Source organism: Variovorax sp. TBS-050B (assembly GCF_029893635.1).
Lineage (GTDB): Bacteria > Pseudomonadota > Gammaproteobacteria > Burkholderiales > Burkholderiaceae_C > Variovorax.
Genome location: NZ_JARXYR010000002.1, coordinates 668,003 through 725,408, shown reverse-complemented (window position 1 = coordinate 725,408; position 57,406 = coordinate 668,003). Strand labels below are relative to the sequence as shown.

Sequence of the window (57,406 nt, the reverse complement as noted above, 5' to 3'; positions counted from 1 at the left end):
CGAAGTGCTGCAGCTCGTGAAGAGCGGCGATCCGCAGGCCGCGCGGCGGCTCCATGCGGTGTGCCTGGGGCTCGGGCGCGGTGCGCTGCTGCCGCGCGTCGCGAGCTTCTGGACGCTGGCCGCGGCCTTCTTCGAAGGGCTCGCGCTGGCGCTGATTCCCGCCGACACCTACGTCAAGCGCGCCGCATCGCGCGTGCTGCTGCAATACGCCACGCTGGCCCGCGGCGACAGCACCGTCTCCGACCGGCTCGGCCAGGACCTGCTCTTCTTCTGCGCCCAGGCCGTGCCCGGCGCGCAGCAGGAGGCCGCCACCCTGCGCACCGTCCGCGCCGCCTGGGGCGTCGCGGGCGAGCAGTACGTCGACTACACCGTCGAGCAGTTCGGCCGCTTCGATCCGCTGGTGCTCGCGCAGGCGCGCAAGCGCATCGAGACCGCCAAGGAAATGTGGTCGGCGCTTTCGGGCGGTGACATCACGCGCACGCGCCAGGTGGCCGACACCTTCGCGCAGCTCGGCGAATCGCTGCAGAAGCTGCATCCGCCGAGCCTGCCGATGGTGCAGGCGCTCACGCATGCGGTCGAGGCCTCGGTGCGCTCCGGCCAGCCGCCCGACACCGAGCTCGCGATGGAAGTCGCCACCTCGGTGCTCTACCTCGAAGCCGCCCTCGAAGACCTGGACCCGAGCGATCCGCAGCTCACCGCGCGCACGCTGCAGCTCGCCGGCCGCATTGAACGCGTGCGCGAAGGCGGCCATTCGGAGCCGCTCGAGCCCTGGATGGAGGACCTGTACCGCCGCGTCAGCGACCGCCAGACCATGGGCACCGTGGTCGACGAGCTGCGCAGCCACCTGAGCGAACTCGAGAAATCGCTCGACCAGTACTTCCGCCGCCCGGCCGAGAAGGCGCTGCTGCGCACCGTGCCGAGCCAGCTGCTGCAGATGCGCGGCGTGTTCTCGGTGCTCGGCCTCGACCAGGCCGCGAACACCGTGCAGCGCATGCGCGACGACGTCGAGCAGATGCTCGTGGGCAACGCCTCGCCGCTGGAGGAAATGCAGAGCTTCGATGCGCTCGGCAACAACCTCGGCGCGCTGGGTTTCCTGATCGACATGCTCGGCTACCAGCCGGCGCTGGCGAAGCGCCTCTTCGTGTTCGACGCCGAGGCCGGCGAGCTCAAGCCGCTCATGGGCCGGCAGGCCACCGACAGCGCCGCCGCGGATGCCGCGGCACCGGGCGCGGCCGCCGGCGCGGAGCCGGTGCTGAGCATCGAGGAAGTCGATGCCCAGATCGCCTCGAAGCTCGCCGCGCTCGCCACGCCCAACCGCAAGGCCAAGGCCTCGCCGATCGAGGAATTCAGCCGCAAGGCCGACAGCTGGACCCAGAAGATCGCGGGTCCCGCCGCCTTGCCCGACACCGAAGTCACCGAACTCGAAGAAGACGACCTGCAGAACATCTTCCTCGAAGAGGCGCGCGAGGTGGTGCAGAACGGCCTGGCCGCGATCGACGAGCTCGGCAGCCATCCCGACGACACCGAGGAACTCACGATCCTGCGGCGCGCCTTCCACACGCTGAAGGGCAGCTCGCGCATGGTCGGCCTGTCCGACTTCGGCGACGCCGCCTGGTCCTTCGAACAGGTGCTCAACACCTGGCTGGCCGACCAGCGCGCCGCCACGCCCGACCTGCTCGCGGGCACGCGCAAGGCGCTCGAGGAGTTCAGCCAGTGGGTCGAGGCGATCGCGAACGGCACGCCGCACGGCTGGCAGTCGGGGCACTTCAGCCGCGTGGCCAACGCGCTGCTGGCCGGCGAACCGATGCCGATGGCATCCACCTGGGTCTCCGACGCGGATGCGCTCGCGGTGGCCGCGCGCCAGATCGCCGCGGAGCCGGCAGAGCCCGCGGCCGCGCCGCTCGCGATGCCCGAGCTCCCCGAACTGCCGGACCTCTCGCTCGAGCCCGCAGCGCCGGTGGCGGCGCCGGCATCGCCGGAGCCGGTGCCCGCGGCGGACTTCGCTTTCCCCGCCGAGATCCCCGAGCCGACCGCCAAGGTCGAGAGCGACGACGATTTCGCCTCCACCGACTTCCTCGACTTCGACGCCAAGCCCGCGCCCGAGCCTGAACCGCTCGACGACCTGGCGCTTGGCGAGGCATTCGATTTCGCGCCGCCCGCCACGCCGTCGCAGCCCCCGGCGCCGTCCGAGCCCGTGGCGGTCGAGGCGCCGGCCCCGGCGTCCGCGCCGGCCGAACTGCCGGTCCTCGCGTTGCCCGATCTCGAATGGGCGGTCCAGCCTCCCGCTGCAGCGGCCGACGAGCCCGCGCCGCCCGCCGTCGAGACGCCGGCCGAAGAAGCGCCGGTGGCCACGGCAGCCCTGCTGGTCGAGCCCGACCAGGCCGCGGTCGCCGAGGCCGACGAAGCCGACGAAGCCGAGGCGGCCCAGGAGGCCCAGGACGCCGAAGCGACCGAACCCGCCGAAGCGATCGAAGCGACCGAAGCGGCGCTCGCCGTCGCCGAGGAACCGGCGCCCGCCGTCGAAGCGACGGCCGCCGAGCCGCCGGCCGACGAAGGCACGCCGCCCCAGCCCTTCGAGACCGCATCGCCCGCCGACGCCGCCGCAGGCGTCGAGGACCAGGTCAAGGTCATCGGCCCGCTGCGCATCGGCATCGCGCTCTACAACGTCTATCTCAACGAAGCCGACGAATGGTCCAGGCAACTGGCCACCGACGTCGGCGAATGGGCGCTCGAATCGCACGAGCGCCTGTCCGATTCGACGATCGCGCTGGCCCATTCGCTCGCCGGCAGTTCGGCCACGGTCGGTTTCCACAGCCTCTCGGGCATGGCCCGCCTGTTCGAGGCCGCGCTCCAGCATCTGCAGATGCAGGGCAGCGGCACCCGCGAGCAGGGCCTGGTGCTGGTGGCTGCGGCCGACGAGCTGCGCCGCCTGCTGCACCAGTTCGCCGTCGGCCTGCTGCGCGAACCGTCCGAGGGCACGCTCCAGGCGCTGCGCGACATCGCCGCCGCGCCCATGCCGCCCGAGGCGGCCCTGCGCGTCGAGACCCGTCCGCTGCAGGTGGTGGCGTCCGACAGCGTGGCCGACGTGGCGCTCGACGATTCCGAAGACGCCATCGACGTGACCGACGCGGTCGACATCGACCTGTTCCCGATCTTCGAGGAAGAGGCGGCGGAACTGCTGCCCCAGCTCGGCCAGGCGCTGCGCCAGTGGGCGCACCATCCCGACGACGGCGCGCCGCGCGCCGCGGTGCTGCGCACGCTGCACACGCTCAAGGGCAGCGCCCGGCTGGCCGGCGCCATGCGCCTCGGCGAGCGGGCGCACCGCATGGAATCCGAGATCGAGGTGCTGGGCACCCAGGGCGCGGCCGACCGCGGCGAGATCGAGAAGCTGCTCACGCGCCTCGATGCGCTGCAGGCCACCTTCGACGCCCTGCGTGCCGCCGACGACGCGACCCAGGCCGAAGTCGCGCAGCGCGTGGCCTCGGCCGCCGCCGAATCGCCGGGCGTGCAGCTGGTGCAGGTGCCCGCCGAATCGCAGTTGCCCGCCAACGACGAGGCGCCGGCTGCCACCGCGGCCGACGAGGACGACGCCACCGAGGCCGACGCCACGCCCGCCAGCGCGCCGGCCCTGCTGCCGCGCGCGGCACCGGCGCTGCTCGCGCCGCTGCGCGCCGCGTCCAACCAGGCGGTTCGCATCCGCACCCAGCTGCTCGACCGCCTCGTGGCGCAGACCGGCGAGGTCATCATCACGCGTTCGCGCCTGGAGGCCGAACTCGGCCAGCTGCGCGGCTCGCTCGCCGACCTCACGGGCAACCTCGACCGCCTGCGCCAGCAGCTGCGCGACATCGAGGTGCAGGCCGAAAGCCAGATGCAGTCGCGCCTGGCGCAGGCCAAGGATTCGCAGCAGAGCTTCGACCCGCTCGAGTTCGACCGCTTCACGCGCGTGCAGGAACTCACGCGCATGATGGCCGAGTCGGTGAACGACGTGGCGACCGTCCAGCGCACGCTGCAGAAGACGGTGCAGGCCACCGAAGACGACCTGAGCGTGCAGGCGCGCCAGACGCGCGAACTGCAGCGCGGCCTGCTGCGCACGCGCATGGTGGAGTTCGAGGGCATTTCCGACCGCCTCTACCGCGTGGTGCGCCAGGCCTCCAAGGACACCGGCAAGCAGGTGCGGCTCGACATCGTCGGCGGCTCGATCGAAATGGACCGCGGCGTGCTCGACCGCATGACGCCCGCCTTCGAGCATCTGCTGCGCAACTGCGTGGCGCACGGCATCGAGCCCGCTGACGTGCGCGAGCGCGCCGGCAAGGAGGCCAGCGGCCTGATCGTGATCGAGCTGCACCATGAAGGCAACGACGTCTCGGTGAGCTTCCGCGACGACGGCGCCGGCCTCGACCACGGTCGCATCGCCGAGCGCGCCCGCACGCTCGGCCTGCTTGCGCCGGGCCAGGAACTGTCGCCCGAAGAAGCCACCGAACTGATCTTCAAGCCCGGCTTCTCGACCGCCGGGCAGGTCTCGGAACTCGCCGGCCGCGGCATCGGCATGGACGTGGTGCGCGCGCAGATCGCCGCGCTCGGCGGCCGCATCGAGACGCACAGCACGAGCGGGCAGGGCACCACCTTCAAGCTGGTGCTGCCGCTCACCACCGCGGTCACGCACGTGGTGATGCTGCGCGCCGGCGAGGTCTCGATCGGCGTGCCGTCGAACCTGGTCGAACTGGTGCAGCGCGTGAGCGCCGCCGAACTCGAGGCCGCCTACCTGCACAACACCCATCCGTTCGGCAGCGAACAGGTGCCCTTCTACTGGGCCGGCGCGCTGCTGCAGGCCTCCTCGCGCAGCGAACATGCCGCGGGCAAGAGCAACACCGTGGTGATCGTGCGAAGCGCGGCGCAGCGCGTGGGCCTGCACGTGGACGAAGTGCTCGGCAACCAGGAAGTCGTGGTCAAGAACCTCGGGCCGCAGCTCGCGCGCCTGCCGGGCCTGGCGGGCATCTCGGTGCTGGCTTCGGGCGCGGTGGCGCTGATCTACAACCCGGTGGCGCTCGCGGCGGTGCACGGCGAGCAGGCGCGCGAGCGCCAGGCCGCGGCGCTCGCGGCGCCCGTGCAGCAGACCGCCACGGGCGAGGCCGGCGCGCCGCAGGAGCCGGTGGCGCCGCTCGCGCCGGCGGTGCCGCAGGTGCCGCTGGTGCTGGTGGTCGACGACTCCATCACCGTGCGCCGCGTCACGCAGCGCCTGCTGCAGCGCGAAGGCTATCGCGTGTCGCTCGCGGCCGACGGTCTGCAGGCGCTCGAGCGGCTGCAGCAGGAGCGTCCGGCGGTGGTGCTGTCCGACATCGAGATGCCGCGCATGGACGGCTTCGACCTCGCGCGCAACATCCGCGCCGACGCGTCGATGGCCGGCCTGCCGATCATCATGATCACCTCGCGCATCGCCGAGAAGCACCGCGACTATGCGCGCACGCTCGGCGTGAACCACTACCTCGGCAAGCCCTACTCGGAAGACGAGCTGCTGCGGCTGGTGCGGGCCTATACCAGCGAGCCTGCGATGGCCGCGGCGGCCTGACGGCGCGGGCGACGCCGCACCGAAGCGAAGGGCCCCGACCGGGGCCCTTTCTCATTTCTGCAGTGCTTTCGCCCGCGCCACGCCGTAGCGCTGCAGCGTCTTCTCGCGTGCTTCGGCATGGTCGACGATCGGCATCGGATAGGTCTTGCCGAGCTCGATGCCGGCGGCTTCGAGTTCCACGGGCGAGGCGGTCCAGGGCGCATGGATCGCGCCGTTCGCGAGCCCCGCGAGCTCGGGCAGGTAGCGGCGGATGAACTTGCCCTCGGGGTCGAAGCGCTCGCTCTGCGTCACCGGGTTGAAGATGCGGAAGTAGGGCTGCGCGTCGCAGCCGCTCGAGCTCGCCCATTGCCAGCCGCCGTTGTTCGACGCGAGCTCGAAGTCGTTGAGGTGCAGCGCGAAATAGCGCTCGCCGCGGCGCCAGTCCAGCCCCAGGTCCTTGCAGAGGAAGCTCGCCACCACCATGCGCAGCCGGTTGTGCATGTAGCCGCTCTGGTTGATCTGCCGCATCGCGGCGTCCACCAGCGGATAGCCGGTGCGGCCCTCGCACCAGGCCGCGAACAGCTGGTCGGCATGCTTGCCGTGGTGCCACTGGATCCTGTCGTACTCGGGGCGGAAGCTCTTCGATTCGCCGTTCGAATGCACGTGCGGGAAGTGCGCCAGGATCTGGAAGTAGAAGTCGCGCCAGATCAGCTCGCCGAGCCATGTTGCGGCGCCCGGGTTGCCCTGCAGCGAAAGCTGGTGCGCCACGCCCGCGAGCTGCCGCACCGAGATCGTGCCGAAGCGCAGGTGCACCCCCAGGTAGCTGGGCCCGCGCACCGCCGGGAAGTTGCGCGCGCTGTCGTAGCGGTCGATGCGCTGGAAGAAGTCCTCGAACAGGGCGGCGGCCCCGGCGCTGCCGGGCGGTATCTCCAGTTCCGAGAGGTTGGTCTTCTCGAAGCCGATCTCGGCCAGCGACGGCACCGGCGCCCGGTGCGCCGCGGGCGGCGGGGCGAGCGCGTCGGCGTAGGCGCGCACGGGGTAGGGCTTGAGGTAGAAGTCGTCGAGCTTCGCGAGCCAGGCGCGCTTGTAGGGCGTGAACACGGTGTAGGGCTGCCCGGTCTTGGTCAGCACCTCGTCGCGGTCGAAGACGCTGGTGTCCTTGTAGGTGTGGAAGCTCACGCCCACGTTGGCCAGCGCGCCCAGCACCTGCGCGTCGCGCGCCAGCGCATCGGGCTCGTCGTCGCGGTTGGCGAACACGGCCTGCACCTCCAGCCCGTGCGCCAGCGCCGGAATCTCCTCGACCGCGAGCGCATGCCGCACGATCAGCCCGCCGCCGAAGGCCTGCAGCTCGGCGTCCAGCGCCACGAGCGACTCGCGGATGAACTCCACCCGCCGGTCGGCGCGGGGCAGCGGATCGAGGATCTGCCGGTCGAACACGAAGACGCACAGCAGCTGCCGGCAGCTGCGCAGGGCGTGGTAGAGCGCCGCGTTGTCCTCCACGCGCAGGTCGCGGCGGAACCACATCAGCCCTTTTGGATAGATCTTGTCGACGGCCAGTAAAATCGGCGGCATATGGCTGCCGATTCTGCCCCGATGAACCTCACGCATCACTTCCTGATCGCGATGCCGGGGATGGAAGACAAAACTTTCAACCGCAGTGTCGTTTACCTTTGCGAGCACAGCGAGCGCGGCGCGCTGGGCTTGGTGATCAACAAGCCCAGCGACATCAACCTCAAGGTGCTGTTCGAGAAGATCGAGCTCCACCTCGCGCGCCCCGAGATCGGCGATGCCCCCGTGTTCCAGGGCGGCCCGGTCCAGACCGAGCGCGGCTTCGTGCTGCACGAGCCGGTGTTCTCGCATGCCGAAAAGCCCGACGAGTCGGTCTATGCCTCGACCATGACCATTCCGGGCGGCCTCGAAATGACCACCTCCAAGGACGTGCTGGAGGCCCTGGCCACCGGCGCCGGCCCGCGCAAGGTGCTGGTGTCGCTCGGCTACTCGGCCTGGGGCGAGGGACAGCTCGAGTCCGAACTGGCCGAGAACAGCTGGCTGACCGTGAGCGCCGATCCGGCGGTGATCTTCGACACCCCGGTCGAACAGCGCTACGACAAGGCGCTGATGCTGCTCGGTTTCGAAGCCTGGAAGCTCTCGCCCGATGCGGGGCATGCCTGATGGCCGCTGCCATGCCAGACGCTTCTGCCCCTTCCGCTTCGTCCCCCGTTCCCGTTCCCGTTCCTTCCCATTTCCAGAGCTTCCTGGCTTTCGACTTCGGCCAGAAGCGCACCGGCGTCGCGAGCGGCAACCGGCTGCTCGGCACCGCCACGCCGCAGGCGACGATCAGGGCGGAGGGCGCGGACGCCCGCTTCGCGCAGGTCGAGGCCCGCATCCGCGAATGGCAGCCCGACGCGCTCGTGGTCGGCGTGCCCTGGCATCCCGACGGCGCGCCGCACGAGAACACCCGCCGCGCGCAGAAGTTCGCGCGGCAGCTGCGCGGCCGCTTCAACCTGCAGGTGTTCGAGGTCGACGAGCGCTACAGCACCACCGAGGCGCTGGCGAGCGGCGCGCGCGATGCCGATGCCGCCTCCGCCTGCATCATCCTGGAGCAATTCTTGAGGAATCTTCCGTGAGCCCCACACCTTCCATTCCCGACGCCGAAGCGCTCTACACCCAGCTCCTCGCGGGCGTCAAGGCGCTGATGCGCCCCGACACCCGCCTCGTGGGCATCACCTCCGGCGGCGCCTGGCTCGTCGAGCGGCTGCAGAAGGACCTGGGCCTCGCCGGCGCGCCCGGCGTCATCTCCTCGGCCATGCACCGCGACGACTTCGCGCGCCGCGGCCTCTCGGCCAGCGCGCAGACCGCGCTGCCCTTCGACGTCAACGGCGCCGACGTGCTGCTGCTCGACGACGTGCTCTACACCGGCCGCACGATCCGCGCGGTGCTCAACGAGCTGTTCGACTTCGGCCGCCCGGCCTGCGTGCGGCTCGCCGTGCTGGTCGACCGGGGCGGGCGCGAGCTGCCCGTCGCGGCCGATTTCGCGGCCGCACAGCTTTCGCTGCCGGCTTCGCAATTGCTGGCGCTGGCGCGTGCGGACGACGGCGCCTTCAGCCTCAAGGTCGAGGAAAGCAAGTAAGAAAAGCCACGAAGACCATGCTCTACAAGCGCAATCCCCAGCTCAACAAGAACGGCGAGCTCATCCATCTGCTCTCGATCGAGGGCCTGCCGAAGGACATCGTCACCCACATCCTCGACACGGCGGCCAACTTCACGAGCGTGAGCGACCGCGAGGTCAAGAAGGTGCCGCTCCTGCGCGGCAAGAGCGTGTTCAACCTCTTCTTCGAGAACTCCACGCGCACGCGCACCACCTTCGAGATCGCGGCCAAGCGCCTGTCGGCCGACGTGATCAACCTCGACATCGCGCGCTCGTCGGCCACCAAGGGCGAATCGCTGCTCGACACCATCGCCAACCTGAGCGCCATGGCGGCCGACCTGTTCGTGGTGCGGCACAGCGAATCGGGCGCGCCCTACCTGATCGCGCAGCACGTCGCGCCGCACGTGCACGTGGTGAACGCCGGCGACGGCCGCCATGCGCACCCCACGCAGGGGCTGCTCGACATGTACACGATCCGCCACTACAAGAAGGACTTCGCGAACCTCACGGTCGCGATCGTCGGCGACGTGCTGCATTCGCGCGTGGCGCGCTCCGACATCCACGCGCTCACCACGCTGGGCTGCGCCGAGGTGCGCGTGGTCGGCCCCAAGACGCTGGTGCCCGGCGACATGGCCGGCATGGGCGTGCGCGTGTGCCACACGCTCGAGGAGGGCATCAAGGACTGCGACGTGGTCATCATGCTGCGGCTGCAGAACGAGCGCATGAGCGGCGCGCTGCTGCCCTCGTCGCAGGAGTTCTTCAAGACCTACGGCCTCACGCCCGAGAAGCTGCAGCTCGCCAAGCCCGATGCGATCGTGATGCATCCGGGGCCGATCAACCGCGGCGTCGAGATCGACTCGTCGGTGGTCGACGGCAGGCAGAGCGTGATCCTGCCGCAGGTCACCTTCGGCATCGCGGTGCGCATGGCCGTGATGAGCATCGTCGCAGGAAACGAAGCATGAGAAACCGGACAGCCGTACGCGAAGGGCGCGAAGGTTTCGCGAAGTTCGCAAAAGGAACATCCAGACCTTGCCTTGATTTCTTTCGCGTCCTTCGCGCACCCTCTGCGCCCTTCGCGCCCGGTCAACCCGCATTCCAGCCCGTCCCATGAACATCCTCGTCACCCACGGCCGCATCGTCGATCCCGCCTCGGGCACCGACAAGCAGGCCGACATCGCCATCGCCGACGGCCGGATCGCCGGCATCGGCAGCAGCATCCCCGCAGGCTTCCAGCCTGATCGGACGCTCGACGCCACAGGCTGCCTCGTCACCCCCGGACTCGTCGATCTTGCCGCCCGCCTGCGCGAGCCCGGCTACGAACACGAAGGCATGCTCGAAAGCGAAATGGCCGCGGCCATCGCGGGCGGCGTGACCAGCCTCGTGTGCCCGCCCGACACCGACCCCGTGCTCGACGAGCCCGGCCTGGTCGAGATGCTCAAGTTCCGCGCCGAGAAGCTGCAGGGCGCGCGGCTGTTCCCGCTCGGTGCGCTCACGCGCGGCCTCGCGGGCGGCGTGCTGACCGAGATGGCCGAGCTCACCGAAGCCGGCTGCATCGGCTTCGGCCAGGCCGACGTGCCGCTCACCGACACCCAGGTGCTGCAGCGCGCGCTGCTCTACGCGAGCACCTTCGGCTACACCGTGTGGCTGCGGCCGCAGGACCGCGACCTCGGCAAGGGCGTGGCCGCCAGCGGCCCGCTCGCGACCCGGCTCGGCCTCTCGGGCGTGCCGGTGTCGGCCGAGACGATCGCGATCTTCACCATCGTCGAACTCATGAAGAGCACAGGCGCGCGCGTGCACCTGTGCCGCATCTCCAGCGCCCGCGGCGTCGCGCTGGTGCGCGAGGCCAAGGCGCAGGGGCTGCCGCTGACCTGCGACGTGAGCATCAATTCGCTGCACCTCGCCGACACCGACATCGGTTTCTTCGACAGCCGGGCGCGCCTCAATCCGCCGCTGCGCCAGCAGGGCGACCGCGACGCGCTCTCGGCGGCGCTGGCCGACGGCACCATCGACGCGCTGGTCTCCGACCACACCCCGGTCGAGGCCGACGCCAAGACCCTGCCCTTCGCCGAAGCCGAGCCCGGCGCCACCGGCCTCGAACTGCTGCTGCCGCTCGCGCTGCAGTGGGGCGAGCGCAGCGGCGCGGGCACCGCACGCGCGATCGAGGTGATCACCGCGGCGCCCGCCCGGCTGCTCGCCGCCGCCGATGCCGGCAGCGGCATCGGACGCCTGGCCGAGGGCGGCGTGGCCGACCTCTGCATCGTCGATCCGGCGCTCGAATGGCAGGTGCAGCCCGATGCGCTCCGCAGCCAGGGCAAGCACACGCCGTTCTCGGGCTACCCGCTGCAGGGGCGCGCGCGCCACACGCTGGTCGCCGGTCGCGTGGTTCACGGCTGAAGAAAAAGAAAGCGCACACGACGCGATGCTTCATTCGTTGAAGGCCTGCTGGCGCCTGCTGCATGCGGTCGGGCATGCGCTGCGCGGCTGGTGGACCATCCGCTTCACTTTTCCCCGGCTCGCGCAGGCCGAGCGCAACGCGCGCGTGCAGGCATGGTCGCTGCGCATGCTGCAGATCATGGGCATCACGCTCAAGGTGCAGGGCACCCCGCCCGCGCGCGGGCCGGTGCTGCTGATCTGCAACCACCTCTCCTGGCTCGACATCACGAGCATCCACGCCGCCTGCCATGTGCGCTTCGTCTCCAAGGCGGGCGTGAAGCACTGGCCGCTGATCGGCACGCTCTCCACCGGCGCCGGCTCGCTCTACATCGAGCGCGAGCGCCAACGCGACGCGCTGCGCGTGGTGCACCACATGACCGAGGCGCTGCGCGAGGGCGACATGATCGGCGTGTTCCCCGAAGGCACCACGAGCGACGGCCGCGGCCTGCTGCCCTTCCACGCCAACCTGCTGCAGGCCGCCATCTCCTCCGGCGCGCCCATCGTGCCCGCGGCCCTGCGCTTTGCCGACGCCGCCACCGGCGAGACCAGCCAGGCGCCGCGCTACATCGACGACGACAACCTGCTGAGCTCGCTCTGGAACACCCTGCGCGCGCCGCCGCTGCTCGCGATCGTGCGCTTCGGCGAGCCGCAGGACTCGCACGGCCGCGCGCGTCGCGCGTGGGCGCAGTCGCTGCACGAGGATGTGCAGCAGCTCAGGCGCGAGACGCACTGACGCCGCCTGCAAGGCGCCCTCCAAAAAAAAAGCGCTCCGGGACACGGAGCGCCGAACGACGCATTGCTGCGCCGTGAGGAGGAATCGGAAACGGATGGCGCATCGAGTGAGCGCTGGACGCGAGATTGGCCGCGCGGCCGCCGGCTGCTTGCGGGAGAACGCAGTCCGTGGGCGTGGGCGAGTGCCTACACACCGTGTTTGCCAGCATCTCTCTCGGTCGGTGGCTATGCCCGCCATGAAGATTGCCAAACCCGCTCTCGTGGCGGGCGGCGGATCATCGAGGCTTGTTGAAAGGAGCCTGAGACATGACGGTGAACAAACTTCGAAAGATCGTGGGCGGCGCCATTTCGATCGCGGGTGTGGTGGTGCTCGTGACGCAGCAGCACTGGTAGGCAAGCGCCCTGTGGCCAGCCACGCGAACCGCTGGACGCCACTGCCGACCGTCAAATGTCACTTGGCGTGACAATTTTGTAAGTTGATGGCGATGTTTGTCGCTTCTACTAACAGAAATCGTCGTGTATTTGCAACGGTTCTTGAGATATGAAGACTTTCTCAGAACAGGTCAGTGCGTTTACGAGTTGGCACGCGATCTGCGAAGAGATGGACGCCCGGGGGCCATCCTCCGGTGAATTTCAAACCTTCTCTTCTCCAAGGACTTCTCTCATGAACCGTCGCACTTTCGCACGCCGCGCCCAGGCCGGCTTTACGCTGATCGAACTGATGATCGTTGTGGCGATCATCGGTATCCTGGCTGCGATCGCTATTCCTCAGTACCAGACGTACGTTGCCAAGTCGCAAGTGGCTCGCGTGATGTCTGAAACCGGCTCCATCAAGACAGCAGTCGAAACCTGCATGTTGGACGGCAAGACCACCATCGGTACCGCCGCTGACCAATGCAATCTCGGCTGGACGAACAGCAACCTGATCGGTCAAACCAGCGGTGGTGGCACCGGCGGCACCGGCAGCACCGGCCCCCAAACCGGCCTGACCGTTACTATGGATGCCACCGCCAACACGGCGAAGATTGAAGCTCAGTTCGGCGCGAGCGCGGCTGTTGCGGTGAAGGGTAAGAAGCTGACCTGGGATCGCACTGCCGACGGCGCATGGGGCTGCACCACGGACGTCGACGAAAAGTTTCGTCCGAGTGGCTGCAAGGCCAAGACGGGTACCACCTGATAAAACAGTCGCAGCAAAAAAGCGCCCGAAAGGGCGTTTTTTTTTTATATGTCTGGAAGAGTTAGACTCGGCCGTGTAGTCATATTGACTCTTGGTGGATTGGCTACCGTTTTTGCATGGCTTCTTTGGGATACAGAGCCCAATATGGCGCGTCGATGGCTGTATCCATTAAAAGGGGAGTTATCTGCGTGGAGTACTGAATGTAATTCAGGAACTCCGAGCTGGGTGTCTCAGCTCACAAAGTCGCTTGCTAGGGAGTTCGCGTCTCCGGCGAATCAAGTCGTCTTTGTCACTGCTGCCGGGGAGTCGCATGGTTGCGTAAGCGGGTGGGCTGATACACCTTTCATGAGCAAAAAGATTGACGAGAATACGCGGTTCCGATTGGCCAGTGTGTCAAAGGCTGTCAGCTTTATTGGGTTGGTTCATCACGACAAAAAATGGTTAGATAGACGGCTTGTTGATGTGCTCGGATTACAAGGGCCTTTTTCTGATCCACGCGTCAAAGACATCCGCATTCGAAATCTGCTTGATCATTCTGCCGGCTTCGACCGAAAATTTACGGAAGATGCCATGGTGATCAGGGATAGACAGCCGTGGTGTCCATACATTCCAAGTAAATTGACAAGTGTGCGCCTAGATTTTGCACCTGGTGCACGCTTTGCGTACGCAAACATCGGCCACTGTTTAGCCGGTTCGGCTTTTGAGGGTTACTTCGGAATGACTGTCTGGGAGGTGTTGGAGAATGACCTCCATCTATTTAGCTACGGTGTGAATTATCTTGAAAAAGTGGACTCTCCAGTTCGGTTTAATTTTATGAACGAAGGGTTTTACGACGAGAATTTTGTGCGCTATTTTGATTGGCATGCTTTGCGTGGATCGATGGGGCTCACTGGCAATGCCAGAGGATTAGCTCAATTCATCTGGAATAACAGGAGCGATTTGAGATTTGCGCGCCAGTTGCACATTCAAGCGGATCCTCGGTGCGAAGCTGGCTTAGCCGAGGGGTGTTACGACGGATTTTTGGAACGACGGAATCTAAAAGATGGAGCGGTGATTTGGAATCAAAAAGGATACTTGTACGGCATGTCCTCAATGCTCGTTGCGGATGAAAAAGATAATATCTTGGTTTGGTTGGGCAGTGGAAGTTCCATTGATGGAGGGGGGGCATACGATTTGGTCCAGGATAGCTTTGCTCGTGCGTCGAAATAGCACTACTCATGCAAGACAGTTAGCAGAGCTGATGCTGTTGCGTAAGATTGCGAAAAATCTGGATTCATGACCATGAAGAAAAAGTGGAGAGCGCATATGGGTTTCACGTTGATCGAGTTGACGATCGTCGTAGCGGTCATCGGCATCTTGGCTGCAGTCGCGATGCTCCAGTACCAAACCTACGTCTACAAGTCTCACGTCCAACGCGTAGTCGCCGAAGCCGGCGGCCTCAAGACCGCGGTGGAACTGTGCGTCCTGAACGGCAGAACAACAGTGGGAAACCCGGCCACGGCCAACTATTGCGACCCGCAAGCCCTAGGCTCCAATCTGCAAGCTACGGGAGGCAATGCCGCACCCACGATCGCGACTCCATGGACTGCCGCCGGCACCGGGGTCCCGCACGTCAGCCTATCGCCTACCGACGTCTCGACCATCGTCGCCACTTTCGGCAATCTCGCCGGCGCGCCGCTCAAGACCGCTCCCGCGGGCACCATCACCTGGACCCGTCAGACCAACGGCAGTTGGTCCTGCCGCGCCGCCAACATCAATCCGAAGTACGCGAGCCCGGCCTGCCCGCTCTAGCCCGCGAAGCGCAAACAAAAAAGCCGTTGACGATGAATGATCGATCAACGGCCATGGAATGGATGGTGCCTTCGACAGGAATCGAACCTGTATCTGAGTCTTAGGAGGACCCCGTTCTATCCATTGAACTACGAAGACGAAAGCAGGGAAAAAGGGCGCCGTCGACTTTACCAGTTCACGACGCGCCAGCGCCGCGAATCAGCGCAGACCGATGCGCGACGCATGCCAGCGCAGCACCGCGGCGCGCTGCGGGTCGGTGGCTTCGATGCGGTCGGCGCGGGTCTGGAGCGCGCGCATTTCCTCCACTTCCTCGATGATCTTGCGCGGGCTCAGCAGCGCGTCGATGAGCACGCCGGCCTCGAGGGCGAGCGCCTTGAGCGCGCCGGCCAAGCCATTGAATGCGCTGGCGCCGGTCGATCGGTCAAGGGTGGGCATAAGAAAACTCCTGAAGGCTGGCATGGTTGAGGGATTCCCGCCATTTTAGGGTTTACCCGAATTCCACCCCGATCAAGGAAAAAAGCGCCGCCGGGCGGCCCGCTGCATGCCCGGCGCAGGCAGTGCGCCGCGGGCGTTTTTCCTGCCCGCCCCGGTGCCCGCGCGTCAAGCGGCGCGGGCTAACCCCAACACGAAATTCTCGGAAAAGTTGACCAGGGTCAAGCAGGCTGCGTTCTTCCAGCGCGCACCATCGGCCCTGTTCGCATCGCAGCTCGGATCCACAAAAAAAGAGCGCACCTTACACAGGAGACAAATGATGAAGAACTTCCTTTCGCGCGTCCGCACCTGCCGGACGAACGTCCTCGCCGCAGCCGTCATGGCGCTCGCGGCGGCCACCCCCGCCGCAGCCTGGGAGCCGACCAAACCGGTGGAGTTCGTGATTCCGGCGGGCACGGGCGGCGGTGCCGACCAGATGGCGCGGCTGCTGCAGGGCATCGTCATCAAGTACAAGCTCATGAAGGAGCCGCTGATCGTCGTCAACAAGTCGGGCGGCGCGGGTGCCGAGGGCTTCCTGGCGGTGAAGGAGGCGAAGGGCGATCCGCACAAGATCATCATCTCGCTGTCGAACCTGTTCACCACGCCGATGGCGACGGGCGTGCCCTTCAACTGGAAGGACATGACGCCGGTGGCGATGATGGCGCTCGACCAGTTCGTGCTGTGGACCAACGCCGAGCAGCCCTACAAGACCGCGAGCGAGTACATCGCGGCGGTGAAGACGGCGGGGCCGAACAAGTTCAAGATGGCCGGCACCGGCTCCAAGCAGGAAGACCAGATCATCACCGTGGCGCTAGAGAAGGCCACGGGCACCAAGTTCATCTACGTGCCGTTCAAGGGCGGCGGCGAGGTGGCGGTGCAGCTCGTGGGCGGCCACGTGCAGTCGACGGTGAACAACCCGATCGAGGCGGTGGCGCAGTGGCGCGCGGGCAAGCTGCGCGCGCTGTGCGTGTTCGACGACCAGCGCATGCCGTTCAAGGCCAAGGTGACCGACACGCAGTCCTGGAACGACGTGCCCACCTGCAAGGAAGCGGGCGTGCCGACCAAGTACACCATGCTGCGCGGCATCTTCATGCCGGCCGGCGTGACGCCGGACCAGCTCGCCTTCTACGTCGACCTGCTGACCAAGATCGCGGCCACGCCCGACTGGAAGGAGTACATGGAGAAGGGCGCCTTCAACCCGACCTTCATGACCGGCGACGCCTTCAGCAAGTGGCTCACCGAAGCCGAGGCCACGCACCGCACGCTCATGAGCGAAGCGGGCTTCCTGGCAAGCAACAAGTAGGCAGCAGTCGCAGTCGAGCGTCGCGCGGCGTTCAGGGCTGAAGCGTCCGCCGTCCCTTCGGGGGCGGGCGGAGCGCCGCGTTCCGGTTCTTTCACGGCACACAGACAACGAACGATGGGGACTCCATGGAGCACGACGAGAATTCCGACGGCCCACGCACGGGCGTAGCCACCAACGTGGTCGAGGCGGTGGTGGCACTGATCCTGCTGGCCGTGGGGCTGGTGGTCATCATCGAGAGCCAGCGGCTCGGTTCCGGCTGGACCAGCGACGGTCCCGGCTCGGGGTACTTCCCGTTCTACATCGGCGTGATCATCGCGATCTCCGGTGCCGGCGTGCTCTACCAGGCACTGCTCGGCAAGGACCGCAACACCGAGGTCTTCGTCGATTCGGTGCAGCTCAAGCGCGTGCTGTCGGTGCTGCTGCCGGCCGTGGTCTACGTGCTGGGCATCTCGCTCCTGGGCCTGTACGTGGCATCGGCGGTGTACATCGCACTGTTCATGGTGCTGCTGGGCAAGTACTCGTGGGTGAAGAGCGTGATCGCCGCGCTGGCGGTGAACACGCTCTTCTTCTTCATGTTCGAGGTGTGGTTCAAGGTGCCGCTGTTCAAGGGCGCGCTCGATCCTCTCCGCTTTCTCGGCTACTGAATCTGAACCTCACGGAGCACAAGCGAAATGGATGAAATCAGTGCCCTGGTCCAGGGCTTCTCGGTGATCCTCACACCCATGAACATCGGGCTGATGTTCGTGGGCATCATCCTGGGCGTGCTGATCGGCGTGCTGCCCGGGCTGGGCGGTGCCAACGGCGTGGCCATCCTGCTGCCGCTCACCTTCACGATGTCGCCCACCTCGGCGATCATCATGCTGTCGTGCATCTACTGGGGCGCGTTGTTCGGCGGGGCCATCACCTCGATCCTGTTCAACATTCCCGGCGAGCCATGGTCGGTGGCCACCACCTTCGACGGCTACCCGATGGCGCAGAACGGCAATGCCGGAGCCGCGCTGACGACGGCCTTCACCTCGTCGTTCATCGGCGCGCTGCTGGCGGTGATCATGATCACCTTCCTCGCGCCACTGGTGGCCAAGTTCGCGCTCAAGTTCGGCTCGCCCGAGTTCTTCGCGGTGTACCTGCTGACCTTCTGCAGCTTCGTGGGCATGGGCAAGGGCTCGCCGTTCAAGATCCTGGGCTCGATGGCGCTCGGCTTCGCGCTCGCCAGCGTGGGCATGGACACGGTCACCGGCCAGTTGCGGCTCACCTTCGGCCAGGCCGAGCTGATGCGCGGCTTCGACTTCCTGATCGCGGTCATCGGCCTGTTCGGCATCGGCGAGATCCTGCTGTCGATGGAAGAGGGCCTGAAGTTCTCGGGCAAGAGCGCGAAGATCGACCCGAAGATCGTGCTGCAGACCTGGAAGCAGCTGCCGCAGTACTGGGTCACGTCGCTGCGCAGCTCGCTGATCGGCATCTGGATGGGCATCACGCCGGGCGGCGCCACGCCGGCCTCGTTCATGGCCTACGGCCTCGCGAAGAAGATGTCGAAGCGCGGCTCGAAGTTCGGCACCGGCGAGGCCGAAGGCGTGGTGGCGCCCGAGACCGCCGCGCACGCGGCCGGCACCAGCGCGCTGCTGCCGATGCTGGCGCTCGGCATCCCGGGCTCGCCGACCGCGGCGGTGCTGCTCGGCGGCCTGCTGATCTGGGGCCTGCAGCCCGGACCGCTGCTGTTCGTCGAGCAGAAGGACTTCGTCTGGGGCCTGATCGCGAGCATGTACCTCGGCAACATCGTGGGCCTGATCGTGGTGCTGAGCACGGTGCCGCTGTTCGCCTCGATCCTGCGCATTCCGTTCTCGATCATCGCGCCGGTGATCATCGTGATCTGCGCCATCGGCGCCTACACGGTGCACAACGCGATGCTCGACATCTGGTTCATGCTGGGCTTCGGCGTGGTCGGCTACCTGTTCAAGAAGCTCGACTATCCGCTGGCGCCGCTGGTGCTGGCGCTGGTGCTCGGCGACAAGGCCGAGGACTCGTTCCGCCAGGCCATGCTGGTGTCGCAGGGCGACGTGATGATCATGTTCTCGAACCCGCTGGTCGGCGGCATCACCACGCTGGCGCTCGTGCTGCTGTTCTGGCCGCTGATCTCCAAGGTGCTGGCGATCGTCAAGCCGAAGAAGCAGGACGAGTTCGCCGTCGAACGTCCGGTGGATTGAAGGAGAGCCGCCATGCCAGTGATCGCACTCACCCAGGAGATGGGTTCCCTCGCCAAGGACGTGTCCATGCGGCTCGCCGAGACGATGGGGCTCGAGATCATGCGCCACGAGGCCATCGAGCGCGTGGCCGACCGGATGCAGGTCTCGACCAGCCTGATCGGCCGCCTGCGCGACGGCAAGGCCGGCTTCGTCGAGCGGCTGCGGGCCGACCGCCGCAGCCTCGCGCTCTACACCGCCGAAGAGCTCTTCGCGCTGGCCGACCGCGGCAACGTGGTGCTGCGCGGCTGGGGCGCGACCTGCCTGCTGCGGCCGGTGCCGCACGTGGTGTGCGTGCGCATCACGCGTTCGATGAAGAAGCGCGTCGAATGGCTGATGGCGCACCTGGAGACCGACGACGCCGAGTTCGCCGAATCCGAGATCCGGCGCAGCGACGAGGCGCACGCCACGCGCATGCACGCCCAGTTCGGCGTGACCTGGGGCGACCCGGTGCTCTACGACCTGGTGCTCAACACCGACCGCCTCTCGATCGACAGCTGCGTGGCGCAGATCCGCACGCTGACCGAGCGGCCGGAGTTCGCCGAAACGCCGGCCTCGCGCGCACTGCTCGCCAACATGGCGCTCGCGGCCCGCGTGAAGGCGGCGCTCAAGGACGAGGAGGCGACCACCGACATCCGCGTGACCGTCGAAGCCGAGCAGGGCCGGGTGACGCTGCGCGGCATCGTGCTCGACGCCGAGGAACGCACGCTGACGCAGGACGTGGCGGCCCGCGTGGACGGCGTCAAGGGCATCGACAACCAATTGCGGCTGATGACCAGCTCGCGCCGCTTCGCGTCGGCAAAACAGACCTGAAGAAAGCGGACAGCCGAACGCAGAAGTCGCAAAGGTTTCGCAGAAGTCGCAAAAGAAAACCTTGAGAAACCTTCCCGGTTTCTTCTGCGACTTCTGCGTAGCTTTTGTCTTGCTTCTGCGTTCGGATGTCCGCTCCCGCTCCCGCTTTAGATCTTGCCTCGCTTGCGCAACCGGCTCAGGGTTTCCGCGGAGAGGTTGAGGTAGGAGGCCAACTCCTTGCTCGGGATGCGGTCCTCCAGCTCCGGATGCTTGCGCATGAAGCGGTGCACGCGCCCCGGCGCGTCGAGCAGGTGCAGCGTGATGGTGTGCGCCATGATTTCGCTCATGCCGCGCATCACGCAGTACTCGAACAGCTCCTTGGTCTCGGTGTGGCGGTTCAGGAACGCGATCCATTCCTTCAGCGGCAGGCTCGCCACCCGCGCCTTGGTGACGCAGACGATGCCGTAGGGCGTGGGCGTGCCCAGGCGCAGCGCCGCGTAGCTCGTCTCCATGTCGTTGGCATCGGCGAAGCGCAGGATCATTTCCTTGCCCTCCGGGTTGCTCACCACCCGCTTGAGGATGCCGTCGAGGATGAAGTACTGCTCCATCTCGCGCACGCCCTGGTGCAGCAGGAAGTCGCCCTTGTTGCCGTCCACGATGACGAGATGGGTTTCCAGCTCGGCGCGCTCGTTCTCGCTCAGGTCCTTGAGCAGGATGTTCTGCCGGAGCTGCGCGCGAATGATGTTCTTTTCCGGGTGGTTTTCCAACAAGGTCATGGGTCCCGTCTTGCTCGACATCGCAACAACAACTTCTGGGTGGTCTGGCCGGTGCCGTTTTCCGGAAAGTTGACCGAGGTCAACGCTCGAAAGCATGCCCCCGAATCATAGTCCCGGCTCGGGCCTCGGCCATTCACCCAAGCAAGAAGGAGAGACATGTCTTCAGTAAGAACGGACAAAGAGGCATCCACGACCCTGGAGGACGCCCTCAAGCCCAAGACCCGGGCCGCCGATGGCGATGCGGTCGTGCGCGCGCTCAAGCAGCCCGGCGAGGAACAACAGGAGGCGGAAACCACCGACGGCTTCCACCTGGTCATCGATGCGCTGAAGCTGAACGACATCGACACCATCTTCGGCCTGCCGGGCATTCCCATCACCGACCTGACGCGCATGGCGCAGGCCGAGGGCATGCGCGTGATCTCGTTCCGCCACGAGCAGCATGCGGGCAACGCGGCCGCCGCGGCCGGCTTCCTCACGCAGAAGCCCGGCATCTGCCTCACGGTGTCGGCGCCCGGCTTCCTCAACGGCCTGACGGCGCTCGCCAACGCGACCACCAACTGCTTCCCGATGATCCTCATCAGCGGCTCCAGCGAGCGCGAGATCGTCGACCTGCAGCAGGGCGACTACGAGGAGATGGACCAGCTGGCCATCGCCAAGCCGTTGTGCAAGGCGGCCTTCCGCGTGCTGCATGCCGAGGACATCGGCGTGGGCATTGCGCGCGCCATCCGCTCCGCGCTCTCGGGCCGTCCGGGCGGCGTGTACCTCGACCTGCCGGCCAAGCTGTTCGCGCAGACCATGGATGCGGCCAAGGGCCGGGCCTCGCTGATCAAGGTGATCGACCCCGCGCCGCGCCAGATTCCCGCACCCGATGCGGTCCAGCGCGCGCTCGACCTGCTCAAGGGCGCGAAGAAGCCGCTGATCCTGCTCGGCAAGGGCGCCGCCTACGCACAGGCCGATGCCGACATCCGCGCGCTGGTCGAGAAGACCGGCATTCCCTACCTGCCGATGTCCATGGCCAAGGGCCTGCTGCCCGACACCCATGCGCAGTCGGCCGCCGCCGCGCGCTCCTACGTGCTGCAGGAGGCCGACGTGGTGCTGCTGATCGGTGCGCGCCTCAACTGGCTGCTCTCGCACGGCAAGGGCAAGACCTGGGGCCAGGAGAAGGGCGCCAAGAAGTTCATCCAGATCGACATCGCGCCGACCGAGATCGACAGCAACGTCGCCATCGCCGCGCCGGTGATCGGCGACATCGGCTCCTGCGTCGCGGCGCTGCTCGCGGGCATCGACGCCAAGTGGGCCAAGCCGCCGGCCGAATGGACCGGCGCGATCGCCGAGCGCAAGGACAAGAACCTGTCGAAGATGGCCGCCACGCTGGCCGAGCGGCCCTCGCCGATGAACTTCCACAGCGCGCTCAGCGTGATCCGCGAGCAGGTGAAGGCGCGGCCCGATGCGATCGTGGTGAACGAGGGCGCCAACACGCTCGACTTCGCGCGCAGCATCGTCGACATGTACGAGCCGCGCAAGCGCCTCGACGTGGGCACCTGGGGGATCATGGGCATCGGCATGGGCTTCGCCGTCGCCGCCGCCGTGGTCACCGACAAGCCGGTCATCGCCATCGAGGGCGACAGCGCCTTCGGCTTCAGCGGCATGGAGGTGGAGACCATCTGCCGCTACAACCTGCCGGTCTGCGTGATCGTGTTCAACAACAACGGCGTCTACCGCGGCACCGACGTGAACGCGAGCGGCACGCCCGACGTGGCGCCCACCGTGTTCGTGAAGAACGCGCGCTACGACAAGCTGATGGAAGCCTTCGGCGGCGTGGGCGTCAACGCCACCACCGCGGACGAGCTGCAGAAGGCCCTCGCCGAAGCGGTGGCTTCGCGCCGCCCCACGCTCATCAATGCCGTGATCGACGAGACCGCGGGCACCGAGAGCGGCCGCATCACCAGTCTCAACCCGGCCACGGCCAAGAAGAAGTAATCCGTCCATTCATCCAAGGAGATACGCAGCATGAGCAGCAACAACAAACCCCTCGCCGGCATCAAGATCATCGACTTCACCCACGTGCAGGCCGGTCCCGCATGCACGCAGCTGCTGGCCTGGTTCGGCGCCGACGTGATCAAGGTCGAGCGCCCGGGCGCCGGCGACGTCACCCGCAGCCAGCTGCGCGACATTCCCGATGTGGACGCGCTCTACTTCACCATGCTCAACAGCAACAAGCGCTCGATCACGCTCGACACCAAGAAGCCCGAGGGCAAGGCTGTGCTCGAGAAGCTGGTGCGCGAGTCCGACGTGCTGGTGGAGAACTTCGGCCCCGGCGCGCTCGACCGCATGGGCTTCTCGTGGGAGCGCATCCAGGAGCTCAACCCGAAGCTGATCCACGCCTCGGTCAAGGGCTTCAGCGAAGGCCATCACTACGAGGACCTGAAGGTGTACGAGAACGTGGCGCAGTGCGCCGGCGGCGCGGCCTCCACCACCGGCTGGTGGAAGGGCGAGAACTCGGTGCCGACGATCTCGGCGGCCGCGCTCGGCGACTCCAACACCGGCATGCACCTGGCGATCGGCATCCTGACCGCCATCATCGGCCGCCAGCAGACCGGCAAGGGCCAGAAGGTGGCCTGCTCGATGCAGGACGCGGTGCTCAACCTGTGCCGCGTGAAGATGCGCGACCAGCAGCGCCTGGACAAGGTCGGCTACCTCGAGGAGTACCCGCAGTACCCGCACGAGATGGACGCCTTCAAGGACAAGGTGGTGCCGCGCGGCGGCAATGCCGGCGGCGGCGGCCAGCCGGGCTGGATCCTGAAGTGCAAGGGCTGGGAGACCGACCCCAACGCCTACATCTACTTCACGGTGCAGGGCCATGCCTGGGATCCGATCTGCGACGCGCTCGGCAAACCGGAGTGGAAGACCGACCCCGACTACATGACCGCCAAGGCCCGTCAGCCGCACATCGAGCAGATCTTCGCCACCATCGAGGACTTCATCAAGGACAAGACCAAGTTCGAGGCGGTCGACATCTTCCGCAAGTACGACATCCCCTGCGCCCCGGTGCTGTCGATGAAGGAACTGCTGCACGACGAGTCGCTGCGCAAGAGCGGCTCCATCGTCGAAGTGCCGCACAAGGAGCGCGGCAGCTACTGGACCATCGGCAGCCCGATCAAGTTCTCGGACCTGAAGCCCGAGGTGACCGCCTCGCCGCTTTTGGGCGAGCACACCGACGAGGTGCTGGCCGAGCTGGGCTACAGCAAGGAACAGATCGCCGCGCTGCATGAAGGCAAGGTGATCTGAGCCCGCGCCGCGGCCCCGCGCGAGCGGGTCCGCGGCCGGCAGCGAACGTGTTTTCCAGGATAAGCGGGGATCTGAGCTTGGCTTCTTCGAACATCGACTTCGAGCAACTGGTGCGCGGCGCCGGCGATGCGGTCATCGTCTGCGACGCCGAAGGCGCCATCGTGCTCTGGAACAAGGCGTCCGAGCGCATCTTCGGCTTCACGGAAGCCGATGCGCTGGGCAAGTCGCTCGACCTGATCATCCCCGAGCGCCAGCGCCAGCGGCACTGGGACGGCTACAACAAGACCATGGAGACGGGCGTCACGCGCTACGGCGCCGACCTGCTCAAGGTGCCCGCGCTGCACAAGGACGGCCGCACCCTCTCGATCGCCTTCACCGTGTCGCTGCTGCTCGGCGACGGCGGCCAGGTGACCGGCATCGTCGCCATCGTGCGCGACGAGAGCGCGCGCTTCGCCGAGGATCGCAAGCTGCGCGCGCGTCTGGTAGAACTCGAGGCCAAGACCAAGACTGGAGACAACTGAATGGGCAGCAAGGCACTTGAGGGCGTCCGCATCCTCGATTTCACCCACGTCCAGTCCGGGCCCACCTGCACCCAGCTGCTGGCGTGGTTCGGCGCCGACGTCATCAAGGTGGAGCGCGCCGGCGAAGGCGACGCCACCCGCGCCCAGCTGCGCGACATTCCCGGCGTGGACAGCCTCTACTTCACGATGCTGAACCACAACAAGCGCTCGATCACGCTCGACACCAAGAAGCCCAAGGGCAAGAAGGTGCTCGACGAGCTGATCCGCACCTGCGACGTGCTGGTCGAGAACTTCGCGCCCGGCGCGCTCGACCGCATGGGCATCACCTGGGCGCACATCCAGGAGATCAACCCGCGCATGATCGTCGCTTCGGTCAAGGGCTTCGGCCCGGGCAAGTACGAGCACTGCAAGGTGTACGAGAACGTCGCCCAGTGCGCGGGCGGCGCGGCCTCGACGACCGGCTTCGAGGACGGTCCGCCGGTGGTCAGCGGCGCGCAGATCGGCGACAGCGGCACCGGCCTGCACCTCGCGCTCGGCATCGTCGCCGCGCTCTACCAGCGCACCCACAGCGGCCGCGGCCAGAAGGTGCTCGCGCCGATGCAGGACGCGGTGCTCAATCTCTGCCGCGTGAAGATGCGCGACCAGCAGCGGCTGGAACGCACCGGCACCATGCATGAATACCCGCAGTACCCCGACGGCAAGTTCGGCGACGCGGTGCCGCGCGCGGGCAATGCCTCGGGCGGCGGCCAGCCGGGCTCCATCCTGCGCTGCAAGGGCTGGGAGACCGATCCCAACGCCTACATCTACTTCATCACGCAGGCGGCCGTGTGGCCCGCGGTGTGCAAGGTGATCGGCGAGGAGGGCTGGATCACCGACGAGGCCTATGCCACCCCGGCCGCGCGCCTGCTGCACCTGAAGCCGATCTTCGCGCGCATCGAGCAATGGACCATGACCAAGGACAAGTTCGAGGCCATGGACATCCTCAACCAGTACGACATTCCGTGCGGGCCGATCCTGTCGATGAAGGAGATCGCCGCCGATCCGTCGCTGCGCGAGAGCGGCACGCTGGTCGAGGTCGACCATCCCACGCGCGGCAGGTACCTGACGGTGGGCAACCCGATCAAGATGTCCGACAGCCCCACCGAGGTCACGCGCTCGCCGCTGCTCGGCGAGCACACCGAGGAGGTGCTGGCGCAGCTCGGCTACACCGCCGGCGACATCGAGGCGCTGCGCGCCGAACACGTCATCTGAGCCCGCGCGCGCCCGGCTCGCACCGGGCGCCGCGCGGTCAGCGCGAAAAAAGAGGAAGGGGCCGCCTGCAGAAAGGAAACGATCTGCAATGGGTAATTGCGGCCGATCACATATAACTCATCGCAAATGCACTCAATAAAATAGTTTAACTATTATTTATCGATCATCGAATCTACATTTTGATCATGCCGACCCGCCAACCATTTGTCGCCCGGCATTCAATTTCTAGGAGAAATTTCATGATCGATGAATTGCCTATTCAATACTGGAACAGCGAAACCGAACGCAATGCCTACAACGCGGCGTTCTACGAGCTCGGATTCCGCTGGCACTGGGACCGCGAGATCTATTGCGAACTCCTGCGCCACAGCCAGGACGGCGTCGAGCGCGTCTGCAATTACCTGAATACGCACCAGCCGCACCTGCTGCGCGCCTACGACGCCAAATTCCTGGCCGAGGTGATCGAGCAGAAAAAAGAAGAGCACCAGAAGCGCGAATTGGAAGTCGGCGCCATCCGGGGCCGCTATTTCAACTGGGCCGAAAGCCGCGGGGCCGAACTCGGCGCCTGAAAAAAAAGCCGCCAATGCACATCCACGAGCACCAGGGCAAGGAGGTATTGCGCAAATACGGCGTGCCCGTGCCGCGTGGCCATGCCTGCTTCTCGCCCGACGAGGCGGTCGAGGCCGCCGCGCGGCTCGGCGGGCGGGCCTGGGTGGTGAAGGCGCAGATCCATGCCGGCGGCAAGGGCCAGGCCGGCGGCGTGCGGCGCGCATGGTCGGCGGCCGAGGTGCGGCGCCATGCTGGCGAGCTGCTCGGCACCACGCTGCGCACACCGCAGACCGGCCCCGCCGGCCGCGTGGTGCGGCGGCTGCTGGTCGAGGAGAGCGTCGAGGTCGAGCAGGCGTTCTACCTCGGCATGGCGGTCGACCGCGACGCGCGCCGCGTGGCGCTCACCGCATCGGGCGCAGGCGCCGGGCGCGCACCGCAGAAGCTCCACCGGCTGCTGGTCGATCCCGCGGCCGGCGTGCGGGCCGCCGAGGCCGACGGCATCGCGCGCGACATCGGCTTCTCGGGCCGGCAGCTGCCGCAGGTGCGCACGCTGGTGCAGAACCTCTACCAGGCCTTCGATGCCTGCGATGCCGCGCGGGCCGAGATCGATCCGCTGGTGCTCACGCGCGACGGCCGCATCCTCGCGCTCGGCGCCAGCTTCGACTTCGATCCGAGCGCGCTCTTCCGCCAGCCCGAGATCGCCGCGATGCGCGATCCGCACGAGGAAGACCCGGCCGAGGCCGAGGCATGGCGCGCCGGCTTCTCGTACACCCCCTTCGGCGGCGAGATCGGCTGCCTCGTCAACGGCGCCGGCCTGGCCCGGGCGACGACCGACGCGATCCGGCTCCATGGCGGCGTGCCCGCGCACGTGCTCGACGTGGGCGGCGGCGCCACGGCCGAGCAGGTGGCCGAGGCCTTCCGGCTGGTGCTGCGCCACCCGCGGCTGCGCGCGGTGCTGGTCAACGTCTTCGGCGGCCTGCTGAAGTGCGACGTCGCGGCGCGCGGGCTGATCGCCGCGGCGCGCGAGGCCGCGCTCTCCGTGCCGCTGGTGGTGCGCATGAAGGGCACCAACGAAACGCTGGGCCGGACCCTGCTCGGGCAGTCGGGCCTGGCGATCATCCACGCGGACCAGATCGACGAGGCCGCGGGCTTCGCCGTCGCGTCCGCGCTCTCCACGCCCCGGCCGGGCGCGCACTGAGGAGCCTGCCATGTCGATCCTCGTCAACAAGCACACCCGCGTGATCACGCAGGGCATCACCGGCAAGGCCGGCCAGTTCCACACCGCGATGTGCCGCGACTACGGCAACGGGCGCAAGTGCTTCGTCGCGGGCGTCAACCCGCGCAAGGCCGGCAAGTCCTTCGACGGCATTCCGGTGTTCGGCACCGTCGCCGAGGCCAGGGCCGAGACCGGCGCGACCGTGTCGGTCATCTACGTGCCGCCGCCCTTCGCGGCCGCGGCGATCGACGAGGCGGTGGACGCGGGCCTGGAGCTCGTGGTCTGCATCACCCAGGGCATTCCGGTGCGCGACATGATCCGCACGCGGGAACGCATGGCGGGCCGCCGCACGCTGCTGCTCGGCCCCAACGGCCCGGGGCTGATCACGCCCGACGAGATCAAGATCGGCATCATGCCCGGCCACGTGTTCCAGCGCGGCCGCATCGGCGTGGTCTCGCGCTCCGGCACGCTCGCCTACGAGGTCGCGAGCCAGCTCGGGCGCTTCGGCATCGGCCAATCGACGGTGGTGGGCGTCGGCGGCGACGCGATCGGCGGGCTGGGCTGCATCGACGTGATGAAGATGTTCAACGACGACCCGCGCACCGACGCCGTGATCATGGTCGGCGACACCGGCGGCAGCGACGAGGAAAGCTGCGCCCAGTGGATCTGCGAGCACATGCAGAAGCCCGTGGTCGGCTTCGTCGCGGGCGCGGTGCCGGGCGGCGGCGAGGGCGCGCGGCAGACGCTCGCCGTCATGAAGGCCTGCGGCCTGCACGTGACCGAGAACCCGGCCGAGATCGGCGAGCTGCTGGCCTCGCTGGTCGCGCCCGACTACCTGCCCTTCGACTGAACCGGGCAGCCCACCCATCCCACAGAACCGCCAAGGAGGCACGGCATGCAGCCACAGCAACAACAACAGCGCCAGCGATGGGTCCGCTTCGAGCACGGCGGCGAGACGGGCTTCGGCACGCTCGGCGACGACGACACGGTGCACGAGCACCGCGGCAACATGTTCGAGCACCCCGAGCCCACGGGCCGCGTGTTCCTGCGATCGGGCGTGCGGCTGCTCACGCCCACCGAGCCGACCAAGGTCATCGCGCTGTGGAACAACTTCCATGCGCTCGGCGAGAAGCTCAAGCTCGCGGTGCCGGCGGAGCCGCTCTATCTGCTCAAGGCGCCCAACAGCTACCTCGCGCACGGCGAACCGATCCGCAAGCCGCTGTGCGAAGGCAAGGTGGTGTTCGAGGGCGAGCTCGGCATCGTCATCGGCAGGACCTGCACCGCGGTCGCCGAGTCCGAGGCGCTCGCCCATGTGTTCGGCTACACCTGCGCCAACGACGTGACGGTGGCCGACATCCTGAATCGCGATGCCTCCTTCGCGCAGTGGGTGCGCGCCAAGGGCTTCGACACCTTCTGCCCGATGGGCCCGGTGGTGGCCACGGGGCTCGACCCCGCCACGCTCGTGGTGCGCACCATCCTCAACGGCGAGGAACGCCAGAACTATCCGATCAGCGACATGCGCTTCGCGGTGCAGCAGCTGGTCAGCCTGATCTCGCAGGACATGACCCTGCACCCGGGCGACGTGATCCTGTGCGGCACGTCGGTGGGCGTCGGCTCGATGAAGCCCGGCAGCCTGGTCGAGGTGGAGATCGAGGGCATCGGCCGGCTCGGCAACCGCTTCGGCTGAGCCCGCGCGGCCAAAGAATCAACAACCTTGGGGATCGACATGAAGATTGCAGTCATCGGCGCAGGCGCCATCGGTGGACTCGTGGGCGCCAAGCTCGCGCTGGCCGGCGAGGACGTCACGTTCATCGTGCGGGGCCACAACCTCGACGCCATTGCCACCAACGGCTTCAAGCTCATCGGCGCCGACGGGCAGGAACAGGTCGCGCTGAACGCGAAGGCCACCGACCGCTACGACCAGGCCGGGCCGCAGGACATCGTGATCCTCGCGATGAAGGCACACCAGGTCGAGGCCGTGGCCAACGAGGTGCCCAAGCTCTTCGGGCCCGAGACCGTGGTCGTGACGATGCAGAACGGCATCCCGTTCTGGTACTTCCACCAGCACGGCGGCGCGCTCGCGGGCACGCCGGTGCGCAGCGTCGATCCGAACGGCATCGTGGCCGCGAAGATCCCGGCGGAGCGCGTCATCGGCTGCGTGGTCTATCCCGCCTCCGAACTCGTCGCGCCGGGCGTGGTCCGGCACATCGAGGGCGACCGCTTCCCCGTCGGCGAGCTCGACGGTTCGGCCAGCGAGCGCGTGAACCGCGTCGCGGCCTGCTTCACTGCCGCGGGCTTCAAGGCGCCGGTGCTCGACAACATCCGCGCCGAGATCTGGCTCAAGCTCTGGGGCAACCTCACCTTCAATCCGATCAGCAGCCTCGCGCATTCGACGCTGGTCGACATCTGCCAGTACCCGCTGTCGCGCGAACTCGCGGCCGCGATGATGCGCGAGGCGCAGGACGTGGCGCACAAGCTCGGCATCGAGTTCCGCGTGACGCTGGAGAAGCGGATCGCGGGCGCCGAGAAGGTCGGCAAGCACAAGACCTCGATGCTGCAGGACGTGGAGGCGGGGCGCGCCCCCGAGATCGACGCGCTGGTCGGCGCGGTGGTCGAGCTCGCGCGCCTCACCGAGACGCCCACGCCGCACATCGACAGCGTGTACGCCCTCGTCAAGCTGCTCGCGCGCGCGATGGAAGCGCAGCAGGGCCGCGTCTGTCTCGTGTCCTGAACCGGAGCACCGACGATGCGACGCATGCGCAGCGCCAAGATCGTGGCCACGCTGGGGCCGGCCACCACCGACGAGCCGGCCATCCGCGCGCTGTTCGAGCGCGGCGTCGACGTGTTCCGGCTCAACTTCAGCCACGGCACGCAGCACGACCATGCGCGCCGGCTCGAGACCATCCGCCGGCTCGAGAAGGAGTTCGGCCGCCCGATCGGCGTGCTGCTCGACCTGCAGGGACCGAAGCTCCGGCTCGGCACCTTCGAGGGCGGCCGCGCGCAGCTCGAGGCGGGTGCGCGCTTCCGGCTCGACATGGATGCGACCAGCGGCAGCGCACGCCGCGCGCCGCTCTTGCATCCCGAGATCTTCGCGGCGCTGCAGGTGGGCACGGAGCTGCTGCTCGACGACGGCAAGCTGCGGCTGCGCGTGGACAGCCACGGCGCCGACTTCGCCGAGACCACGGTGCTGGTCGGCGGCCCGATCTCCGACCGCAAGGGCGCCAACGTGCCGAGCGTGGTGCTGCCGATCTCGCCGCTCACGCCCAAGGACCGCGACGACCTCGCCTGCGGCCTCGCGATGGGCGTGGACTGGGTGGCGCTGTCCTTCGTGCAGCGGCCCGAGGACATCGAGGAGGCGCGTGCGCTGATCGGCACGCAGGCCTGGATCATGGCCAAGCTCGAGAAGCCCGCGGCCATCGAACACCTCGACGCGATCGTCGCGCTGTGCGACGGCGTGATGGTGGCGCGCGGCGACCTCGGCGTGGAGCTGCCGCCCGAGCGCGTGCCCGAGCTGCAGCGGCTCATCGTGCGCGCCTGCCGCAAGGGCGGCAAGCCGGTGGTGGTGGCCACGCAGATGCTCGAATCGATGATCGCCGCGCCGGTGCCCACGCGCGCCGAGGTGTCCGACGTGGCCACCGCGGTCTACGACGGCGTGGACGCGGTGATGCTCTCGGCCGAGTCGGCCTCGGGCCGGTATCCGTTCGAGGCGGTGGCGATGATGGAGCGCATCATCGCGCGCGTGGAGGCCGACGCCTCGTACCGCGTGGGCATCGACGCCACGCACGACGCCGCGCTGTCGACCACCGCCGACGCGGTCTGCGCCTCCATGCGGCAGGTGGCAACGCTGCTCGCGCCGGCCGCCACCGTGACCTACACCTCCTCGGGCTTCACCAGCCTGCGCGCCGCGCGCGAGCGGCCGGCGGTGCCGATCCTGAGCCTCACGCCCGACATCGCCACCGCGCGCCGCATGGCGATGGTGTGGGGCGTGCATGCGGTGCTCGTCGACGACGTGCGCGACGTGGCCGAGATGATCGACTGCGCCTGCCGCACCGCCTGCGCCGAGGGCTTCGCGGCCAAGGGCAGCGACGTGGTCGTGGTCGCGGGCCTGCCCTTCGGCCAGTCGGGCACCACCAACCTGCTGCACGTCGCGCGCATTCCCGATCATTCGTGATCGCGAATACTTGACCGCCGTCATGCGGCGCGCGCGCCGGCGGTCATAGCATCGGGGCTTCTTTCCTCCCGCGAACGAAGCCGCCGGTCATCCCATGAAGCACGCCACCCTGCGCCAGTTGAAGGTCTTCGAAGCGGTGGCGCGGCTGCTGAGCTTCTCGCGCGCGGCGGAGGAGCTGCATCTCACGCAGCCGGCCGTGTCCACGCAGGTGCGCAAGCTCGAGGAGCATGCGGGCAACGCGCTGTTCGAGCAGTTCGGCAAGAAGATCTACCTCACGCCCGCGGGCACTGAGCTGCTGCAGATCAGCCGCGCGATCATCCAGCAGTTCGAAGCCGCCGAGAACGCGATGCTGCAGTTCAACGGCGTCTCGGGCGGCAAGCTCAACGTGGGCGTGATCAGCGCGGGCGACTACTTCTTCCCGCGCCTGCTGGTCGAGTTCGCGAGCCGGCACCGCGGCGTGACGCTGAACTTCACCGTCCACAACCGCGCCGAGCTCATGAGCCGCATCGCGGACAACCTCACCGATCTCGCGATCATGGTGCGCCCGCCGACCGACCTCGACACGCTCAACCAGCCCTTCGCGCCGCATCCTTATGTGATCGTCGCCGCGCCGAACCATCCGCTCGCGGATGTGCCGCGCATTCCGGTCGCGCGCCTCATGCGCGAGCCCTTCGTGGTGCGCGAGAAGGCCTCCGACACCTGGCATTCGATGGAGGACGGCTTCGGCGGCGACCTGAGCGGCATCAACGTCGCCATGGAGATCCGCAGCACCGAGACCATCAAGCAGGCGGTGATCGCGGGCATGGGCGTGAGCTTCATGTCGGCCCACACCGTGAGCCAGGAGCTGCGCGCCGGCAGCCTGCGCGTGCTCGACGTCGAGGGCTTTCCGCTGATGCTCAACTGGTACGTGGTGCACCGGCGCACCAAGCGCCTGCCGCCGGTGGCGCAGGCCTTCAAGGACTTCCTGCTGGCCGATGGTCCGGGGCTCATCGCGCAGATCGTGCCGTTCGACGGCGTGCGTTGTGCGCCCTCGGCCACGGGCCCTAGGGATATCACCGATGCCCGCGCCGGCATCGATTGACTGCGGTCAAGAGTGTTCGGCGCGCGAAGTCCGACAGTCTTCTCTTCCTTAAAACACTACATGAAGACAAAGGAAGACCATGACTCGGCCTACGACCTCGCTCGCCGGTTCCAGCCCGGCCGCCTATCCCCACCACCACGACGCGGCAGCCAGCCGATCCGAGACCTACCGATGGGGCCAGCTGCTCATCGGCATCGTCTGCATGGCGATGATCGCCAACCTGCAGTACGGCTGGACGCTGTTCGTCAATCCGATCGCGGAGAAGCACGGCTGGAGCCGCGCCGCGATCCAGGTGGCCTTCACGATCTTCGTGCTCACTGAAACCTGGCTGGTGCCGATCGAGGGCTATCTGGTCGACCGCTTCGGCCCGCGGCCGGTGGTGCTCGTGGGCGGCATCCTCTGCGGGCTCGGATGGGTGCTCAATTCCTTCGCGTCCTCGCTGCCGCTGCTCTACGTGGCCGCGGCCATCGGCGGGCTCGGCGCGGGCGCGGTGTACGGCACCTGCGTGGGCAATGCGCTGAAGTGGTTCCCCGACCGGCGCGGCCTCGCGGCGGGCATGACGGCCGCAGGCTTCGGCGCCGGCTCCGCGCTCACGATCATCCCGATCTCCACGATGATCCACACGAGCGGCTACGAAGCGGCCTTCCTCTACTTCGGCATCGGACAGGGGCTCATCGTGTTCCTGCTGGCCTGGGCGCTCACGCGGCCGCCCGCGCATGCGGCCGGGTCGACCAACCGCAACGTGCAGCAGTCGAAGCGCGACTATGCGCCCTCGGAAGTGCTGCGCTCGCCGGTGTTCTGGGTGATGTACGCGATGTTCGTGATGGTGGCCGCGGGCGGGCTCATGGCCACGGCCCAGCTCGCACCGATCGCGCAGGACTTCAAGATCATCGACGTGCCGGTCAACATCATGGGCCTGGTGCTGCCCGCGCTGACCTTCGCGCTCGCGATCGACCGCGTGCTCAACGGCATCACGCGGCCCTTCTTCGGCTGGGTGTCCGACCGCATCGGCCGCGAGCAGACGATGTTCGTTGCCTTCGCGCTGGAAGCGGTGGGCATTCTCATGCTCTACCACTACGGCCACCATCCGGTGCTGTTCGTGGTGCTCACCGGCATCGTGTTCTTCGCATGGGGCGAGATCTACAGCCTCTTTCCCTCGACCTGCGCCGACACCTTCGGCTCGAAGTACGCGGCCTCGAACGCGGGCATGCTCTACACGGCCAAGGGCACGGCCTCGCTGCTGGTGCCGCTGTCGAGCATGCTCGCCGCGGCCACGGGCAGCTGGCAGGCGGTGTTCATCGCGGCCAGCGCGGTCAACGCGGCGGCGGCACTGCTCGCATGGTTCGTGCTGCGCCCGATGCGGCGCCGGCACATCGCGCAGAGCCGCCTCTCCGCCTGAAGCGGCGGCAGGCTCAGCGCAGGCCGATGCGCGAGGCGCGCGCACGCAGCTGCCGGGCCTGCGCCGGATCGGCGGCCTCGATCTCGTCGGCCGCGACCTGCAGCGCGCGCATCTGCTCCACCTCGCCGATTATCCTGTTGGGGTTCAGCAGGGCTTCGGCGAGCATCAGGGCTTCGTCGACGATCGCGCGGGAGACATCGGCCAGCGTTTCGGAGGCGCTGGAACGAAGAGGCTGTCGAAGGGTGGACATGAAAGGGCTCCTGGTTGCTTGCTTCGGATGCCTGCATCTTCCTGCCGCCTTCGCATCAAGTAAAACGATATTAATTGCGAGTTGAATGCAAAAATAATGCATTCAATCGGAGCGCGTCGGCAATGGACATCAACCTGGCCCGGACCTTTCTCGCGATCGTGGAGACGCGCAGCTTCCAGCGCGCGGCCGAGCGGCTGCACGTCACGCAGACCTCGGTGAGCGCGCGCGTGCGCACGCTCGAAGAACTGCTGGGCCGCGCGCTCTTCGTGCGCAACAAGGCCGGCGCGGTGCTCACGCCGGCCGGCGAGCAGTTCCTGCCGCATGCCACCACGCTGGTGCAGGTGTGGGAGCGCGCGCGGCACCAGGTGGCGGTGCCCGAAGGCAGCCGCGCGGTGCTTGCCATTGGCTGCGAGATCAGCCTCTGGGACCCGCTGCTCCTGCAGTGGCTGCTGTGGATGCGCGGCGCCGCGCCGCAGCTCGCGATCCGCACCGAGGTCGGCTTTCCGCACGACCTGCTCGACAAGGTGGCCGCGGGCGTGCTCGACATCGCGATCGCCTACGCGCCGCAGCAGCGCCCGGGCCTGCGCGTGGAGCTGCTGATCGAGGAGAAGCTCGTGATGGTCACGACCGCGAAGCGGCCGAAGGTGCCGCAGCCCAGGGACTACGTGTACGTGGACTGGGGCCCCGAGTTCGCGGCGCAGCACGGCCTGGCCTTTCCCGAGCTCTCGAACGCGGCCGTGAGCGCGGGCCTCGGTCCGCTGGGCCGCGAGTACCTGCTGGCCGCGGGCGGCACCGGCTACTTCCGGCACGACGTGGTGCGCGCGCACCTCGAATCGGGCCGGCTGCGGCGCGTGCCGGGAACGCCGGAGTTTCTCTACCCGGCCTACGCGGTGTATGCGGTGGGCGCCGACCGCGCGATCGTCGATCCGGCGCTCGAGGGGCTGCGTCGCGTGGTGAAGGCGGGTCCCGCGCTCAGCTAGGCATCATGTGGCGGGCACGCTGCACGCGCTCTTCGTGCGACTGCAGCAGCGACTCGTAGTACATGCACAGCGGCATGGCGACGAACACCATGCCGGCCACGTAGATGACCAGGCTCATCAGCGGAAAGTCGCCGCCGCCCCAGTAGGGAATGGAGGCCAGCGCGGCGCCGACCGCGATGACCGCGATCACGCATTGCAAGGCGTGGCGCAAGAACGTGGTGCGCGAGTACCCAGGAGGGTCGTACTTCTGACGATCCAGCATTGAACACTCGCCCTTGTCTCCATCATCGTGCATCGTCGTTCCTTTTATGAGGGCGCTAAACATTGTTAGCTCGACGAAATGCGGTGGTCAAGGCGGCAGACCCGCATGGCGGGTCCGGGTTCGCTCAGTCGTATTTCAGGGTGTAGATCAGGTCCACGCCGCTGGTCTGCCCGGCCTGTCCGCGCAGCGTGAGCCGCTGCGTCAGGTCGTAGAAGATGAAGATGGTGCCGAAGGTGCCGCCGAGGCTGCGTTCGTAGGTGAGATAGAAGTCCTTCGACAGCCGCTTGCCGAAGGTGACGGCCGATTCGCGCAGGTCGCCGCCGTTGCCCGGACCCTTGAAGCCGAGTTCGTCGAGGCCGAAGCGGCCCGCCAGGCTGCCGCCGCTCGCGCCCTTGCTGACATGGCCGATCAGCGCGAGCGCTGCCTGCTGCAGCAGCGCGGATTCGCCGCCGCTGGTGGCGGAGGCGCGGCCCAGCACCACCCATGACAGGGTCTCGGCATCGGACAGGGCGGGCTCGGAATAGAGCTTCACGCGCGGCGACTGCGCGGTGCCGGTGATCTGCACGCCGGCGCGCTGCGAGATGTTGGGCCGGATCGCGAGGATGTCGAGCGAGGGGTTGTCGAAGGGGCCGTTGAAGCGCGCGAGGCCGGTCTCGACGTCGAGCTGCTGGCCGTAGGCGCGGTACTGGCCCTTGACCGTGCGCACCTCGCCGGTGATGCGCGGCGGCGCGGCGAGGCTGGTGCTGCGGATCTCGAGCTCGCCCTCCAGCCGCGTGGTGATGCCGCGGCCCTGCACCGCGAAGTCGTCGCCGAGGTCGAAGCCCACCACGATGTCGGGCGGCTTCGCGGTCTGCGGCCGCGCGGCCTGCGCCTCGCTGCGCGCCGACTCGCGGCGGGCCTGCTCGGCCGCCTCGCGGTCCTTGGCGGCGGAGCGCACGACCACGTCGCTGCCCAGGCTCGGCGCGGTCTCGTCGGGCAGGATGATCACCGCGCGGTCGGTCCGCAGCTTGCCGCGCACGCTGAACTGGCCGGCTTCGAGCCGCGCCTGCAGGTTGCCCGAGAGCGTCACCTGCCGGTCGGTGCGCACCAGCACGCGCAGCGCGCGCAGCTCGGCCTGCAGCGCCATGCGGATGCCGCTGGCCGAGGCGCCGGCCGCGCCCCAGGTGATGTCGCCGCGCGCGCTGAGCGAGCCGCCGCCGGCGGCCGCCTCGCTGGCCGCGGTGCTGCGGTTGCCGCTCTGGCCCGCGATGCGTGCCGTGGTGCCTGCGCCGCCCTGCAGCGTGAACTCGGTGAGCGCGATGCGCTCGCCGGTGAGCGTGGCGCGCAGCCGGCCGTCGCGCAGGTCCAGCCCTTCGACCGGTGCGCGCAGCGCGAGCTTGTCGGCGCCCAGCGTGCCGTTCCAGCGCGGTGCCGCGCGGTTGCCCGAGAGCGCCGCGTCGGCATCGAGCGTGCCGGCGATGCGCCAGCCCGGCGGCGCGAGCATCGACCAGACGCCGAGGTTCGGAAGCGTCGCCTTGACGTTGCCCGACAGCGGTGCGTCGGGCGCCCATTGCCAGCCTTCGGCGCGCTGCTGCACGCGCGTGGCGAGCTCGGCGTCGATGCGGCCCGCGCGCTCGCTGTCCCAGGCCAGCGTGGCGCGCACCGCGTCGCCCTGGGCATCGAGCCGCAGCTCGGCCTGGCGCAGGCCTGCCGGCGTGCTCGGCGCGGTGGTGCCGCCCGCGCTCGCGGCATTCATCGTGCGCTCGCTCGCGGTGCCGGTGCCGCGGCTCGTGATGCGCGTGACCAGCGCCGCCTCGCCGGCCTGCACGCGGATGTCGCCGCTCTGGCGGGCGATGCGCGCGCGGGCGCGCAGGGTGTCGCCGGCGTCGATGTCCCAGTCGCCGTCGAACAGCAGGTCACCGCTGATGCCGATCTCGTTGAAGGCGGCGCTGGCGCCGAAGGCCTCGGCCCAGGCCATCGGCAGGCCCTGCAGGCGGCCTTGCGACTGCAGGCGGAAGGCCTGGTTCGGGGCGGCGCCGCTGCGCGTGAAGCGCAGCGGCTGCCATTCGATGCGCACCGTGCCGGGCACCGGCCCGCGCAGCGTGGCCGTAGCGGCCGAAGCCTCGACGTCGAGGCGGCTCGCGGCGCCGCTGCCGCTGGTGCGGATGCTGGCGCTGACCTCGCGGCCCAGCTCCAGGGTCCATGGTGCCGCGGGCGCGCCGCCGGGTCCGGGGCGCGCACTGTCCTGCGCCTGCAGCCGCAGGCTCGCGAGCGCCGCGCGCCACTGGTCGGCACCCGTGAGGCCGCCGCTCGCGCGCGCATCGAGCGTGAGCTTCTGCGTGCCGGTCGTGGCTTCGCCCTTGAGCGCGAGCGTGGCCTGCATCAGGCTGCCGGCAAGGTCGGCCTGCACGTCGCGCAGCTGCAGCGTGGTGGCCGCCGCGCCGTTGCCGGCGCTGCCGCCGTTTGGCGCCGCCGGCATGCGCAGTTCGAGCCGGGGCACGCCGAGCGCCGCCTTGAGGCTCGGCTCGGCCGCGCCGCGCTGCGCGGGGGCGCCGGGGTTCTCGAGCCGCCGCTGGATGGTCTGCCAGCCGCCCTGCCAGCTCGCATCGAGCCGCGCCGCGCCCTTGGCCGTGCGGCCCGCGAACAGTTTCGACATCTCGGGCAGGCCCTCGATCCAGCGCTGCACGGCCTCGGCATCGTCGATGCGCGCCTTCAGTTCGCCGCCGCCCTGCGCGGGGGCGATCCGGCCGTCGAGCTGCGCGCTCGCGCCGGGCAGCTTCATGTCGAGCTTGCCGCTCGCGGCCTGCTCGGCCACGCGCACCTGCAGCCGGCCCTCGATGCTCGCGCGCTCGGCTTCGAGCCGCAGGCTGCGCAGGTCGAGCACCTGTTCCTTCCACTGGCCCTGGGCCAGCACGCGCTCGAGGCCGAAGCCGGGCAGGGCGGCGCTGCCGGCGCCGCCCTCGGCGCGCAGCGCCACGTCGAAGCCGATGGTCTCGTCGCGCTGTTGCGCCGTGACCGTGCCGTTGACCGGCGCACCCGAGAGCTCGCTGTGCAGCAGGCCCGGCCGCACGCCTCGCACGGTGGCGCGCGCCTGCCATGGCGCGGGCGCGGGGCTCCACCGGCCCTCGGCCTCGATGCGGCCGCCGCCCGTGCGCAGCGAGACGGCGGGGAAGCGCCAGTGGGTGCCGTCGAAGCCCACGCGCGCCTCGACCTGTTCGAGCGGCAGCGCACCCTTGTCCCACGGGCCGGCCACGGCGTTGGCGAGGCTGGCCGTCGCCTGCCAGGCGTCCGGCCCGGTGGCCGCATCGGGCTGCAGCGCGACGCGGCCGGTCAGGCGCGTGCGCGGCGCGCCGGGCCAGAGGCTGGCCGCATCGACGTTGCGCAGGTCGGCCTGCGCATCGATCACCGGCTGCGGCAGCCAGGGCGCCACATGCGCCTGCAGCTTCGCTTCCATCGGCGTCTCGGCGTCGGGCTCGGCCGGCTTCAGTTCGGCGGCCACGCGCAGCCGCGCGCCGGTGCCCGCGAGCGTGCCGTCGATGTTCGCCCCGGCCAGCACCTCGATGCTGCGGTCCTCGGCGAGCGGCGCCTTCACGCGGCCCTGGAGCGCGGCTTCGAGCGCCATCGGCGCGGCGCCCTGCAGCTTGACCTGGGCGCTGTAGTGGCCGTCGGCAATGTCGACGCCGGCCACGTCGAGCGCGTGCCGCCCCTCCGTGTAGCGGTAGTGGCCCGCGAGCTGCGCGGCCTGCAGCGCGGGCGGTCCGCTCCAGCGCAGTTCGTCGATGCGGAAGGGCAGGTCGACTTCGATCGGCAGCGCGAACTGTTCGAGCGGCTCCGTCGGCGCATCGCTCGGCGGGCCGCGGCGCTCGACGAGCAGGCGTGCCGCATGCACTTCGCCGAGCTGGACCTTGCGCCGGAACAGCGGTGCGAGCTGCCAGCCGATCTCGGCCTCGTGCACCTCGACCGCGAGGCTCTCGCTCTGCCAGCGCAGCCAGCCGATGCGTCCGCCGGTGCGCAGCGAGCCCGTGACCTCGCGGCTTTCGAGCGTCTGCCCCGCGGGCATGTACTGCGCGGCCCGCGCGATGGCAAAGGCCAGCGACTGGTTGGAGCCGATCCACCACCAGGCGCCGGCGCCGACCACGAGCAGCAGCGCGAGCAGGCCGGCCACCGTCCAGGCCAGCGCGCGCAGTGCGCGGCGCGTGAGGGTGCGCGGCGGTGGCGGCGGCATCTTGTCGGGCGAGTGCGGAGTTTGCGTTTCGGTCTGCATCGCTCAGAAGGTGAAGCCGAGGCGGAAGTGCAGGCGGAACTTCTTCGTGTCCACGCCATAGGCAAGATCGGCCTGCACCGGCCCGACCGGGCTGCGCCAGCGTGCGCCCACGCCCACGCCGACCTTGGGCTTGAGTTCGCCGGGCTTGTCGGCCACCGCGCCGGCGTCGACGAAGACCGTGCTCTCCCATTCGGTGAGCTTGTTGTCGTAGACGAAGGGCCGCTGCCATTCGAGGCTCACGACGCCGAGGTAGCGGCCGGCCACGATCTGTCCGTCGGCGCGCTCGGTGCCGATCTGGCGATAGCTGTAGCCGCGCACGGTGGTGTCGCCGCCGGTCAGGAACATCAGCGTGGAAGGGATCTGCGCGCTCTCCTTGGCGGCCACCGCACCGGCTTCGGCGCGCAGCTGCAGGCGGCTGCGGCGTGCGAGCGTGGCGGCGTCGCGGCCTTCGGCGAAGCCCAGCGGCAGCACGCCAAGCCAGCGTGCGTAGGTGCGCGTGAAGGGCAGGCGCTCGCCGGTCAGCGTGTAGCCCGCGGCGAGTTCGAGCGCGAGGCCGAAGCCGCGCGTGGGCGCGCCGTTGTCGTCGAAGTAGCGGCCGGTCCAGCCCCAGTTGGCGGTCACGGCCGAGGCCGAGGGCGGGGCGTTGGTGCCGCGGTTCTGCGCGTAGTCGTACTGCAGGAAGTAGCTGCGGTCGATGTGGCCGCTCGACTTGCTGCGGCCGCTGCGCAGGCGGCCGCTGTCGACCACGTAGCTGCCAGAGGTCTCGCTCTTGAGCTCGGTGCCAGCGAACCAGCGCCAGCCGCGGTCGTCGGGGATGGCGTTCCAGTTGGTGCCGAGCGACTTGACGTCGCTGTCGACCGACAGCCGCGAGACCGCGCGCCAGCCGAGCAGCGGCATGCGGTTGTGGATGTGGTCGATCGACAGGCGCGGACCGCTGTCGGTGGTGAAGCCCGCGCCGAGCACCACCTTCTGCAGCGGCGCTTCGCGCAGTTGCGCGATCACGGGCGCGGCCAGCGGCGTGCCGCTCTCGGTGTCGAGCGTGAGGAACACCGAGTCGTAGTAGCCGCTGCTCGCGAGGCGCTGCTGCGCATCGAGCAGCTTCTGCTGGTCGTAGTCGGTGCCGGTGGGCAGCTGGGCGATGCGGCGCGCGCCGTCGGCGTCGTAGCGCTCGACGCCGCGCAGCACGAGCGGACCGAAGCGGTAGGCCGGGCCCGACTGGTAGGTGACGCCGAGCCGCGCCTCGTGGCGGTCGGCATCGATCTCGGCGCGGCTCGTGCCGATGCTGCCGGTGGGAAAGCGCCTGGCCGTGAGGCTGCGCAGCGCCGCGGTCTTGGCGTTATCCCAGCCCTGCTGCGTGAACGGCTGGCCCGCGCGCAGCGCCCATGCGGTGCGGATCGAGTCGCGCTGCGCCTCGGCGGTGGGGTCGGAGGCGATCGCGCCCTGGTAGTCGATCTGCACCGTGCTCACGTGGGTGAGCGGCCCGGGCTCGACCGTGATGACGATCTCGCGCGGCGCCTTGGTGCTGGCCGGCGTTTCGTTGAGTTCGAGCGTCAGCGTGGGCGTGAAGTAGCCGAGCGTGCCGAGCAGTTCGCGCGCGTTGGCTTCGGCGGCCACCATGAGGCGCGAGATCTCGGTCGCGCCGAGGTCGTCGAGCGTGCGGTAGCGCTGGAGTTCGAGGTGCAGCGTGAGGTACTCGCGCACCGTGTCGGGCCCGCGCACCTCGACCGTGAAGGCGTCGCGGCGCGCGCCGTCCTTCTTCGCGCCCTCGGCGGCGCCGGTCTCGCCCTCACGCACCAGTGCGGGCGCGCCGGCGGGCCTTTCGCCGGCCGCGTCGCGCTTCGGCAGCAGGCTGCAACCCTGCAGAAGCAGGACGCCGAAAAAAAGCAAAGCCGGCAACCACGCCGGCGTGAAGACTGGAGCCGCCCTGAACATGCGCGGATTTTGACAGCAAGGCGCGCCGAATCCGGTAAGCGGGCCGATACAGAGACGGCCGCGGCGTGCAGTCCTACTTCGAAAGCATGCGCATCGCGTCCTCGAGGCCGCGCAGGGTCAGCGGGTACATGCGGTTCGACATCAGCTGCTGCATCACCGCGATGCTCTGGCGATACTGCCACATGCCCTGCGGCTCGGGGTTGATCCAGGCGAACTTCGGGAAGGCATGCGTGAGGCGCTGGATCCACTCGGCGCCCGCTTCCTCGTTGTTGTACTCGACGCTGCCGCCGGGCTGCAGGATCTCGTAGGGGCTCATGGTCGCGTCGCCGACGAAGATGAGCTTGTAGTCCTTGTTGTACTTGCGCAGGATGTCCCAGGTCGCGAACTTCTCGGAGAAGCGGCGCTTGTTGTTCTTCCACATGAAGTCGTAGACGCAGTTGTGGAAGTAGTAGAACTCCAGGTGCTTGAACTCGGTCTTCACGGCCGAGAACAGCTCTTCCACGCGCTGGATGTGCTCGTCCATCGTGCCGCCCACGTCCATCAGCAGCAGCACCTTGACGTTGTTGTGGCGCTCGGGGCGCATCTTGATGTCGAGCAGGCCCGCGTTGGCGGCCGTCTTGTGGATGGTCTCGTCGAGGTCGAGCTCGTCCTCGTGGCCCTCGCGCGCGAACTTGCGCAGCCGGCGCAGCGCGACCTTGATGTTGCGCGTGCCGAGCTCCTGCGTGTCGTCGTAATCCTTGTAGGCGCGCTGGTCCCACACCTTCACCGCGCTCCTGTTCTTGCCCGCGCCGCCGATGCGCACGCCCTGCGGGTTGTAGCCGCCGTGGCCGAAGGGCGAGGTGCCGCCGGTGCCGATCCACTTGTTGCCGCCCTCGTGGCGCTCCTTCTGCTCCTCGAAGCGCTTCTTGAGCGTTTCCATGAGCTCGTCCCAGCCCATCTTCTCGATCTTGGCCTTCTCCTCGGCCGTGAACTCGCGCTCCAGCGTCTTGCGCAGCCAGTCGAGCGGCACTTCCTTGGTGAAGTCGGTCAGCATCTCGACGCCCTTGAAGTAGGCGGCGAAGGCGCGGTCGAACTTGTCGTAGTGCTTCTCGTCCTTCACCAGCGCGGTGCGCGAGAGGTAGTAGAAGTCGTCCATGCCGAAGGCGCCGTCGGAATTCGGCCCCACCACGTCGGCCTGCAGCGCCTCGAGCAGCGTGAGGTATTCCTTGACCGACACCGGCAGCTTGGCCGAGCGCAGGGTGTAGAAGAAGTCGATGAGCATGGCGGCAGACCTCCTTCAGCTTCGCGGCTTGTCGAGCAGATAGAGCAGCTGTGCCTTGACCTCGGGCCATTCGCCCGAGCGCAGGCTGTACATGACGGTGTCGCGGGATCGTGCCGTCGCGCCTCAATGCATGGCCGCGGATCACGCCGTCCTTCTTGGCGCCGAGCCGCTCGATGGCGGCCTGCGACGCGAAGTTGAAATTGTCGGTGCGCCAGCCCACCACGTGGCAGCCGAGGGTATCGAAGGCGTGGCTCAGCATCAGCAGCTTGCAGGTGGTGTTGACGTGCGTGCGCTGGCAGCGCCTGGCGTACCAGGTGTAGCCGATCTCCACGCGCTTCACCGCGGGCAGGATGTCGTGGAAGCTGGTGCTGCCGAGCACGGTGCCGGTCGCGGCCTCGGTCACGGCGAAGGCGAAGCGGTGGCCGGCCTCGCGGCCCGCGAGCGCGGTCTCGATGTAGGCGCGGGTTTCTTGCGGCTCGGGCACCGAGGTCACGCGCAGTTTCCAGAGTTCGCCGTCGGCCGCGGCCGCGCGCAGGCCTTCTTCATGGTCGAGCGCGAGCGGCACCAGTGCGAGGTCGCGGGCCTTCAGCGTGACGGGTTCGACGAATGCCATCTCACAACACCTTCGAAGCAGATTCTTTTTTTCAGCGCGGCGGCTTGCCGTACTTGCGGTCGTACCACAGGCGCGCGAGTTGCACGCCGCCACCGCCGCCCAGGCCGATCAGCAGGATGCCGAAGATCTCGCGGTTGCCCCAGCCGTCGGGGCCGAAGGCATCGAGCCCGAGCAGAAGGCCGATCCAGCGGCCGAGCAGGGCGCCCAGGAAGAACAGCACGGCCTGCGCGAGGCCCAGCTTGAACAGCTGGCCGACCGGGTGCGCCTCGTGGCCCTGCGGGTTCATCGGTTGTTGCGCTGCATGAAGACGAGCTTCTCGAAGAGCGTCACGTCCTGTTCGTTCTTGAGCAGCGCGCCCACGAGCGGCGGCACGGCGACCTTGTCGTCTTTGCTCTGCAGCGCCTCGAGCGGAATCTCCTCGGCCATCAGCAGCTTGAGCCAGTCGAGCAGTTCGGAGGTCGAGGGCTTCTTCTTCAGGCCGGGCAGGTTGCGCACGTCGTAGAAGGTCTTCATCGCGGCCGTGAGCAGTTCCTGCTTGAGGCCGGGGAAGTGCACCGCCACGATGTGCTTCATGGTCTCGGCGTCGGGGAACTTGATGTAGTGGAAGAAGCAGCGGCGCAGGAAGGCGTCGGGCAGTTCCTTCTCGTTGTTCGAGGTGATGAACACCACCGGCCGGTGCTTGGCGCGGATCAGTTCGCGCGTCTCGTAGCAGTAGAACTCCATGCGGTCGATTTCCCGCAGCAGGTCGTTCGGGAATTCGATGTCGGCCTTGTCGATCTCGTCGATCAGGAGCGCCACCGGCTGGTCGGCCGTGAAGGCCTGCCAGAGCACGCCCTTGACGATGTAGTTGTGGATGTCGCGCACGCGCTCGCCGCCGTCGACGTCGGCGAGCTGCGAGTCGCGCAGGCGGCTCACCGCGTCGTATTCGTAGAGGCCCTGCTGCGCCTTGGTGGTCGACTTGATGTGCCACTGCAGCAGCGGCAGCCCGAGCGACTGCGCCACTTCCTCGGCCAGCATGGTCTTGCCGGTGCCGGGTTCGCCCTTGACGAGCAACGGACGTTTGAGGGTGATGGCGGCATTGACCGCCAGCATCAGGTCCTGGGTGGCGACGTAGTTGTCAGAGCCCTTGAATTTCATGAGTCGGCGCGCGCAAGGTGGAAAGGGTGGGTGGTGGAGAAAAGAACACACTCGATCCCGCTGGATGCAACCTCTTGGGCGGCTTGCATGGGGTCGGGGAGGACCCTTGCATATAATCGAATGTTGATTCGAAAAACTGTATCTCCACGAGATTGTGCGCGCAAAATGAACAAGTTGTTGACCACGATGTTTGCCTTCGCTGTCGCTTGCGTGACGGTCTCGGCGCAGGCCCAGCAAGTCACGGGCAAGGCCCAGGACGGTTCCAAGAAGGTGGCGATGTGCGTGGGCTGCCACGGCATCATCGGCTACCAGGCCAGCTTCCCGGAGATCCACAAGGTGCCGATGATCGCGGGCCAGAGCGCCAGCTACATCAGCGCGGCGCTCACCGCCTACAAGGGCGGCGACCGCAAGCACCCCACCATGCGCGCGATCGCCGACACGCTCAGCGAGCAGGACATCGCCGACATCGCGGCCTACTACAGCCAGCTCGGCCTGAAGGAGGGCGATGCGCCCCCCGCCGCCCCGGCCAAGCCCATGCCCGAGAACGTGCAGGCGCTGGTGTCGCGCGACAAGGACAACAGCTGCACCAAGTGCCACGGCGCCAACTTCAACACGCCGAACGACGGCACCGTGCCCAAGCTGGCCGGCCAGCATGCCGACTACCTGCTCGTGGCGCTCAAGTCGTACCGCGTGAAGAACAACCTGCACCTCGGCCGCTCGAACGCGGTGATGGCCCAGCAGGTCGAGCCCAAGAAGTTCACCAACGCCGAACTCAAGACGCTCGCGAGCTACATCAGCTCGCTGCCCGGCGAGCTCAAGACGGTGCCTGAATCGCGCCTGCACCGCGCCGGCGAGTAACCGCACCGCGGCCGAAGAGCCCAAGAAAAAAGCCCGCTGCGCGGGCTTTTTGCTTTTGGGGCGGGCGCTTTCGCCTGCTGCTCAGATGTCGAAGAACACCGTTTCCTCGGCGCCCTGCATGCGGATGTCGAAGCGGTAGCTCACCGCGCCGCCCTGTTCCACGCGCTCGGCGATCAGCGTGTGGCGGCGCTCGGCCGGCACGCTCGCCAGCACGGCGTCGCGCGCATTGGCCTCGGCCTCGTCGCTGAAGTACACGCGCGTGAACGCATGCAGCAGCAGGCCGCGCATGAGCACGATCACGTTGATGTGCGGCGCTTCGCCAGGCGACTCGGCGCCCGGCTTCACGGTGTGGAAGACGAAGCGGTTCTGCGCGTCTGTGCCCGTGCCCACGCGGCCGAAGGCGCGGAAGCCGATCTCGCGCGCCTCGGCCGGCGTCTGCGGATAGCGGCCTTCGCCGTCGGCCTGGCTGATCTCCACGAGCGCATCGTTGATCGGGTTGCCGTCGCCGTCGAGCACGCGGCCTTCGAGCCGGATGCGCCGGCCCGAGGCGTTGTCGAGCGCCACCACGGCGTCGAAGGGCTGGTCGAAGTCGTAGCCGTACTGCGAGGCCGTGAGGCCGTAGGCGAAGTAGGGGCCCACCGTCTGCGAGGGGGTCTGGCCGAAGTCGGCTTCCTGGGCGGTCATCAGCATGTCGTTCATGTCGCGTCTCCTGGCTCAGCGGTTCTCGAAAGGCGTCTCGTCGGCGCCGCGCAGCACGATGTCGAACTGGTAGCCCAGCGCGTAGCCTTCCTCGGTGATGTCGAGGCTGAAGTCGGCGATCAGCCGGTTGCGGTAGCGCTCGGGCGTGCCGGTGACCATCGGGTCGTACTGCAGCAGCGGATCGCCCGGGAAGTACATCTGCGTCACGAGCCGGCTCGCGAAGCTCTGGCCGAACAGCGACAGGTGGATGTGCTGCGGGCGCCAGGCGTTCGGATGGTTGCCCCAGGGGTAGGCGCCGGGCTTGATGGTGAGGAAGCGGTAGCGGCCCTCGCTGTCGGTCAGGCAGCGGCCGGCGCCGAGGAAGTTGGGATCGAGCGGCGCGTCGTGCTGGTCGACCTTGTGCACGTAGCGGCCCGCGGCATTGGCCTGCCACAGCTCCACCAGCGTGTTCGCGACCGGGCGGCGGCGCTCGTCGAGCACGCGGCCGGTGAGGATCATGCGCTCGCCCAGCGGCTCGCCGTTCCTGCGGGCGTTGCGCGTCAGGTCATGGTCGAGCGCGCCGATGCTGTCGTGGCCGTAGACCGGCTGCTGCAGCTCGCCGAGGGCCGCCTTCAGCGGCACCAGCGGCTTCTGCGGGCCGCGCTTCATCGTCGACTTGTAGCCGGGGTAGACGTAGGAAGGATGGGCGTCCCAGTCGCGCGGCGTGAGGATGGCGGGCGAGGCCGGTGTCTTGGTCAACATGTCGTTGTCTCCTGGTGGGGCGGTCGTGTCTGGAGGCTGCACTTTAGAAGCCCGGTCCGATGATGTAAATTGAAGAATGATCCGATTCGAATAACCACAGGTAATTGAAAAACACCGCCGACCTTCGCCAGGACTTCCTGCGCAACGTGCAGCTGCGGCACCTGCGCTGCCTCGTGGCGGTGGCGCAGGAGCGCCATCTGGCGCGCGCCGCCGAGCGGCTCTCGCTGAGCCAGCCCGCGGTGTCCAAGACGCTCGCGGAGCTCGAAGCCATCATCGGCGCACGGCTGGTGGAGCGCAGCAAGTCGGGCCGGCGCGGCGTGCAGGGGCTCGCGCCGGCGGGCGAGCAGCTGCTGGCGCATGCGCTGCGCGTGCTGGAGGCGCTCGACGCCAGCGCGCAGGCGGTGGCGCCGGCGGCGGGCGGGCGCATCGAGCGGCTGCGCATCGGCGCGCTGCCGAGCGTGGCGCCGGCGCTGCTGCCGCAGCCGCTGGCGCGCTTTCGCGAGCGCTGGCCCGCGGTGCAGATGGTGGTGAAGAGCGCCGCCAACCCCGTGCTGCTCGACGAGCTGCGCGCCGGCGAACTCGACCTCGTGGTGGGCCGCATGAGCGATCCGCGGCTGATGGGCGGCCTCAGCTTCGAGCTGCTCTACACGGAGCCGCTGGTGTTCGCCGTGCGCGCCGGCCATCCGCTCGCGCTCGGCGCGGCGCGCGCGGTGTCGGTGCAGGCGGTGCTCGGCTATCCGCTGGTGGTCTATGGCGAAGGCACCGTGCCGCGCCACCACACCGAGAGCTTTCTGCAGGCGCGGGGCCTGGCGCTCCCGGCCGACGCGCTGCAGACGCTCGATGTGGCCGTGGCGCGCGGGCTGCTGGCGGTGTCGGACGCGGTCTGGATCACCCCGCTCGGCGCTGCGCGCGGCGAGCTCGCCGAGCGCCGCCTCGTGCGCCTGCGCATCGAGACCGCGGGCACCGACGAGCCCGTCGGCCTGCTGCTGCGCAGCGACGCCGAGCCCTCGCCGCCGCGCGCCGCCATGGCTGCGCTGCTGCGCGAGGCCGCCAAGCGGCAGGGCGCGCCGCTTTCGCAGCCCCGAAAAAAAACCGCGGCGTGACCCGCGCCTAGTCCCGCGTTGCGCGCCGCTGCACGCAGGCGACGTAGGCCTCGCCGTCGGGCGGCCGGCCGGCGCGCTGGCTCTCCCACATCATCTGCCCCAGGCAGTCCATCGCCTCATGGTGCGCATCGAGCAGCGAACCGCGGCGCGCCGCCAGCAGTTCCACCGCCTGGCGGATGCCGCGCGGCTGGTCGATCGAACACTGCTCGCTGATCGACAGGTGCATCGACAGATGGAGGAACGGGTTCTCGCGCCCGTTCGCGCCGTCGTACACGCGCGCGACCGCGGCATCGGCATCGGCCAGGTCGGCGTGGTATTCGGGATGCGCTTCGATCCATCCCGCGGCGATCGTCTCCAGCGCTTCCATCGGCAGGCCCTGCCGCTGCTTTGCATAGACGTCGCAGAAGAAGCGCCGCACGTCTTCCTGGGAGGGATTGAACATATGTGTAGAAGTGAAGAGAAAGCGAACGCGGGGCGAACGAAAGAAGGAAGGAAAGGAAGAGGCCGGATTCTCGGTCCGGACGGTCTCGCAACAGGCCCGATGTTCCGGTAGCGGCACGTTACGCCGTTACGTAACGAAGGGCCCGAAGACCCCTCCAAACCGCGTTTCCGGCCTCGGCCGGCCGGCCGTCGTTTTCAAGAATATCCATGTAGATCAACGACTTGCGTGTTTCGTGGCGCCGGGCGCGGGACGGATCTTCAAAGCGGCACGCTAGTTGCCCCTGTAGACGCATCTTTTGTCACAGAGGCTGCCATGAACGCTCCACAAGCATCGACCAATTCGACCGAAGGACTCGCCGCCAGTGGCGTGGCACCCGTGGTCGTCGCCCAGGCCACCGGCACCCCGCTCGGCGCATCCGCCGCCGCGGTGTCGCCGGCACCCGCCGCCGCCGCGGCACCCGCAAGCATCGGCACATTGTCCAATGCGACGCCGGGTGTCGCCGTGATGCGCGACGGTGTCCGCATTCCGGTGGAGGGCAATCAGACCCTGATCGCCGGCGACCGCGTGCTCGTGCCCGAGGGCGGCCAGGCCAACGTGCTGTTCCCCGGCTCGGCCACCAACAAGGCGCCGCTGGCCGGCGTCTTCACCGGCGGCACCGACGCCACCATCGGCTCGACCAAGCTGCCGGGCGGCCTCGAACAGGTGAACGTCGACGTGGCGCAGGGCGACCTGCAGGTCACGCCGCCCGACAGCGATGCCGAAGCGGCCGCGCTGGCCGTGAGCAAGAAGCTTCCCGCCGCGGCCGGTCTCGGCCTCGGCGAATTCGCCCTCGGCGCCCTCGGTGCCGCGGGCCTTGGCGCCGCGCTGGGCGGCGGTGGGAGCGATGGCGGCGGTGCCGGTTTCATTCCGCTGCCCGTGGGCGAGGCCGATGCCGACGCGGATGCCGATGCGGACGCCGATGCGGATGCGGACGGGGATGCTGATGCCGATGCCGATGCCGATGCCGACGCCGACGCCGATGCAGATGCCGACGCCGATGCAGATGCCGACGCCGATGCCGACGCCGACGCGGACGCGGACGCGGACGCCGATGCCGATGCAGATGCCGACGCGGATGCAGATGCGGACGCGGATGCGGACGCGGATGCCGATGCCGATGCCGATGCCGACGCCGACGCCGACGGCGACTCCCTCCTCAACCCCGGCGACAACGCTGTCGGTGGCGTGATCGGCACGGTCAACGACAACCTCGGCCTGGGCGATTCGCTCGACCCGGTCACCTACGTCGTCGACGAAACGACCGACCTCGTCGACGACATCCTCTCGCCCGTGCTCGGCGACAACTTCACGCGCGACGATCCGAACCAGTTCGATCCCGTCGACGACGTGGCCGAGACCGTGCTCGACGACGTGGACGGCGTGCTCAACCCGGTGCTCGATCCGCTGCTCGGCAACGGCGCGACCGATGCGCTCGTGGGACAGGTCGACCACGTCACCGATGCGCTGCAGAACGGCCTCGACAACCTGCTGGGCGACAACGGCATCCTCACCGGCGTGACCGGCGCACTCGGACTCGACGGCGTCGTCGACACCCTCATCGGCGACGGCGGCGTGGTCGAGACCGTGGTCGAGGGTCTGCTCGGGGAGAACAGCCTCGTGCAAGGCCTGCTCGCCGAAGAAGGCCTGGTCGGCGGCCTCCTGGCCGAAGACGGCGCGCTCGGCGGCCTGCTCGCCGAGGATGGCCTGGTCGGCGGTCTGATCGGCGACGTGATGGCCGACGAAGGCCTGGTCGGCGGCCTGCTGGGCGACGACGGCCTGCTCGGCGGTCTGTTGGGCGGCCCGCTCGGCGACGAGGGCCTGCTCGGCGACCTGATGGGCAGCGACGGCCTGGTCGGCGGCCTGATCGGCGAAGAAGGCCTGGTCGGCGGCCTGCTCGGCGGCGACGGCGCGCTCGCCGGCGTGCTCGGCAGCGAAGGCCTCACCGGCGGCCTGCTGGGCCAGGACGGCGTCGTGGACAACCTGCTCGGCGCCAACGGCGTGGTGGGCGGCCTGCTGGCCGACAGCCCGATCGGCGGCCTGCTCGGTGGCGACGATGCGCTGCTGGGCGGCGTGCTCGACGGCGTGATCGGTGACGAAGGCCTGCTGGGCGGCCTGATCGGCGAGGGCGGCCTCGGCGGCGGCCTCTTCGGTTCCGGCGGCGTGCTGGGCAACGAAGGCCCGGTGGGCAGCCTGCTCGGCGGCGATCTGCTGGGTGGCGATCTGCTCGGTGGCGTGCTCGGCGGCGAACTCCTGGGTGGCGACCTGCTGGGCGGTGTGCTCGGCGAGGACGGCATCGTGGGTGGCTTGCTCGGCGGAGATCTGCTGGGTGGCGACCTGCTTGGTGGCGTGCTCGGCGAGGACGGCATCGTGGGTGGCCTGCTCGGTGGTGACCTGCTCGGTAGTGTGCTGGGTGAGGACGGCATCGTCGGCGGTCTGCTCGGCGGCGATCTCCTGGGTGGCGATCTGCTCGGCGGCGTGCTCGGCGAGGACGGCATCGTGGGCGGCGTGGTCGGCGGCGATCTCCTGGGCGGTGATCTGCTCGGCGGCGTGCTCGGCGAGGACGGCATCGTCGGCGGCTTGCTCGGCGGTGACCTGCTGGGCGGCGATCTGCTCGGCGGCGTGCTCGGCGAGGACGGCATCGTCGGCGGCCTGCTCGGCGGCGACCTCCTGGGTGGCGACCTGATCGGCGGCGTGCTCGGCGAAGACGGCATCGTCGGCGGCCTGCTCGGCGGCGACCTGCTGGGCGGCGATCTGCTCGGCGGCGTGGTCGGCGAAGACGGCATCGTCGGCGGCCTGCTCGGCGGTGACCTCCTGGGCGGCGACCTGCTCGGCGGCGTGGTCGGTGAAGACGGCGTCGTCGGCGGCCTCCTCGGCGGCGACCTGCTGGGCGAGGACGGTCTGGTCGGCAGCCTGCTCGGCAGCGACGGCCTGCTGGGCGGCGGCCTGGTGGCGAACATCCTCGAACCGGTGGTCGAGGTGGCCGGCAACGTGGCCGAGACCGTGGAACCGGTGGTCGCCACCGTCTCCGAAGTGGCGCAGCCCGTGACCGACATCCTCGCCGGTGCGGGCAGCACGCTCGAGCCGGTGGTCGCGACGGCGGCCGGCGTGGTCGACACCGTCGAGCATGCCGCGCCGATCGTGACCGACGTGGTGACCCCGATCACCAGCCTCGTGGATCAGGTCGCCGGCAGCAACAGCGTGCTGACGCCGGTCTCGAACATCCTGCACGGCCTGCTGGGCTGAGCAACGAGCACCGAAGGGTCACGACAAGAACGACAGCAAGAGGGACAGGCCGCCACCCGGCCTGTCCCGCGAAAGGATCAGCATGAAAAAGAATTTCCGGATACTGGCCATCGTCACCCTGGCCGCGAGCCTGGCCGCCTGCGGCTCCGCGCCCAAGGAAGGACGCGACGACGCCAAGTACTACTTCTCGAACAAGACCGCGGCCCCGGTGGCGAAGGTGGAGCCACCGCCGCCGCCGCCGGTGCAGAACGGCCCGGTCGGCGTGGCGCGGATCGTGTACTTCGACTTCGACAAGTTCGACATCAAGCCGCAATACCGGAGCGTCGTGGAAGCGCATGCGAACTTCCTGCGCAACCGGCCCACGGCCCGCGTGGTGATCGAGGGCCACACCGACTCGCGCGGCGGCCGCGAATACAACCTCGCGCTCGGCCAGCGCCGCGCCGAATCGGTCCAGCGCGCGCTCTCGCAGCTGGGCGTGCCGGCCGACCGCGTCGAGGCGATCAGCTGGGGCATGGAGAAGCCCGCTTCGCAGGAAACCACCGAGGAGGGCTACCAGCTCAATCGCCGAGCCGAATTCAGCTACCGCTGAAACCGGAGAACCGCGATGCCTTCGACGGGAGAGCCCGGCCGCACACGTCAGAGCGAGCGCAGATGACGGGCGCGACCGGTCTCCCGCATTCGATCGGGGCCGAATGATGTCCTTCTCCGACCAGCTCCACGCCTGCCACGAGCGCCTGGTCACGGTGTGCGCGGCGTTGCCGGCGCCCTATCCGGCCTTCACGCTTTTCTTCTCGGTCAGCGACGGCTCGCAGCGCGCGCACGTCGTGCATGCGCGCGCGGCCGACTTCGAAACCGCCTGGCGCGAAGGCGCCGACGCCGTGGCACGCTGGGTGCGCGCCTCGGGCATCGTCTCGCCGTGGCTGCGCATCGACTGGGTCGAGGGCGCGAGTCCGATGGACTGGGCGCAGTTCAAGGCCCAGCTCGCCGCCGTCAAGCGCAACTACTTCCGCCTCGGCCTGGCCTTCGACCAGGACTTCGCGACCGCGTTCACCGAGCAGGAGCTCAACGCCAACGCGATGCTCAGCGGCGATTCGACCATCGCGCATGCGGTGGTGAACAAGCGCAACTGCGAGCTCTATGCCGAAGCGCGCTTCGCACGCCCGCTCGGGCTCGACCTGCGCGCGGACCACCAGGTCTACCTGCTCGCGACCGTCGGCGTGTTCTGCCAGGCCGACGGCGTGGTGCACAAGCTCGTGGGCACGGGGCTCGATGCGGGGCGCCGCCAGGCACCGGCGCTCACGCCGTCCTCGGCGCTCGAACTCGTGCGCAGCGGCACGGCCTACCTCGCGCGCCAGGTGCAGGAAGACGGGCTCTTCGTCCAGGGCTACTTCCCGTGCTTCGACCGCCGCATTCCCACCTACGACGCGATGCGCCATGCGGGCGTGGTGAGCACGATGGTGGAGGCGTGGGAACTCACGCGCGACGAGAAGCTGCGCGCCGCGATCGACCGTGCGCTGCATCCGCTGGCGAGCAGCCTGGTGCGCGAGTACCGGCTCGCCGACGGCACCGAGGCCGCGTTCCTGGTCGAGGGCGACGAGATCACGCTCGGCGGCACCGCCGCGGCGATCCTCGCGCTGGTGGCGCATTCCGAGGCGATGGAAATGCGCCGCTGGCTGCCGCTGCTGGAGAAGCTGGCGCTGGGCATCGCCTCGCTGCAGGATGCCGCCACCGGCCGCTTCGACCACGTGGTGCAGGCCGCCGACCTGCGCCTCAAGCAGGCGTCGCGCGCCGTCCATCACGAGGGCGAGGCGGTGTTCGCGCTCATGCGCCTCTACGGCCTCACGCGCGATCCGCGCTGGCTCGCGGTGGTCGAGAAGGCCTTCGACCATTTCATCGCCGGCCAGCACTGGCAGGCGCACGACCACTGGCTCAGCCGCGCGGTCAACGAGCTCGTGCGCTGGAGCCCGCAGGAGAGGTACTTCCGCTTCGGGCTGCAGAACGTCGCGGGCTACCTCGACTTCGTGCTCGACCGGAAGACCACCTTCCCGACGCTGCTCGAACTCATGCTGGCCGCGCAGCAGATGCTGCAGCGCCTCGAGGGCATGGCGGCCATGCGGCACCTGCTCGACGAGCTCGACACCGAGAAGTTCTACCGCGCGCTCGAGTACCGCGCCCACTACCTGCAGAACGGCTTCTTCTGGCCCGAGATGGCGATGTACTTCCGCCGTCCCTCGGCCGTCGCCGGCGCCTTCTTCATCCGGCACCATGCCTTCCGCGTGCGCATCGACGACGTGGGGCAGTACGTCTCGGGCTTCGTCGCCTACCACCGCTACCTGCTGGAGCGGCCGGTGCTGCCGGGCGCCGGCGGCGCCAGGGACGACGGCGCCGACTGGACCGCCGAAGAGATGGGCCGCGTGACCGGCGGCGAATGGGTGGTGCAGCCGGACGAGGGCTGGCGCGCCACCGGCGTGACCCAGCGCTCCTTCATGCGCAAGGGCCGCGTGGTGTTCGAGCACCAGGCGCGGCCCTCCAAGGCGCCGCTGGCCGCCGTCATCCTGAAGGGCGTGCTGCAGCCCGCGGCCGCGGTGCTGTGCACCGACGCCTCGGCGCACCTCGACAAGCGCGTGCCCGTGCTCCAGGTGCCGAACGTGCCGCAGGCCGTGCTGGCCCTGGGCGCGCATGCGCGCACCGAGTTCGCGGGCCGCGTCTGCGGCGTGGTGGGCAGCGGCACCGCGAGCGGCACCGTCGCCGCGATGCTGGCCGATGCGCTCGGCGTCTGGGGCGAGGTCGGCCAGCCCGAAGGCAACGTGAGCCTGCCCTCGGGCATGGCCTGGAACCTGACCTGCATGCCGCGCCGCGCCGCCTACTGGGTGCTGGAGATGGGTTCGCCGAACCTGCCCGCGCTGACGCAGCTCGTGCGCCCGATGCTGACGGTGGTCACCGGGCTGTCGGCCGCGGCGCAGAAGCACCGCGGTCCCTCGGAGGCGGCCGCGCGCCAGGACAGCCGCATCTTCCAGGGCATGGCGCCCGGCGACACCGCGGTGCTGAACCGCGACCTGCCCGAGTTCGCGACCTTCGCCGAGGCCGCCATGGCGCACCAGCTCCAGATCGTGACCTACGGCGCGCACCGGGATGCCGACGTGCGGCTGGTCGCGTTCGATCACGGCGAGGTGCAGGTGTCGGTGCTCGGCGAGCCGTTCCAGCTGCGGCTCAATGCGCCGGGGCGCCACATGGGCGCGAGCGCCGTCGCCACGCTGGCGGCGCTGCATGCGATGCGGCTCAAGCTCGCAGCGGCGGTGGAGCCGCTCGCCGGTTTCGAGCCGCCGGGCAGCCGCGGCGCGCTGCACACCATCCACATCGGCGGCGGCAGCTTCAAGCTGATCGACGAGACCTACGACGCCAACCCCAGCTCGATGCGCGCCGCGCTCGAACTGCTGTCGCAGGCGCCCTGCGAGCCGGCGCGCCGCGTGGCGATCCTCGGCGACATGCAGGAGCTCGGCCCTGCCGCACAGCGCCACCACCTCGACCTCGAGCCCGAACTGCTCGCCTCGCAGCCCGACCGCGTGCTGCTGTGCGGCCCGCTGATGCGCGGGCTGCATGCGCGCATCCGCACCAAGGTCCGTTCGCACTGGTTCGTCGACGTGGCCGACCTGTCGACCGCGCTCGGCGGCCTGCTGCAGCCGGGCGACTGGGTGCTGGCCAAGAGTTCCCCAGGCGTCGGCCTGTCCCGGCTCGCCCGGGTTTTGAAAGCACTGCCATGAAACAAGACATGTCCCTCTTCCTGTCCCGCCAGCATGCGCCGACACCGCGGCGCTGGTGGCTCGGCTGGGTCCAGCTGCTCTGCGCATGGCTGCTGTGCATGTTGCTCTGCGCCAACGTTGCACTTGCGCTCGCCTGATGCGTGATTTGGCTGTTGTAACAGTCGGGTAACAGTCGATAATGACCGTCGGCGTCATTGCCGACGGATCGGCCTTCCCATGATCAAGTTTCTCCTGCCCACCCAGTTGGTGGCCGACCTGCCCGAGGAGCCGGGCGGCAGTCCCTACGCAGGCGCGCTGCACAAGGCATTCCGCGATGCCTACCCGCTGGTGAAGAGCGCGGCATGGCGGTCGCTGCCGATCAGCCTCTTCGGTCTGCTGCCTTCGATCTTCCTGCTGCAGGTGTACGACCGCGTGCTGTCGCGCAGCGGCGTCTCGACGCTGGCGGCGCTGGTGAGCGGCATCCTGTTCTTCCTGTGCATCGAGTTCTGGCTGCGCACGCGGCGTTCGCGCATGCTGCGCAACGCGGGCGCGATCATCGACCACGGCGTGTCCGGCGCGCTGCTGCACTCGATGCTGAGCCGGCCGCTGCGCATGCTCGAATCGCGGCCCGCCTCGGTGTGGCACCAGTACTTCCGCGACGTGGCCTCGGTGCGCGGCACCGTCACGGGCGGCCTCGCGCAATCGATCTTCGACCTGCCGATGGCGGTCTTCGCGCTCGCGGTGATCGGCATCGTGGCGTTGCCGGTGCTGCCGGTGGTGGCGCTGTTCCTCGCGATCATGGCCTTCCTGGCCTGGTGGTGGGCCGACGAGGTGCGCACCGGCCGCGTCGAGGAAGTGCAGCGCGGCCGCGGCCTCGACCGCATGACGGCGGAGATCTGCAATGCGCGCGAAACGCTCAAGACACAGGCCAACGACGGCCCCACGGTCGAGATGTGGCGCCAGACCTACAACGACTGGCTCGGCGAGAGCTTCAGCAAGAACGGCCAGATCGAGACCGCGCGCGACGGCACCACGGTGCTGCTGACGGTGTTCTCGGTCATCGTCGTCACGGTGGGCGCAGTGGCCGTGATGGAGCAGTGGATGACCGTCGGCGGCCTGGTGGCCTCGAACATGCTCGCGCTCAAGGCGCTGCAGCCGGTGGCGGGGCTGGTGTCGAGCTGGCGCTCGCTGGCCGCCGCCAAGGAAGCGGCGAAGCGCCTCGAGAAGGTGCTGGCCGAGCCGGTCGAGAAGCCGCCCACCGGCATGACGCTGCCGCAGCCGCTCGGCCGCGTGACGCTCAAGGACGTGAGCTTCGGCTTCGACGCCGAGGCGCACAAGCCGGTGCTGGAGAACGTCGACCTCGACATCGGCCCGGGCGGTCTGCATGTGATCGTCGGGCGCAACGGCGCCGGCAAGTCGACGCTGGTCAAGCTGCTGTCGGGCCTGTACACGCCCACGCGCGGCGTCATCAGCATCGGCGAGTACGACCTCTCGCAGTTCGGCCGCGAGGAGCTGTCGCGCTGGATCAGCTACCTCTCGCAGGAGGTCTACTGGTTCGGCGGCCCGCTGATCGACACCATGCGCCGCACCGCGCCCGGCCAGAGCGACGAGCAGGTGGTGGCGGCCTGCAAGCTCTCGGGCGCGCACGACTTCATCTCGCGGCTGCCCGACGGCTACCGCACCGTGGTGGGTGAGGGCGGCGTGGGCTTCTCGGTGGGCGAGCGGCGCAAGCTGGCGCTGGCCATGAGCTTCCTGCGCAAGCCGTCGGTGCTGGTGCTCGACGAGCCGAGCAACGACCTCGACTTCCAGAGCGAGCGCGCGCTGCTCGCCACGCTGCTCGCGGTGGCGAAGGTGCGCACCGTGGTGGTGGTGACGCATTCGCTGCGCATCGTGTCGGCCGCGACCACCGTCTACCACGTGACCGGGCAGGGCAACGTGGAGCAGGGCACGGCCGCCGTCATGGTGCCGAAGCTCTTCGGCGT

47 protein-coding genes, 1 tRNA gene and 1 pseudogene (2 of these 49 cut by a window edge) are annotated in these 57,406 nt (G+C 68.7%); 34 read left to right on the top strand and 15 right to left on the bottom strand.

The features are described from left to right. Positions 1-5,566, top strand: partial view of an Hpt domain-containing protein gene (locus M2165_RS06390; protein WP_280813838.1) — the 3' portion only. The gene continues 563 nt to the left of window position 1, outside the view; only the last 5,566 of its 6,129 coding nucleotides appear in the window; its start codon lies beyond the left edge, outside the window; it ends in the stop codon at positions 5,564-5,566. A gap of 51 nt (positions 5,567-5,617) precedes the next feature. Here M2165_RS06390 and M2165_RS06385 read toward each other — a convergent pair whose 3' ends face one another. Continuing rightward, positions 5,618-7,117 (bottom strand): deoxyribodipyrimidine photo-lyase, encoded by a 1,500-nt coding sequence (locus tag M2165_RS06385; protein ID WP_280813837.1) that lies wholly within the window; start codon positions 7,115-7,117, stop codon positions 5,618-5,620. Between M2165_RS06385 and M2165_RS06380 the strand changes: the two genes are divergently transcribed. The 9 genes from M2165_RS06380 to M2165_RS06340 all read left to right on the top strand — a co-directional run bounded on the left by M2165_RS06380 (position 7,118) and on the right by M2165_RS06340 (position 14,826). Next, positions 7,118-7,717: a YqgE/AlgH family protein gene (locus M2165_RS06380; protein ID WP_280813836.1), complete on the top strand. Its 600-nt coding sequence runs from the start codon at positions 7,118-7,120 to the stop codon at positions 7,715-7,717. Beyond that, the gene (gene ruvX, locus M2165_RS06375; RefSeq protein WP_280813834.1) at positions 7,717-8,172 is read left to right on the top strand and encodes a Holliday junction resolvase RuvX; all 456 of its coding nucleotides are present in this window, start codon (positions 7,717-7,719) and stop codon (positions 8,170-8,172) included. Before M2165_RS06380 ends, ruvX begins: the two co-directional genes overlap by 1 nt. Then, on the top strand, positions 8,169-8,675 hold the full coding sequence (gene pyrR / locus M2165_RS06370) for a bifunctional pyr operon transcriptional regulator/uracil phosphoribosyltransferase PyrR (RefSeq protein ID WP_280813833.1): 507 nt from the start codon (positions 8,169-8,171) through the stop codon (positions 8,673-8,675). The genes ruvX and pyrR overlap by 4 nt, the downstream gene beginning before the upstream one ends. Positions 8,676-8,692: 17 nt before the next feature. After that, positions 8,693-9,655 carry an aspartate carbamoyltransferase catalytic subunit gene (locus tag M2165_RS06365; protein ID WP_280813831.1) on the top strand — a complete coding sequence of 321 codons (963 nt, stop codon included), beginning with the start codon at positions 8,693-8,695 and terminating at the stop codon, positions 9,653-9,655. 145 nt (positions 9,656-9,800) lie between these two features. Then, complete coding sequence (locus M2165_RS06360; protein ID WP_280813830.1) at positions 9,801-11,087, top strand: dihydroorotase; 1,287 nt, start codon at positions 9,801-9,803, stop codon at positions 11,085-11,087. Positions 11,088-11,112: 25 nt separating this feature from the next. After that, on the top strand, positions 11,113-11,859 hold the full coding sequence (locus M2165_RS06355) for a lysophospholipid acyltransferase family protein (RefSeq protein ID WP_280813829.1): 747 nt from the start codon (positions 11,113-11,115) through the stop codon (positions 11,857-11,859). Positions 11,860-12,522: 663 nt separating this feature from the next. Next, positions 12,523-13,035, top strand: a complete 513-nt coding sequence (locus M2165_RS06350; protein ID WP_280813828.1) for a pilin — start codon at positions 12,523-12,525, stop codon at positions 13,033-13,035. A gap of 48 nt (positions 13,036-13,083) precedes the next feature. Further along, a complete protein-coding gene (locus tag M2165_RS06345) occupies positions 13,084-14,244 on the top strand; it encodes a serine hydrolase domain-containing protein (RefSeq protein WP_348541044.1) in 1,161 nt (386 codons plus the stop codon). A 66-nt stretch (positions 14,245-14,310) separates the two neighbouring features. Beyond that, positions 14,311-14,826 (top strand): pilin, encoded by a 516-nt coding sequence (locus M2165_RS06340; protein WP_280813826.1) that lies wholly within the window; start codon positions 14,311-14,313, stop codon positions 14,824-14,826. Between the two features lie 63 nt (positions 14,827-14,889). Here the strand turns inward: M2165_RS06340 and M2165_RS06335 are convergent. Both M2165_RS06335 and M2165_RS06330 read right to left on the bottom strand, forming a co-directional pair. Further along, positions 14,890-14,964: transfer RNA gene (locus M2165_RS06335), tRNA-Arg, on the bottom strand. 60 nt (positions 14,965-15,024) lie between these two features. Continuing rightward, complete coding sequence (locus M2165_RS06330) at positions 15,025-15,261, bottom strand: hypothetical protein (protein WP_280813825.1); 237 nt, start codon at positions 15,259-15,261, stop codon at positions 15,025-15,027. Between the two features lie 313 nt (positions 15,262-15,574). Here M2165_RS06330 and M2165_RS06325 point away from each other — a divergent pair, with 313 nt between their 5' ends. The 4 genes from M2165_RS06325 (at position 15,575) to M2165_RS06310 (ending at position 19,650) form a co-directional block, all read left to right on the top strand. Further along, entirely contained in the window at positions 15,575-16,600 is a 1,026-nt protein-coding gene (locus M2165_RS06325) for a tripartite tricarboxylate transporter substrate-binding protein (protein WP_280813824.1), read from the top strand. Positions 16,601-16,725: 125 nt separating this feature from the next. Then, positions 16,726-17,244, top strand: coding sequence for a tripartite tricarboxylate transporter TctB family protein (locus M2165_RS06320; protein WP_280813823.1), 519 nt, complete (start codon positions 16,726-16,728; stop codon positions 17,242-17,244). A 27-nt stretch (positions 17,245-17,271) separates the two neighbouring features. Further along, the gene (locus tag M2165_RS06315) at positions 17,272-18,801 is read left to right on the top strand and encodes a tripartite tricarboxylate transporter permease (RefSeq protein ID WP_280813822.1); all 1,530 of its coding nucleotides are present in this window, start codon (positions 17,272-17,274) and stop codon (positions 18,799-18,801) included. Between the two features lie 12 nt (positions 18,802-18,813). After that, positions 18,814-19,650 (top strand): cytidylate kinase family protein, encoded by an 837-nt coding sequence (locus M2165_RS06310; RefSeq protein WP_280813821.1) that lies wholly within the window; start codon positions 18,814-18,816, stop codon positions 19,648-19,650. A 146-nt stretch (positions 19,651-19,796) separates the two neighbouring features. On the opposite strand, the gene M2165_RS06305 is transcribed toward M2165_RS06310, so the two are convergent. Further along, entirely contained in the window at positions 19,797-20,405 is a 609-nt protein-coding gene (locus M2165_RS06305; protein WP_280813820.1) for a Crp/Fnr family transcriptional regulator, read from the bottom strand. Positions 20,406-20,561: 156 nt separating this feature from the next. Between M2165_RS06305 and oxc the strand changes: the two genes are divergently transcribed. From oxc to oxlT, 12 genes are all read left to right on the top strand, one after another. After that, positions 20,562-22,385, top strand: a complete 1,824-nt coding sequence (gene oxc, locus M2165_RS06300) for an oxalyl-CoA decarboxylase (RefSeq protein ID WP_280813819.1) — start codon at positions 20,562-20,564, stop codon at positions 22,383-22,385. Positions 22,386-22,415: 30 nt separating this feature from the next. Beyond that, positions 22,416-23,693: a formyl-CoA transferase gene (gene frc, locus M2165_RS06295; RefSeq protein WP_280813818.1), complete on the top strand. Its 1,278-nt coding sequence runs from the start codon at positions 22,416-22,418 to the stop codon at positions 23,691-23,693. Between the two features lie 77 nt (positions 23,694-23,770). Then, positions 23,771-24,214, top strand: coding sequence for a PAS domain-containing protein (locus M2165_RS06290; RefSeq protein ID WP_280813817.1), 444 nt, complete (start codon positions 23,771-23,773; stop codon positions 24,212-24,214). Then, complete coding sequence (frc, locus tag M2165_RS06285) at positions 24,215-25,465, top strand: formyl-CoA transferase (protein ID WP_280813816.1); 1,251 nt, start codon at positions 24,215-24,217, stop codon at positions 25,463-25,465. It begins immediately after the preceding gene. Between the two features lie 185 nt (positions 25,466-25,650). Next, entirely contained in the window at positions 25,651-26,034 is a 384-nt protein-coding gene (locus tag M2165_RS06280) for a hypothetical protein (protein WP_280813815.1), read from the top strand. Between the two features lie 14 nt (positions 26,035-26,048). Then, the gene (sucC, locus tag M2165_RS06275; protein WP_280813814.1) at positions 26,049-27,212 is read left to right on the top strand and encodes an ADP-forming succinate--CoA ligase subunit beta; all 1,164 of its coding nucleotides are present in this window, start codon (positions 26,049-26,051) and stop codon (positions 27,210-27,212) included. Between the two features lie 10 nt (positions 27,213-27,222). Further along, positions 27,223-28,080 (top strand): succinate--CoA ligase subunit alpha, encoded by an 858-nt coding sequence (sucD, locus tag M2165_RS06270; protein WP_280813813.1) that lies wholly within the window; start codon positions 27,223-27,225, stop codon positions 28,078-28,080. Positions 28,081-28,125: 45 nt separating this feature from the next. Next, a complete protein-coding gene (locus M2165_RS06265) occupies positions 28,126-28,917 on the top strand; it encodes a fumarylacetoacetate hydrolase family protein (RefSeq protein ID WP_280813812.1) in 792 nt (263 codons plus the stop codon). Positions 28,918-28,956: 39 nt separating this feature from the next. Next, complete coding sequence (locus M2165_RS06260; RefSeq protein WP_280813811.1) at positions 28,957-29,961, top strand: 2-dehydropantoate 2-reductase; 1,005 nt, start codon at positions 28,957-28,959, stop codon at positions 29,959-29,961. A 15-nt stretch (positions 29,962-29,976) separates the two neighbouring features. Beyond that, positions 29,977-31,401 (top strand): pyruvate kinase, encoded by a 1,425-nt coding sequence (gene pyk / locus M2165_RS06255; protein WP_280813810.1) that lies wholly within the window; start codon positions 29,977-29,979, stop codon positions 31,399-31,401. Positions 31,402-31,495: 94 nt separating this feature from the next. Then, positions 31,496-32,482, top strand: a complete 987-nt coding sequence (locus M2165_RS06250) for a LysR family transcriptional regulator (RefSeq protein ID WP_280813809.1) — start codon at positions 31,496-31,498, stop codon at positions 32,480-32,482. Between the two features lie 79 nt (positions 32,483-32,561). Next, positions 32,562-33,881 carry an oxalate/formate MFS antiporter gene (oxlT, locus tag M2165_RS06245; RefSeq protein WP_280813808.1) on the top strand — a complete coding sequence of 440 codons (1,320 nt, stop codon included), beginning with the start codon at positions 32,562-32,564 and terminating at the stop codon, positions 33,879-33,881. Between the two features lie 13 nt (positions 33,882-33,894). On the opposite strand, the gene M2165_RS06240 is transcribed toward oxlT, so the two are convergent. Then, positions 33,895-34,131 (bottom strand): hypothetical protein, encoded by a 237-nt coding sequence (locus M2165_RS06240; protein ID WP_280813807.1) that lies wholly within the window; start codon positions 34,129-34,131, stop codon positions 33,895-33,897. Between the two features lie 122 nt (positions 34,132-34,253). Here M2165_RS06240 and M2165_RS06235 point away from each other — a divergent pair, with 122 nt between their 5' ends. Next, positions 34,254-35,111, top strand: coding sequence for a LysR family transcriptional regulator (locus M2165_RS06235; RefSeq protein WP_280813806.1), 858 nt, complete (start codon positions 34,254-34,256; stop codon positions 35,109-35,111). Here M2165_RS06235 and M2165_RS06230 read toward each other — a convergent pair. The 7 genes and pseudogenes from M2165_RS06230 to M2165_RS06200 form a co-directional block, all read right to left on the bottom strand. Then, the gene (locus M2165_RS06230; RefSeq protein WP_280813805.1) at positions 35,104-35,373 is read right to left on the bottom strand and encodes a hypothetical protein; all 270 of its coding nucleotides are present in this window, start codon (positions 35,371-35,373) and stop codon (positions 35,104-35,106) included. The genes M2165_RS06235 and M2165_RS06230 overlap by 8 nt on opposite strands. Positions 35,374-35,497: 124 nt before the next feature. Further along, positions 35,498-39,616, bottom strand: a complete 4,119-nt coding sequence (locus M2165_RS06225) for a translocation/assembly module TamB domain-containing protein (RefSeq protein WP_280813804.1) — start codon at positions 39,614-39,616, stop codon at positions 35,498-35,500. Between the two features lie 3 nt (positions 39,617-39,619). After that, complete coding sequence (locus M2165_RS06220; protein ID WP_280813803.1) at positions 39,620-41,548, bottom strand: BamA/TamA family outer membrane protein; 1,929 nt, start codon at positions 41,546-41,548, stop codon at positions 39,620-39,622. A 73-nt stretch (positions 41,549-41,621) separates the two neighbouring features. Beyond that, positions 41,622-42,809, bottom strand: coding sequence for a VWA domain-containing protein (locus tag M2165_RS06215; RefSeq protein ID WP_280813802.1), 1,188 nt, complete (start codon positions 42,807-42,809; stop codon positions 41,622-41,624). A gap of 15 nt (positions 42,810-42,824) precedes the next feature. Further along, positions 42,825-43,422: pseudogene (locus M2165_RS06210) on the bottom strand (GNAT family N-acetyltransferase). 31 nt (positions 43,423-43,453) lie between these two features. Next, a complete protein-coding gene (locus M2165_RS06205) occupies positions 43,454-43,708 on the bottom strand; it encodes a hypothetical protein (protein WP_280813801.1) in 255 nt (84 codons plus the stop codon). Further along, entirely contained in the window at positions 43,705-44,559 is an 855-nt protein-coding gene (locus tag M2165_RS06200) for a MoxR family ATPase (RefSeq protein WP_280813800.1), read from the bottom strand. The genes M2165_RS06205 and M2165_RS06200 overlap by 4 nt, the downstream gene beginning before the upstream one ends. 165 nt (positions 44,560-44,724) lie before the next feature. Here M2165_RS06200 and M2165_RS06195 point away from each other — a divergent pair, with 165 nt between their 5' ends. Beyond that, entirely contained in the window at positions 44,725-45,417 is a 693-nt protein-coding gene (locus tag M2165_RS06195) for a c-type cytochrome (RefSeq protein ID WP_280813799.1), read from the top strand. Positions 45,418-45,498: 81 nt separating this feature from the next. Here the strand turns inward: M2165_RS06195 and pcaG are convergent, their stop codons facing one another. Beyond that, a complete protein-coding gene (gene pcaG / locus M2165_RS06190; RefSeq protein ID WP_280817481.1) occupies positions 45,499-46,107 on the bottom strand; it encodes a protocatechuate 3,4-dioxygenase subunit alpha in 609 nt (202 codons plus the stop codon). Positions 46,108-46,131: 24 nt separating this feature from the next. Further along, complete coding sequence (pcaH, locus tag M2165_RS06185) at positions 46,132-46,857, bottom strand: protocatechuate 3,4-dioxygenase subunit beta (protein WP_280813798.1); 726 nt, start codon at positions 46,855-46,857, stop codon at positions 46,132-46,134. Positions 46,858-46,961: 104 nt separating this feature from the next. Between pcaH and M2165_RS06180 the strand changes: the two genes are divergently transcribed. Continuing rightward, entirely contained in the window at positions 46,962-47,960 is a 999-nt protein-coding gene (locus tag M2165_RS06180; RefSeq protein WP_280813797.1) for a LysR substrate-binding domain-containing protein, read from the top strand. A gap of 7 nt (positions 47,961-47,967) precedes the next feature. Here the strand turns inward: M2165_RS06180 and M2165_RS06175 are convergent, their stop codons facing one another. Further along, on the bottom strand, positions 47,968-48,402 hold the full coding sequence (locus M2165_RS06175; RefSeq protein ID WP_280813796.1) for a DUF1841 family protein: 435 nt from the start codon (positions 48,400-48,402) through the stop codon (positions 47,968-47,970). 312 nt (positions 48,403-48,714) lie between these two features. Between M2165_RS06175 and M2165_RS06170 the strand changes: the two genes are divergently transcribed. The 5 genes from M2165_RS06170 to M2165_RS06150 form a co-directional block, all read left to right on the top strand. After that, positions 48,715-51,684 carry a hypothetical protein gene (locus tag M2165_RS06170; protein WP_280813795.1) on the top strand — a complete coding sequence of 990 codons (2,970 nt, stop codon included), beginning with the start codon at positions 48,715-48,717 and terminating at the stop codon, positions 51,682-51,684. Between the two features lie 82 nt (positions 51,685-51,766). Further along, positions 51,767-52,273, top strand: coding sequence for a peptidoglycan-associated lipoprotein Pal (gene pal / locus M2165_RS06165; RefSeq protein WP_280813794.1), 507 nt, complete (start codon positions 51,767-51,769; stop codon positions 52,271-52,273). Positions 52,274-52,376: 103 nt separating this feature from the next. Next, complete coding sequence (locus M2165_RS06160) at positions 52,377-55,445, top strand: Mur ligase family protein (RefSeq protein WP_280813793.1); 3,069 nt, start codon at positions 52,377-52,379, stop codon at positions 55,443-55,445. Positions 55,446-55,453: 8 nt separating this feature from the next. Beyond that, the gene (locus tag M2165_RS06155) at positions 55,454-55,582 is read left to right on the top strand and encodes a hypothetical protein (RefSeq protein WP_280813792.1); all 129 of its coding nucleotides are present in this window, start codon (positions 55,454-55,456) and stop codon (positions 55,580-55,582) included. 79 nt (positions 55,583-55,661) lie between these two features. Continuing rightward, positions 55,662-57,406, top strand: the 5' portion of a protein-coding gene (locus M2165_RS06150) for an ATP-binding cassette domain-containing protein (protein WP_280813791.1). It continues 91 nt past the right edge of the window; only the first 1,745 of its 1,836 coding nucleotides appear in the window; the start codon lies at positions 55,662-55,664; its stop codon lies beyond the right edge, outside the window.

Bases quoted from the DNA above. Each gene is read 5' to 3' on its own strand.
- M2165_RS06385 (WP_280813837.1), bottom strand. From the start codon at position 7,117: ATGCCGCCGATTTTACTGGCCGTCGACAAGATCTATCCAAAAGGGCTG.
- M2165_RS06380 (WP_280813836.1), top strand. From the start codon at position 7,118: ATGGCTGCCGATTCTGCCCCGATGAACCTCACGCATCACTTCCTGATC.
- ruvX (WP_280813834.1), top strand. From the start codon at position 7,717: ATGGCCGCTGCCATGCCAGACGCTTCTGCCCCTTCCGCTTCGTCCCCC.
- M2165_RS06365 (WP_280813831.1), top strand. From the start codon at position 8,693: ATGCTCTACAAGCGCAATCCCCAGCTCAACAAGAACGGCGAGCTCATC.
- M2165_RS06360 (WP_280813830.1), top strand. From the start codon at position 9,801: ATGAACATCCTCGTCACCCACGGCCGCATCGTCGATCCCGCCTCGGGC.
- M2165_RS06355 (WP_280813829.1), top strand. From the start codon at position 11,113: ATGCTTCATTCGTTGAAGGCCTGCTGGCGCCTGCTGCATGCGGTCGGG.
- M2165_RS06350 (WP_280813828.1), top strand. From the start codon at position 12,523: ATGAACCGTCGCACTTTCGCACGCCGCGCCCAGGCCGGCTTTACGCTG.
- M2165_RS06345 (WP_348541044.1), top strand. From the start codon at position 13,084: ATGTCTGGAAGAGTTAGACTCGGCCGTGTAGTCATATTGACTCTTGGT.
- M2165_RS06340 (WP_280813826.1), top strand. From the start codon at position 14,311: ATGACCATGAAGAAAAAGTGGAGAGCGCATATGGGTTTCACGTTGATC.
- M2165_RS06330 (WP_280813825.1), bottom strand. From the start codon at position 15,261: ATGCCCACCCTTGACCGATCGACCGGCGCCAGCGCATTCAATGGCTTG.
- M2165_RS06325 (WP_280813824.1), top strand. From the start codon at position 15,575: ATGATGAAGAACTTCCTTTCGCGCGTCCGCACCTGCCGGACGAACGTC.
- M2165_RS06320 (WP_280813823.1), top strand. From the start codon at position 16,726: ATGGAGCACGACGAGAATTCCGACGGCCCACGCACGGGCGTAGCCACC.
- M2165_RS06315 (WP_280813822.1), top strand. From the start codon at position 17,272: ATGGATGAAATCAGTGCCCTGGTCCAGGGCTTCTCGGTGATCCTCACA.
- M2165_RS06310 (WP_280813821.1), top strand. From the start codon at position 18,814: ATGCCAGTGATCGCACTCACCCAGGAGATGGGTTCCCTCGCCAAGGAC.
- M2165_RS06305 (WP_280813820.1), bottom strand. From the start codon at position 20,405: ATGACCTTGTTGGAAAACCACCCGGAAAAGAACATCATTCGCGCGCAG.
- oxc (WP_280813819.1), top strand. From the start codon at position 20,562: ATGTCTTCAGTAAGAACGGACAAAGAGGCATCCACGACCCTGGAGGAC.
- frc (WP_280813818.1), top strand. From the start codon at position 22,416: ATGAGCAGCAACAACAAACCCCTCGCCGGCATCAAGATCATCGACTTC.
- frc (WP_280813816.1), top strand. From the start codon at position 24,215: ATGGGCAGCAAGGCACTTGAGGGCGTCCGCATCCTCGATTTCACCCAC.
- M2165_RS06280 (WP_280813815.1), top strand. From the start codon at position 25,651: ATGCCGACCCGCCAACCATTTGTCGCCCGGCATTCAATTTCTAGGAGA.
- sucC (WP_280813814.1), top strand. From the start codon at position 26,049: ATGCACATCCACGAGCACCAGGGCAAGGAGGTATTGCGCAAATACGGC.
- sucD (WP_280813813.1), top strand. From the start codon at position 27,223: ATGTCGATCCTCGTCAACAAGCACACCCGCGTGATCACGCAGGGCATC.
- M2165_RS06265 (WP_280813812.1), top strand. From the start codon at position 28,126: ATGCAGCCACAGCAACAACAACAGCGCCAGCGATGGGTCCGCTTCGAG.
- M2165_RS06260 (WP_280813811.1), top strand. From the start codon at position 28,957: ATGAAGATTGCAGTCATCGGCGCAGGCGCCATCGGTGGACTCGTGGGC.
- pyk (WP_280813810.1), top strand. From the start codon at position 29,977: ATGCGACGCATGCGCAGCGCCAAGATCGTGGCCACGCTGGGGCCGGCC.
- M2165_RS06250 (WP_280813809.1), top strand. From the start codon at position 31,496: ATGAAGCACGCCACCCTGCGCCAGTTGAAGGTCTTCGAAGCGGTGGCG.
- oxlT (WP_280813808.1), top strand. From the start codon at position 32,562: ATGACTCGGCCTACGACCTCGCTCGCCGGTTCCAGCCCGGCCGCCTAT.
- M2165_RS06240 (WP_280813807.1), bottom strand. From the start codon at position 34,131: ATGTCCACCCTTCGACAGCCTCTTCGTTCCAGCGCCTCCGAAACGCTG.
- M2165_RS06235 (WP_280813806.1), top strand. From the start codon at position 34,254: ATGGACATCAACCTGGCCCGGACCTTTCTCGCGATCGTGGAGACGCGC.
- M2165_RS06230 (WP_280813805.1), bottom strand. From the start codon at position 35,373: ATGCTGGATCGTCAGAAGTACGACCCTCCTGGGTACTCGCGCACCACG.
- M2165_RS06225 (WP_280813804.1), bottom strand. From the start codon at position 39,616: ATGCAGACCGAAACGCAAACTCCGCACTCGCCCGACAAGATGCCGCCG.
- M2165_RS06220 (WP_280813803.1), bottom strand. From the start codon at position 41,548: ATGTTCAGGGCGGCTCCAGTCTTCACGCCGGCGTGGTTGCCGGCTTTG.
- M2165_RS06215 (WP_280813802.1), bottom strand. From the start codon at position 42,809: ATGCTCATCGACTTCTTCTACACCCTGCGCTCGGCCAAGCTGCCGGTG.
- M2165_RS06205 (WP_280813801.1), bottom strand. From the start codon at position 43,708: ATGAACCCGCAGGGCCACGAGGCGCACCCGGTCGGCCAGCTGTTCAAG.
- M2165_RS06200 (WP_280813800.1), bottom strand. From the start codon at position 44,559: ATGAAATTCAAGGGCTCTGACAACTACGTCGCCACCCAGGACCTGATG.
- M2165_RS06195 (WP_280813799.1), top strand. From the start codon at position 44,725: ATGAACAAGTTGTTGACCACGATGTTTGCCTTCGCTGTCGCTTGCGTG.
- pcaG (WP_280817481.1), bottom strand. From the start codon at position 46,107: ATGCTGATGACCGCCCAGGAAGCCGACTTCGGCCAGACCCCCTCGCAG.
- pcaH (WP_280813798.1), bottom strand. From the start codon at position 46,857: ATGTTGACCAAGACACCGGCCTCGCCCGCCATCCTCACGCCGCGCGAC.
- M2165_RS06175 (WP_280813796.1), bottom strand. From the start codon at position 48,402: ATGTTCAATCCCTCCCAGGAAGACGTGCGGCGCTTCTTCTGCGACGTC.
- M2165_RS06170 (WP_280813795.1), top strand. From the start codon at position 48,715: ATGAACGCTCCACAAGCATCGACCAATTCGACCGAAGGACTCGCCGCC.
- pal (WP_280813794.1), top strand. From the start codon at position 51,767: ATGAAAAAGAATTTCCGGATACTGGCCATCGTCACCCTGGCCGCGAGC.
- M2165_RS06160 (WP_280813793.1), top strand. From the start codon at position 52,377: ATGATGTCCTTCTCCGACCAGCTCCACGCCTGCCACGAGCGCCTGGTC.
- M2165_RS06155 (WP_280813792.1), top strand. From the start codon at position 55,454: ATGTCCCTCTTCCTGTCCCGCCAGCATGCGCCGACACCGCGGCGCTGG.